46 protein-coding genes and 5 tRNA genes are annotated in these 56,430 nt (G+C 69.9%); 21 read left to right on the top strand and 30 right to left on the bottom strand.

Translation table 11 applies throughout. From position 1 onward, the window contains the following. Window positions 1-633: 633 nt before the first annotated feature. Complete coding sequence (locus INT49_RS02500) at window positions 634-1,611, top strand: phosphotransferase family protein (protein ID WP_193116125.1); 978 nt, start codon at window positions 634-636, stop codon at window positions 1,609-1,611. A gap of 58 nt (window positions 1,612-1,669) precedes the next feature. On the opposite strand, the gene INT49_RS02495 is transcribed toward INT49_RS02500, so the two are convergent. Beyond that, complete coding sequence (locus INT49_RS02495; protein ID WP_193116124.1) at window positions 1,670-2,443, bottom strand: ABC transporter ATP-binding protein; 774 nt, start codon at window positions 2,441-2,443, stop codon at window positions 1,670-1,672. Between the two features lie 77 nt (window positions 2,444-2,520). Continuing rightward, window positions 2,521-2,736 (bottom strand): heavy-metal-associated domain-containing protein, encoded by a 216-nt coding sequence (locus tag INT49_RS02490; protein ID WP_193116148.1) that lies wholly within the window; start codon window positions 2,734-2,736, stop codon window positions 2,521-2,523. A 189-nt stretch (window positions 2,737-2,925) separates the two neighbouring features. Between INT49_RS02490 and INT49_RS02485 the strand changes: the two genes are divergently transcribed. Then, window positions 2,926-3,798 (top strand): maleylpyruvate isomerase N-terminal domain-containing protein, encoded by an 873-nt coding sequence (locus INT49_RS02485; protein WP_193116123.1) that lies wholly within the window; start codon window positions 2,926-2,928, stop codon window positions 3,796-3,798. Window positions 3,799-3,865: 67 nt separating this feature from the next. Here the strand turns inward: INT49_RS02485 and INT49_RS02480 are convergent, their stop codons facing one another. The 5 genes from INT49_RS02480 to INT49_RS02460 all read right to left on the bottom strand — a co-directional run bounded on the left by INT49_RS02480 (window position 3,866) and on the right by INT49_RS02460 (window position 8,508). Beyond that, window positions 3,866-4,609, bottom strand: a complete 744-nt coding sequence (locus INT49_RS02480; protein ID WP_226849621.1) for a Pr6Pr family membrane protein — start codon at window positions 4,607-4,609, stop codon at window positions 3,866-3,868. Continuing rightward, window positions 4,606-5,391 carry an NAD-dependent epimerase/dehydratase family protein gene (locus INT49_RS02475; RefSeq protein ID WP_193116122.1) on the bottom strand — a complete coding sequence of 262 codons (786 nt, stop codon included), beginning with the start codon at window positions 5,389-5,391 and terminating at the stop codon, window positions 4,606-4,608. Before INT49_RS02475 ends, INT49_RS02480 begins: the two co-directional genes overlap by 4 nt. 90 nt (window positions 5,392-5,481) lie before the next feature. Continuing rightward, window positions 5,482-6,273 carry a GTP pyrophosphokinase gene (locus tag INT49_RS02470; RefSeq protein ID WP_193116121.1) on the bottom strand — a complete coding sequence of 264 codons (792 nt, stop codon included), beginning with the start codon at window positions 6,271-6,273 and terminating at the stop codon, window positions 5,482-5,484. A gap of 122 nt (window positions 6,274-6,395) precedes the next feature. Then, on the bottom strand, window positions 6,396-7,262 hold the full coding sequence (locus tag INT49_RS02465; RefSeq protein WP_319021476.1) for a methylenetetrahydrofolate reductase: 867 nt from the start codon (window positions 7,260-7,262) through the stop codon (window positions 6,396-6,398). Window position 7,263: 1 nt separating this feature from the next. Further along, the gene (locus tag INT49_RS02460) at window positions 7,264-8,508 is read right to left on the bottom strand and encodes a glycine cleavage T C-terminal barrel domain-containing protein (RefSeq protein ID WP_193116120.1); all 1,245 of its coding nucleotides are present in this window, start codon (window positions 8,506-8,508) and stop codon (window positions 7,264-7,266) included. A gap of 141 nt (window positions 8,509-8,649) precedes the next feature. On the opposite strand from INT49_RS02460, the gene INT49_RS02455 reads away from it, so the two are divergent. Then, window positions 8,650-9,396, top strand: a complete 747-nt coding sequence (locus INT49_RS02455; RefSeq protein ID WP_319021475.1) for an IclR family transcriptional regulator — start codon at window positions 8,650-8,652, stop codon at window positions 9,394-9,396. A gap of 11 nt (window positions 9,397-9,407) precedes the next feature. Here INT49_RS02455 and INT49_RS02450 read toward each other — a convergent pair whose 3' ends face one another. After that, window positions 9,408-11,954, bottom strand: coding sequence for a GcvT family protein (locus tag INT49_RS02450; RefSeq protein ID WP_193116118.1), 2,547 nt, complete (start codon window positions 11,952-11,954; stop codon window positions 9,408-9,410). A gap of 141 nt (window positions 11,955-12,095) precedes the next feature. Between INT49_RS02450 and INT49_RS02445 the strand changes: the two genes are divergently transcribed. After that, the gene (locus INT49_RS02445; RefSeq protein WP_193116117.1) at window positions 12,096-12,839 is read left to right on the top strand and encodes a GntR family transcriptional regulator; all 744 of its coding nucleotides are present in this window, start codon (window positions 12,096-12,098) and stop codon (window positions 12,837-12,839) included. Window positions 12,840-12,939: 100 nt separating this feature from the next. Here INT49_RS02445 and INT49_RS02440 read toward each other — a convergent pair. Together INT49_RS02440 and INT49_RS02435 are read right to left on the bottom strand one after the other, a co-directional pair. Then, a tRNA-His gene (locus INT49_RS02440) sits at window positions 12,940-13,015 on the bottom strand. Between the two features lie 178 nt (window positions 13,016-13,193). Then, on the bottom strand, window positions 13,194-14,177 hold the full coding sequence (locus tag INT49_RS02435; RefSeq protein ID WP_193116116.1) for a diaminopimelate dehydrogenase: 984 nt from the start codon (window positions 14,175-14,177) through the stop codon (window positions 13,194-13,196). A 169-nt stretch (window positions 14,178-14,346) separates the two neighbouring features. On the opposite strand from INT49_RS02435, the gene INT49_RS02430 reads away from it, so the two are divergent. Beyond that, complete coding sequence (locus tag INT49_RS02430; protein WP_193116115.1) at window positions 14,347-14,700, top strand: thiamine-binding protein; 354 nt, start codon at window positions 14,347-14,349, stop codon at window positions 14,698-14,700. Window positions 14,701-14,703: 3 nt separating this feature from the next. Beyond that, the gene (locus INT49_RS02425; protein ID WP_193116114.1) at window positions 14,704-15,195 is read left to right on the top strand and encodes a DUF6630 family protein; all 492 of its coding nucleotides are present in this window, start codon (window positions 14,704-14,706) and stop codon (window positions 15,193-15,195) included. A 78-nt stretch (window positions 15,196-15,273) separates the two neighbouring features. On the opposite strand, the gene orn is transcribed toward INT49_RS02425, so the two are convergent. Continuing rightward, window positions 15,274-17,232, bottom strand: coding sequence for an oligoribonuclease (gene orn, locus INT49_RS21515; RefSeq protein WP_193116113.1), 1,959 nt, complete (start codon window positions 17,230-17,232; stop codon window positions 15,274-15,276). Between the two features lie 94 nt (window positions 17,233-17,326). Then, window positions 17,327-17,959 carry a TetR/AcrR family transcriptional regulator gene (locus tag INT49_RS02415; protein ID WP_193116112.1) on the bottom strand — a complete coding sequence of 211 codons (633 nt, stop codon included), beginning with the start codon at window positions 17,957-17,959 and terminating at the stop codon, window positions 17,327-17,329. Between the two features lie 103 nt (window positions 17,960-18,062). On the opposite strand from INT49_RS02415, the gene INT49_RS02410 reads away from it, so the two are divergent. The 3 genes from INT49_RS02410 to INT49_RS02400 all read left to right on the top strand — a co-directional run bounded on the left by INT49_RS02410 (window position 18,063) and on the right by INT49_RS02400 (window position 21,360). Then, window positions 18,063-19,454: an MFS transporter gene (locus tag INT49_RS02410; RefSeq protein WP_193116111.1), complete on the top strand. Its 1,392-nt coding sequence runs from the start codon at window positions 18,063-18,065 to the stop codon at window positions 19,452-19,454. Beyond that, the gene (locus INT49_RS02405; RefSeq protein WP_193116110.1) at window positions 19,451-20,653 is read left to right on the top strand and encodes an FAD-dependent monooxygenase; all 1,203 of its coding nucleotides are present in this window, start codon (window positions 19,451-19,453) and stop codon (window positions 20,651-20,653) included. Before INT49_RS02410 ends, INT49_RS02405 begins: the two co-directional genes overlap by 4 nt. 179 nt (window positions 20,654-20,832) lie before the next feature. Then, on the top strand, window positions 20,833-21,360 hold the full coding sequence (locus INT49_RS02400; protein WP_193116109.1) for an acyl-CoA thioesterase: 528 nt from the start codon (window positions 20,833-20,835) through the stop codon (window positions 21,358-21,360). Window positions 21,361-21,399: 39 nt separating this feature from the next. Here INT49_RS02400 and INT49_RS02395 read toward each other — a convergent pair whose 3' ends face one another. From INT49_RS02395 to INT49_RS02380, 4 genes are all read right to left on the bottom strand, one after another. Continuing rightward, window positions 21,400-21,684 (bottom strand): hypothetical protein, encoded by a 285-nt coding sequence (locus INT49_RS02395; RefSeq protein ID WP_193116108.1) that lies wholly within the window; start codon window positions 21,682-21,684, stop codon window positions 21,400-21,402. Window positions 21,685-21,713: 29 nt separating this feature from the next. After that, window positions 21,714-21,789: transfer RNA gene (locus INT49_RS02390), tRNA-Arg, on the bottom strand. A gap of 45 nt (window positions 21,790-21,834) precedes the next feature. Further along, window positions 21,835-22,788 (bottom strand): DNA-formamidopyrimidine glycosylase family protein, encoded by a 954-nt coding sequence (locus tag INT49_RS02385; protein WP_193116107.1) that lies wholly within the window; start codon window positions 22,786-22,788, stop codon window positions 21,835-21,837. Beyond that, window positions 22,788-27,533 (bottom strand): ATP-dependent helicase, encoded by a 4,746-nt coding sequence (locus INT49_RS02380; protein ID WP_193116106.1) that lies wholly within the window; start codon window positions 27,531-27,533, stop codon window positions 22,788-22,790. Before INT49_RS02380 ends, INT49_RS02385 begins: the two co-directional genes overlap by 1 nt. A 198-nt stretch (window positions 27,534-27,731) precedes the next feature. On the opposite strand from INT49_RS02380, the gene INT49_RS02375 reads away from it, so the two are divergent. Together INT49_RS02375 and INT49_RS02370 are read left to right on the top strand one after the other, a co-directional pair. Then, window positions 27,732-28,361 (top strand): superoxide dismutase, encoded by a 630-nt coding sequence (locus INT49_RS02375; protein WP_193116105.1) that lies wholly within the window; start codon window positions 27,732-27,734, stop codon window positions 28,359-28,361. Between the two features lie 275 nt (window positions 28,362-28,636). Further along, window positions 28,637-29,128, top strand: a complete 492-nt coding sequence (locus INT49_RS02370; RefSeq protein WP_193116104.1) for a single-stranded DNA-binding protein — start codon at window positions 28,637-28,639, stop codon at window positions 29,126-29,128. A gap of 27 nt (window positions 29,129-29,155) precedes the next feature. On the opposite strand, the gene INT49_RS02365 is transcribed toward INT49_RS02370, so the two are convergent. Next, on the bottom strand, window positions 29,156-29,707 hold the full coding sequence (locus INT49_RS02365) for a PPA1309 family protein (RefSeq protein ID WP_193116103.1): 552 nt from the start codon (window positions 29,705-29,707) through the stop codon (window positions 29,156-29,158). A 154-nt stretch (window positions 29,708-29,861) separates the two neighbouring features. Between INT49_RS02365 and INT49_RS02360 the strand changes: the two genes are divergently transcribed. The 3 genes from INT49_RS02360 (at window position 29,862) to INT49_RS02350 (ending at window position 33,546) form a co-directional block, all read left to right on the top strand. Further along, complete coding sequence (locus INT49_RS02360; RefSeq protein WP_193116102.1) at window positions 29,862-32,972, top strand: UPF0182 family membrane protein; 3,111 nt, start codon at window positions 29,862-29,864, stop codon at window positions 32,970-32,972. A 189-nt stretch (window positions 32,973-33,161) separates the two neighbouring features. After that, window positions 33,162-33,235 (top strand) — tRNA-Met (locus INT49_RS02355). 237 nt (window positions 33,236-33,472) lie between these two features. Next, window positions 33,473-33,546: transfer RNA gene (locus tag INT49_RS02350), tRNA-Met, on the top strand. 108 nt (window positions 33,547-33,654) lie between these two features. Here the strand turns inward: INT49_RS02350 and INT49_RS02345 are convergent. Continuing rightward, the gene (locus INT49_RS02345) at window positions 33,655-34,257 is read right to left on the bottom strand and encodes a DUF1349 domain-containing protein (RefSeq protein WP_226849618.1); all 603 of its coding nucleotides are present in this window, start codon (window positions 34,255-34,257) and stop codon (window positions 33,655-33,657) included. A 212-nt stretch (window positions 34,258-34,469) separates the two neighbouring features. Between INT49_RS02345 and INT49_RS02340 the strand changes: the two genes are divergently transcribed. Then, window positions 34,470-35,120 carry an SGNH/GDSL hydrolase family protein gene (locus tag INT49_RS02340; RefSeq protein ID WP_193116100.1) on the top strand — a complete coding sequence of 217 codons (651 nt, stop codon included), beginning with the start codon at window positions 34,470-34,472 and terminating at the stop codon, window positions 35,118-35,120. 70 nt (window positions 35,121-35,190) lie between these two features. On the opposite strand, the gene INT49_RS02335 is transcribed toward INT49_RS02340, so the two are convergent. The 6 genes from INT49_RS02335 to INT49_RS02310 all read right to left on the bottom strand — a co-directional run bounded on the left by INT49_RS02335 (window position 35,191) and on the right by INT49_RS02310 (window position 41,425). Further along, entirely contained in the window at window positions 35,191-36,033 is an 843-nt protein-coding gene (locus INT49_RS02335) for a C2 family cysteine protease (protein WP_319021474.1), read from the bottom strand. 43 nt (window positions 36,034-36,076) lie between these two features. Continuing rightward, entirely contained in the window at window positions 36,077-37,297 is a 1,221-nt protein-coding gene (locus INT49_RS02330; RefSeq protein WP_193116144.1) for a pyrophosphate--fructose-6-phosphate 1-phosphotransferase, read from the bottom strand. Between the two features lie 138 nt (window positions 37,298-37,435). Continuing rightward, entirely contained in the window at window positions 37,436-38,230 is a 795-nt protein-coding gene (locus INT49_RS02325) for an inositol monophosphatase family protein (RefSeq protein WP_193116099.1), read from the bottom strand. Window positions 38,231-38,411: 181 nt separating this feature from the next. Further along, on the bottom strand, window positions 38,412-39,527 hold the full coding sequence (gene rsgA, locus INT49_RS02320) for a ribosome small subunit-dependent GTPase A (RefSeq protein WP_193116098.1): 1,116 nt from the start codon (window positions 39,525-39,527) through the stop codon (window positions 38,412-38,414). Continuing rightward, a complete protein-coding gene (aroA, locus tag INT49_RS02315) occupies window positions 39,524-40,852 on the bottom strand; it encodes a 3-phosphoshikimate 1-carboxyvinyltransferase (protein ID WP_193116097.1) in 1,329 nt (442 codons plus the stop codon). The genes rsgA and aroA overlap by 4 nt, the downstream gene beginning before the upstream one ends. A gap of 6 nt (window positions 40,853-40,858) precedes the next feature. Further along, window positions 40,859-41,425, bottom strand: coding sequence for a DoxX family membrane protein (locus INT49_RS02310; RefSeq protein ID WP_193116096.1), 567 nt, complete (start codon window positions 41,423-41,425; stop codon window positions 40,859-40,861). A gap of 302 nt (window positions 41,426-41,727) precedes the next feature. On the opposite strand from INT49_RS02310, the gene INT49_RS02305 reads away from it, so the two are divergent. After that, complete coding sequence (locus tag INT49_RS02305) at window positions 41,728-42,432, top strand: sigma-70 family RNA polymerase sigma factor (protein ID WP_193116095.1); 705 nt, start codon at window positions 41,728-41,730, stop codon at window positions 42,430-42,432. Continuing rightward, window positions 42,429-42,797 carry a mycothiol system anti-sigma-R factor gene (rsrA, locus tag INT49_RS02300; protein ID WP_193116094.1) on the top strand — a complete coding sequence of 123 codons (369 nt, stop codon included), beginning with the start codon at window positions 42,429-42,431 and terminating at the stop codon, window positions 42,795-42,797. Before INT49_RS02305 ends, rsrA begins: the two co-directional genes overlap by 4 nt. 82 nt (window positions 42,798-42,879) lie before the next feature. Here rsrA and INT49_RS21640 read toward each other — a convergent pair whose 3' ends face one another. From INT49_RS21640 to INT49_RS02280, 5 genes are all read right to left on the bottom strand, one after another. Next, window positions 42,880-42,954, bottom strand: coding sequence for a 50S ribosomal protein bL37 (locus INT49_RS21640; protein WP_370696128.1), 75 nt, complete (start codon window positions 42,952-42,954; stop codon window positions 42,880-42,882). Between the two features lie 108 nt (window positions 42,955-43,062). Next, on the bottom strand, window positions 43,063-43,707 hold the full coding sequence (locus INT49_RS02295) for a GDSL-type esterase/lipase family protein (protein ID WP_193116093.1): 645 nt from the start codon (window positions 43,705-43,707) through the stop codon (window positions 43,063-43,065). Window positions 43,708-43,790: 83 nt separating this feature from the next. Continuing rightward, a complete protein-coding gene (locus INT49_RS02290) occupies window positions 43,791-47,624 on the bottom strand; it encodes a multifunctional oxoglutarate decarboxylase/oxoglutarate dehydrogenase thiamine pyrophosphate-binding subunit/dihydrolipoyllysine-residue succinyltransferase subunit (protein ID WP_193116092.1) in 3,834 nt (1,277 codons plus the stop codon). Window positions 47,625-47,747: 123 nt separating this feature from the next. Further along, window positions 47,748-48,857, bottom strand: coding sequence for a sensor histidine kinase (locus INT49_RS02285; RefSeq protein ID WP_319021473.1), 1,110 nt, complete (start codon window positions 48,855-48,857; stop codon window positions 47,748-47,750). Then, the gene (locus INT49_RS02280; protein WP_226849616.1) at window positions 48,854-49,666 is read right to left on the bottom strand and encodes a response regulator transcription factor; all 813 of its coding nucleotides are present in this window, start codon (window positions 49,664-49,666) and stop codon (window positions 48,854-48,856) included. Before INT49_RS02280 ends, INT49_RS02285 begins: the two co-directional genes overlap by 4 nt. A gap of 334 nt (window positions 49,667-50,000) precedes the next feature. On the opposite strand from INT49_RS02280, the gene INT49_RS21510 reads away from it, so the two are divergent. From INT49_RS21510 to pabB, 4 genes are all read left to right on the top strand, one after another. Further along, a complete protein-coding gene (locus INT49_RS21510; RefSeq protein WP_319021472.1) occupies window positions 50,001-50,930 on the top strand; it encodes a M23 family metallopeptidase in 930 nt (309 codons plus the stop codon). Further along, window positions 50,927-51,985, top strand: a complete 1,059-nt coding sequence (tsaD, locus tag INT49_RS02270) for a tRNA (adenosine(37)-N6)-threonylcarbamoyltransferase complex transferase subunit TsaD (protein ID WP_193116091.1) — start codon at window positions 50,927-50,929, stop codon at window positions 51,983-51,985. The genes INT49_RS21510 and tsaD overlap by 4 nt, the downstream gene beginning before the upstream one ends. A gap of 110 nt (window positions 51,986-52,095) precedes the next feature. After that, window positions 52,096-52,168, top strand: a tRNA-Arg gene (locus tag INT49_RS02265). Between the two features lie 82 nt (window positions 52,169-52,250). Further along, on the top strand, window positions 52,251-54,185 hold the full coding sequence (gene pabB, locus INT49_RS02260) for an aminodeoxychorismate synthase component I (RefSeq protein WP_193116090.1): 1,935 nt from the start codon (window positions 52,251-52,253) through the stop codon (window positions 54,183-54,185). Here the strand turns inward: pabB and INT49_RS02255 are convergent. Next, complete coding sequence (locus tag INT49_RS02255) at window positions 54,160-56,388, bottom strand: bifunctional alpha,alpha-trehalose-phosphate synthase (UDP-forming)/trehalose-phosphatase (RefSeq protein WP_319021479.1); 2,229 nt, start codon at window positions 56,386-56,388, stop codon at window positions 54,160-54,162. The genes pabB and INT49_RS02255 overlap by 26 nt on opposite strands. Window positions 56,389-56,430: the final 42 nt, after the last annotated feature.

The raw sequence follows: 56,430 nt of genomic DNA, 5'->3' as shown, positions 1-56,430 counted from the left end.
GAGGTTCACTCGAAGGATCACACGGTGACCGCGTCCTCGTCAGAGACGATCACGGAGCCACCGCGCTACACCACTATGCGGGACTCAACTGGTGCCCAACGATCCACTCGAGATCGAGGGGGTCGGTTTCAGCCGGGACTCCATTGAGGTACCGACGGACGTGGTACTCGCGCAGTCGCACGGTCGTCTCGGATCGTTCCGAGGCACGAAGCCAGGCGGTCCAGAGAGGGAGTTGCGCAAGGGCGTCCATGCAGGACACCGTGCTCCACGATGGCCCCTGTTCGCTCGTCATTGAGCGCAGTTGGGGATAGTCCGTCTGTGGGGAGGAAGCGTGCCGCAGCTGGCGGGTAACTTGAGCTTCGCTGCCAGCGTGGTCAAGCAAGATTCATCCAACCATCGAGCGCCGACCTCGGGTTTCGCCAAAGTCGACCTCGATCACGGAGCCGAGCTGCCGCTCCGGGAGACTCTTAATCAGCGGGTCCGGGGTTCGAATCCCTGATGGCGCACCGACGCTCGAAGCCCCACCGGTTCTCCGGTGGGGCTTCGTCGTGTCCCGGGATGGTCGGAGGTTGCTGAGGAGCCCGATGCCGCACCGCTCGATCCGCTCCGACGCGACCGTGGAATCATGACCGCATGATGCTCGACCCCTCTGCGACGATCCATCCGCTCGATCAGCACCGCGACCCGTCCAGTGCCGCTCTGGTCCGGGATCTGGCTGCCGAGGTCGCAGCCCGCCACGGTGGTGACCTCTCGCAGATGCGGCGAGCCAACGGGATCTCGAACGCGACCTGGGTCGGTGGCGGTATCGCGGTGCGAATCGCGCATACACCGGTCGATATGGCTCGTGAGGTCGCCCTGGTGCGTGCTCTCCCGGACGCCGTCGGACACCCGGAGATCCTCGCGGAGGGCACGTCTGAGGGGCATGGCTGGATCGTGACCCGGGAAATGCACGGCCAGAACCTGTACGAGGCATGGCCGACGCTGTCAGCTGCAGAGCGGCGGGAGGCGATCCAGCAGCTGTGGACGCGGTGCCAGCTCGTGCACGAGGCGAGCCGGACCCTCGCCGCGCACGTCTCCTCGCACGGAGGCTTCGTGCCGGCGACGCTCGGCGATGCCACGGCATCGGCAGAACGCGCCGCTGTCGCGCTCGGGCTGTCCAGTGCCCGTCGGTCGCGGCTCCACGACCTCCTCGCGGACTACTTCCGGACTGCACCCTTGGTGGAGCACGTCGTCAACCATGGCGACCTCGCCCTGATGAACGCACTCTGGGACGGAGGGGTCGTCGCCCTGCTGGATCTCGAGTTCGCGGTGCGCGGCCCGGTCGCGATCGATCTGTGCCGCTTGGTCTGCGAGGCCTGCGTCTCCGAGGAGGGCGAGCGTGTCGACTCGGAGGCGGCCGACGCCGCGGTCGAGATCGCCGCTCGTCAGCTGGACCCGAGTCATGGTCGAGTGCTCCTCCACGGTGCGGCGATCCTCGACCAGCTGCGCGACCTCGACATCTTTCTCGCCTGCGACAGCGCTGAGGAGCGTGCCGCGCACTGGCGCCCGGCCCGGCTGCTCATCGGCCTCCTCGACCCGGACGGCGGCTATCTGGCGCCCTTCGTGAGGTGACAGGGCCGCCGGGACCGGCGGCATGATGCAGGACGCTGGTGTCGCGAGCGGCGCGGGCTCAGCGGAAGCGCTGCACGGCCTGCGGGGCGCTCTCGGCGAGCTCGCGGATCTCCCCGTGCTCGGTATGGGCGAGGACCTCCTCCAGGGAGCCCCGAGCCAGGATGCGGCCCTCGCCGAGGAAGGAGATCTGCGGGCACAGCCGCTGCAGCAGCTCGATGTCGTGGGAGGCGATGAGCACGCCGATCCCGAGGCGCTCGATGACGTCACGCAGGGTCGAGCTGATCTCTCCGCGCATGCCGGGATCCACGGCCGTCAGCGGCTCGTCGAGGATCAGGATCTCGGGGCGGGTGGCGAGCGCGGTGGCCAGGGCGACGCGCTGCTTCTCGCCGCCGGAGAGGGTCATCATGCGCCGGCCCAGGAAGTGCTCACCCAGGCCCACGGTCTCGAGCATCTCGGCGGGGGAGACCGCGTGGGTGCGACCGCCCTTCCGGGCCACCTTGGAGGCATAGTCGAGACGGCCGGAGACGGTTTCCCGGGGCTCGACGACCGTCATCGCGTACTGCGAGACGAAGCGCACCGCGGCCCGGAAGGTCCTGTGATCCTTGCCGCGCAGCTTGTGCACATTGCGACCATCCAGGGTGACCTGCCCGGAGCTCGGCTTCATGTCTCCGCGCAGCACGCCGATCAGAGTTGTCTTGCCGGCGCCGGATGCCCCGAGGAGCCCCTGCGGGGGCCGACCGGCGGCGATCGACAGATCGACCCCGGCCAGGACAGGTTCGCCGGGATATCCGGCGTGCAGGGAGGTGGCAGTCAGGGTGGTCGAAGCAGGCATTCGGCTCTTCTCTCGCGGTTCGGGGACTGGAGAGACGATATCGGTGCGGCCTGAGGCCTGACTGCGACCCGACGGATTCAGGCGCGAGTCGCCGAGTATCCGGCCTCGGTGACGGCCGCGAGCACCGCCGCATCCTCGAGCTGGTGCTCGGAGGAGACGACAAGGGAGCCGGTCTCATGGCTGACATCGACGTTCTGTACGCCGGGGATCTCGCTGACCTCCTCGCGGACGGACATCTCGCAGTGGCCGCAGGTCATGCCGGTGACCTGGAAGGTGCTCGTGGTGGCGCTCATGGGGTTCTCCGTGACGTCGTGGGGTGCCTCGAGGGAGGCCGGATACACGGCCATTTATACCCCATGGGGGTATGTGGGTCAACGGCGGTCCGGCTGCGGGCGGGGCAGGCCCGCGATCTCGGTCCCGCGATCGGTTCGGCGGCAGCAGGTGACCTGTCGGCTGTCCGTCCGCTGTGCTTGGATGGCTCCATGAGCATCGATGCCCTGACCGCGATCCGCGACGAGGCGGATCGGCTGGCCGCAGCCCTCGCCGCCGCCGACCCCGAGCAGAGGGTCCCCACCTGCCCGGACTGGAACGCCGCGGACCTGCTGTGGCACGCGACGGAGGTCCCCGAGTTCTGGTCCGCGGTCCTCGCGCAGGGGGTCACGACCGACGAGGGGGCTACGGAGATCGAGGAGTCCGCGACCCCGCGGCCCGACGATCTCGAGGAGCTCCGCCAGCGTCGTGCGGCGGCGGTGGACGGCCTCCTCGAGCAGCTCGGAGCGCACTCCGATCAGGAGCCCGCCTGGTTCTGGTTCTCGGCGCGGCAGGACGTCGGCGTCATCCGCAGGATGCAGCTCCATGAGGTGACGATCCACCGCGTCGATGCCGAGCTCACCGCGGGACGGCCCGTGACCGCGATCCGCGAAGACATCGCCCATGCGGGTCTCGAGCATGTGCTGGAGGTGATGTGGCCGGCCGCCTTCGACTGGATCCCGGACTGGGCCACCATCACGCCCGTCGCGCACGTGGAGATCACCGCCGAGGGCGGCGCCGTGCAGTCCCTGCTCATCAGCCGGTGGTCCGGCACCCGGCCCCGTGACGGCAAGGAGTTCGACGCTCCCGTCGGCCGCCTGCTCGACGCTCCCGCAGGCGCAGGCGCAGGTTCGCGCCCGGACGCCGACCTCGACTCCCTCCCGCGCGCCGCAGTCAGCGGATCGGCGACCGCCCTGGATCTCTGGGCATGGGGGCGGAGCCTCGCCCTCGAGCACTGTGCCGGCGGGTCGGAGAGGGTCGAGATCGTCGGCGACTCCGAGGCCATGGCCCAGCTGGAGTCACTGCTCGCCCAAGGGCTCGACTGACGCCCAGGGCCTCATCCCGTCGTCGTCCCAGGCGGTGAGCGGTTCGCCGGCGTCACGCCCGGCGACCTCACGCTCGGGAGCGAGCTGCTTCCCGGTGCGCCGACGAACCCGTCCGCAGCCGCCCGCCGAGCAGGTGCAGGAGTGTCGCGACCGCGAAGAAGGCGACCAGCACCACGACCGTGGTCAGCAGCACCTGTGACCACGAGGACAGCGTCGGATCGAGGAAGCCGTAGGGATACCAGCCGGTGATTCCGCCCCGCACCCAGGTGAGGGCGAGGAAGAGGACCGGGTAGAGCTGCCACCACAGGATCCTGCGGGCGGCGGGCGGCCGGGAGCGGGGCGTCAGCAGCCAGTCGACGACGGCGACCACCGGGGCCAGACGATGCAGCACGATCCCGGTCCAGCCGATGTCCCAGCGCAGCAGCTCGTCGAGCGGTGCCACGAGCAGCGCATAGATGATCCCGGTCATCGCGAGGTAGAACGCGACCGCGCCGCGCACGTCGTCGAACCACACCGGATGCCGGGCGGTCCACATCGTGCCGGCGATCACGAGGGCCACGAACATCAGGTTCGACTGATTCGTGAAGTACGAGATGTTCTGGGCGAACAGGCCGTCCTGCAGCGCCCCGGCGGCGTTCGCGACCAGGGCGGCGAGCACCAGCAGGGCGACCAGCATCCGCAGGGCGGACGCGGCGTGCACCAGTGCCTGCCGGCGCGACCCGGAGGAGGACCCGAGGGATTTCGTGGCCGACCGGCCGACGTGCCGCGCGGGCGATCGTGTGACGGGATCCTCGGTGGGGGAGACGGTCATGAACCCAGCGGCCACGTGTCGCGGACGTCGGCACCGCCTTCGACCACGTGCTCGGTGGCTCCGGCCAGGTCCGTCCAGGAATCCTTGGGCCGATATCCCAGCTCGAGCGTGGTGTTGGTCAGCGACCAACGGCGGTTGGGGTTGTCGGAGATCGCGTAGTAGATCCCGAAGCGCACCTCTGCCTCGATCGCGCAGCGCACCACCTGCTCGCAGTCCTCGCGGCTGAGCCACATGGCGCGCAGGATGTCCTCCTCGGCCTCCAGGGGATCATCGCTCACCCACCCGATGCGCAGGGCGATGACGTCGAGGTCGTACTCGTCGTGGTAGTAGCGGCCGATGGCCTCGCCGAAGATCTTGGAGACACCGTAGAGGGAGTCCGCCCGAGGGATCTGGTCGGGGTACACGGGCCACTGCTCGAACCGGTCGTACATGCCCATCGCGTGGTTGGAGGACGCCAGGATCACGCGCCGCACGCCCGCCTGATGGGCCGCCTCGAGGATATTCCGCTGCCCCACGATGTTGGCATCGAGCACCGCGTCCCAGGGGGACTCCGGAGAGGCGGCGCCGGCGAGGTGCACCACCGTGTCGACGCCGTCCATCAGGTCGAGGACCTCGTCGTACGCCCCGAGCTCAGCGGTGCGGAAGTCGGTGTCCGGCGGAGCGTCCTCGCTGCTGCGGCCATGCAGGACGAGGTCGTAGTCCTCCCGCAGTCCCTCCGCCAGTCGGGAGCCGACGCCGCCTGCGGCGCCGGTGATCAGCACGCGTCTCCTGGAGTTGCTCATGAGCCCATTATGAGCACCCGCCAGGTGCGGGGTGGGGGAACCGCTGGACGATCTGCCCGGCAGCCTTCCCGGCAGTCCGGGAGCGCTGCGTCAGGGAGACGAGTGAGACGGGGACGCGGGCGCGGACGGTGACGCGGAGACGGTCTCCCCGCGGTCGGGCATCGGTCGGATCTCGTCGCGCATGCGTTCCATCCGCTCGTCGAGATCCGCGGCGACGCGGGCCGCGTCGTCGAGCTCGGCGCGCAGTCGGCCCGGGAGGTTCTTGCGGTACTTGTAGCTCAGCTTGTGCTCGGTGCTGGCCCAGAAGTCCATGGCGATCGTGCGCAGCTGCAGCTCGACGGGCACGTACTCCGTGTGCTCGGAGAGGAAGACGGGGACCTGCACGATCAGGTGCAGCGAGCGGTACCCGTTGGGCTTGGGCTCGGCGATGTAGTCCTTGACCGTGAGCGTCTCGAGGTCCGGCTGGCGGCGCAGCATGTCCGCGATCCAGTACACGTCGGAGACGAAGCTGCAGGTGATCCGCACTCCGGCGATGTCGTGGACCCGTGCCCTGATCGCCGGAACCGTCATCTCGCCGCCGGTGCGCACGGCCTTCTCGATCAGGCTCTCGGTGCTCTTCAGGCGCGAGCGCACGTGCTCGATCGGGCTGTAGTCGTGGATCTGCTCGAACTCCTGGCGGAGGATGTTGACCTTCGTCTGCACCTCGTCGATGCCGAACTGGTAGTGCATCCGGAGCTGGATGAGCTCGTCGTGGACCTGCTTGATCTGCGCGGCGAAGAGCCCCTGGTCGGCATCGGGGCGGGTCAGCTCATCCTGACGCGTCGCGACCATCTCTCGGACGCGGTCCTGCCACTGGTCGTCCTGAGGGTCCGGTGTCGCCATCGAGGATCTCCTGCCGTGAGCGGTTCGCAGACCGCACGATCATGGCAGAGATCGCTGGGGCCGGGGTGCACGACGGATCAGGATGCTCCGGGAGATGGCCGATCGCGTCGGGCGGCACGACCTCAGCGGATGACGACCTCCAGCCCGTCGCCGCCGCGCCACCAGTCCGCGCTCGCCTCCACGGCGTTGAACGTGTAGACGTGGAGTCCTTCGAGCCCGTAGCGAGGGTCGGCGAACGCCGGGACGAGCTCCTCGAGCAGCGTGTCCGGGGACCAGCCGCCCGGTCCGAGCAGGTGCCGGATCCCTGACCCCTGCCGCGTGAGCAGGCGCAGTGAGGGTCCGACGCCGACGCGAGCCCCGATGCGCAGCAGCCGGGCGGCGTCCGTCGGGCCCGCGATACCGGGGCGCACGGGCGTCCGCACCCCGTGCTCGCGCAGCAGCCGCACCCAGTCCAGCAGGGCGCCGGCGTCGAAGCACAGCTGGGTGACGAGCACGGACGCGTACCGCGCCTTCTCCTGGAGGAGGCGCATCGACTCCGCCTCTGACGGGGCGAACGGGTGGCCCTCCGGATATGCGCCCACCCCGATCTCGAAGGACCGGCCACTCGTGCCCATCGCCTCCAGCAGGTGCAGCGACCCCTCGAAATCCCCCGCGGGATGCGGGGCGTCGCCGGCGATGACGAACAGCTCCTGCACTCCGGAGCTGGCGAGGTCGTCCAGGATCCGCTGGAGCTCGGCCTCATCGACGATCTGCCGGGCCGCCAGATGGGGGATGGCGACGAAGCCTCGCTCCGAGAGGGCGCCCGCGGCCGCGACGGTGGCGTCGAGTCCCTGCTTGCGCGACGCCGTGACGCTCACACGCGTGCCGGGCGGCAGGTGTGCGGCCACCTCCGCGACGATTCCGGGGACCGGGATCACCTCGAAGCGGGTGCCGCGCACCAGGGCCTCTGGCCACGGCTCCGCGCGGCGCTTGGGCTCGTCGCCGGACACGTCAGCCGCCCGCCACCGGGCTCCCGCCTCGGGGCCCGGCGGTCTCCAGGGCTGTGACGTCACCCTTGGGCTGCTCCTTCGTCGGATCGATGAACGGCTTGGCGACCACCACGGCGGGGACCAGGTCCGTTCCGGAGTCGTCCCGGGCGCCGACGTCGACCTGCAGCGTCGTGCCCACCTCGGAGTGCTCGACCGAGACCATCGCCAACCCGATGTTCTTCTCCAAGCGCGGGGACCGGCAGGCCGAGGTGACCTCGCCGATACGGGTGCCGTCGGCAAGGACCGGGAGCACGTCGATCATCGACCCGTCGTTGTAGGTGCCCAGGTCCGGGCCGTCGATCTCGAGCCCCACGAGCTTGCGCCGGGGACCCTCGGCCTTGATCCGGGTGAGGGCCGGCTTGCCGATGAAGTCCGCCTCCTGGTCGAGGTCCACCATCCAGTCGTAGCCCATGCCGATCTCGAACGGATTGGTGTCCACCGTGATGTCCGCTCCGTGGGCGAGCATGCCGCCCTCGATGCGACGGATATGGCACGGCCCGATGACCTGCAGCCCGTGGGCCTGCCCGGCCCCCCAGACCTTCTCCCACAGCCGCACGGCGTTCTTGGACGCCTCGTGGACGTAGATCTCGTAGCCGATCTCGCCGGTGTACCCGGTGCGGGAGACGGTCACGTCGATCCCGTCGATCTGGAAGTCATGCAGGTAGTAGTAGCGGATGTCGGCGACGGCGTCGCCGAGCAGGTCCCGCATGACGGCATAGGACTTCGGCCCCTGCACCTGCACGGGGCCCACATCGATCTCCTCGATGCTCACGTCCATCCCGGCATGGGTGGCGACGCCGCGGGCCCACAGCAGGATGTCGCTGTCGGCGAGGGAGAGCCAGAAGCGGTTCTCCTCGAGGCGCAGCAGGATCGGATCGTTGAGGATCCCTCCGTGCTGGTCCGTGAGGAAGACGTATTTGCACTGGCCGACCGCGCACTTCGAGAGGTCGCGGGTGATCAGCAGGTTGGTGAAGTCGAAGGCGTCGGGGCCGGAGATCTCGATCTGCCGTTCGACGCCGACGTCCCAGAGGGTGACGCCCTCCAGCAGCGCCCAGTACTCGGCGATCGGGTCGCCGTAGTGCCGGGGGTGGTACGTGTGGTTGTAGACGCTGTACATCGCGACCCCGTGACGCCTCGAGGCGTAGAAGAACGGGGATTTGCGGATGCGGGGATAGAGCAGAACTCGGGGGTGCTGGTTGACGCTCATGGTGGCCTCCAAAGGCGGTCCGTACCCTACTGTGGCATTGTGGTGCGCATTGCGCAATGGCCTGCGTATTGCGCAGGGAGCTGATGGTGTGGTCGAGCGGACGGGGCGTGGGACATGGTGGAGCCGGGGACTGTGCAATCGGTGGATCGAGCCGCTCGCGTGCTGGAGATCATCGCCCGTGACGGGGAGTCGAGCGTGGGGCGGATCGGTCGTGAGCTGGAGGTCCACGGCTCCACGGCATCCCGCCTGCTCGCCTCGCTCGCGGCGCATGATCTCGTGGAACGACTCGAGGTCTCCGGCACGGTGCGGCTCGGCGTCGGCGTCCTGCGTCTTGCTGCGGCGACCCGTTCGCGGCTCGATCTGACCGCCCAGGCGCGCCCGGTGTGCGATGCGCTCGCCGAGGAGCTGGGGGAGACCGTGAACGTGGCGGTGTATCGCGATGGCGCGGCGATCAACGTGCATCAGGCTCAGGGGACCAGCACTGTGGCGATGCACAACTGGATCGGGGACAGGACCGTCCTGCATGCCACCTCGAGCGGCAAGATGCTGCTCGCCCATCTGGAGCAGAGCGAGATCGAGGCTCTGCTGGCGGCGCCCCTGGAGCGCTTCACCGAGCACACGATCACGTCGGTCGCCGTGCTGCGGGACCAGCTGCAGCAGGCACGGGAGCGCGGCTGGGCGCAGGCGGTCGAGGAGTACGAGGAGGGGCTGAACGCGGTCGCCGCCCCGATCCGCGGCCCCGAGGGCGCCGTGGTCGCCGCGCTCTCCGCGGCCGGGCCGACGTACCGCCTCGCGCCCGAGTCGCTGCCCGCCGCCGCACAGGCCCTGCGGAGGGCCGCAGAAGAGATCTCGCGCCGCCTCGGGTACCGGGCCGACGTCACCGGCTGATCGGGTCGGGGTCAGGCCTTCATCCGGGCATCCTCGGGATCGAACGGGGGCGTACGGCCCACGCTCAGCACGCTCGCCGCGTGGCGGGCGCCCAGGTAGTCCACCTGCAGGCGCGTCCCGACCTGCGCGTGCTCGGGCGGGAGATAGGCCATCAGCAGGTAGCGGCCGAGCGAGGGGGCCGGGCCTGCGGAGGTGACGAAGGATCGCCGTCCGCGGGCATCCGTGATCGTCGCACCGTCCTGCGTGAGGATCGGTTCGCCGCCCGTCATGCACCGCGCGCGCCCGTCACCCGTTCCCTCCTGCGCGCCGTGGTCCGTCCCGTCGGCCGGCTCCAGGGCGAGGGTGCACAGCATCGTCGCCGGCCCCCGCTCTCTCGACTCCAGGTACGCCTGCTTACCCAGGAAGTCCGCCTTCTTCACCTTCGGCAGCGCCAGATCGGCCTCGACCGGGTCGTACTCGGCGGTGAGCTCCGCGCCCATCAACCGGTAGCCCTTCTCCAGCCGGCCCGTGGTCCCGTACACGCCGATACCGGCGGGGAGCACGCCGTGTCCCTGGCCTGCCTCCCACAACAGGTCCCACAGCTGCAGCCCGTGCTCGGTCGCGACATGGATCTCCCAGCCCAGCTCTCCCACATAGGAGATGCGCAGCAAGGAGGCCGGGATGCCGCCCAGCTCGACGTCCTGGGCCGTGCCAAAGCCGAACGCCGCGTCGGAGACGTCGGCGGCGGTGATCTCGGCGAGCAGATCCCGGGCGCGAGGGCCCCAGAGGCCGAGAGTGGTCACCGCAGAGCCGACATCGGCCAGCTGGACGGATCCGTCGGCCGGGAGGTGGTCGCGCAGCCAGACCAGGTCCCGACCGCCCTCCGCGCCGCCCGTGATCACCCGGAAGCTCTCCGAGCCCCGGCGCACGATCGTGAGGTCGGAGCGGAACCCACCGGCGGGCGTGAGCAGCGGGGTGTAGACCACGCGGCCGATGCGCACGTCGATCCGTGCCACCGCCAGACTCTCGAGGACGGCGAGGGCCCCCGGGCCGGTGACGTCGAGGATCGCGAATGCCCCGAGGTCCACCATTGCCACCCGTTCGCGCATCGCGAGGTGCTCCGCCTCGATGAGCGGGGACCACCAACGGGCATCCCATTCGTGCTCCCGCGGGGAGATCCGCTCAGCGAACTCCTCCAGCAGGGGAGCGTTGGAGGCGTACCACTGGGGTCGCTCCCAGCCGGCGGCCTCGAAGCACACCGCACCGAGCGCCTCGGTGCGCGGATGGAACGGGCTGGTGCGGGAGGGGCGGTCGCTCAGCCACTGCTCCCGCGGATGGCTGATCCCGTAGATCTTGGGGAAGCCCTCGGCCGCCCGGGCCCGCACATGGGCGTCGGTGCGGGCGGAGGGGTGGAAACGCGCGATATCGGACTCATGGGGATCGATCTCGCTGTCGCCGGTCGAGATCAGCTCGGCGAGCAGGCGGCCCACGCCCGCGGCCTCCTTGATCCAGACCGCCGCCGCGGACCACAGCCCGCGCACCTCCGGGGTCTCGCCGATGAGGGCGCCGCCGTCCGGGGTGAGGGAGAGGAGCCCGTTGATCGCGGCCTTCCGCGGCGGGTCGGGATCGGTGAGGAGGCCCGGGAACATCTCCCTCGCGTGCTCGAGCTGCGCGGTGAAGTCCTCGTCGGTGAAGGGGAAGCTCGTGGGGGAGGCCTGGCCGGGCGCGCCGTAGGCAGGGATCTCCTCGGGGCGGTGCAGCAGCGGCCGGTGGGCGTAGGAGCCGATCTCGAGATCGGGCCCGCGCTGGCGCTCGTACATCAGGCGATCCATGTCGCGCAGCAGCGGGAAGCTGATCCACTCCTTGGTCGCTTCGAGCTGGGGAATGGGACCGACGTCGAGCATCTGGTGCACAGCAGGGGTGAGCGGGATCGCCGCGCCGGCGAGGGCGGCGACGCGCGGGCTCCACACCCCGCACGCGATGACCACGATCTCGGTGTCGATCTCGCCGTGATCGGTGACGACCCGGGTCACGCGACCGCCGGAGACCTCGAGGTCGATCACCTCGGTCTCCGGGCAGAGCGTGAGCGCGCCCAGCCCTTCGGCGCGCTCCCGGAAGAGGGCCCCCGCCGCGAGCGGGTCCACGATCGCCCCGGTCGGCGTGTGGAAGCCGCCGAGCAGCAGACCCGCGTCGCAGTAGGGGACGAGCTCCTGGATCTCGGCCGGGGACAGCAGATGCGCCTCGACGCCCCAGGAGAGGGCCGAGCTCATCCGGCGCGTCAGCTCCTGCATCCGCTCCGGGCTGCGCGCCACCTCGATCCCTCCGCAGGTGGAGAGCACCCCCAGCGCCTCGTACTGGCGCAGCGAATCCACCGTCAGATCGGTGATCTCGCGGGAGTGATCCACCGGGAAGACGAAATTGGAGGCGTGCCCCGTCGAGCCGCCCGGATCCGGCAGCGGGCCCTTGTCGATCTGCACGATGGAGCGCCATCCGAGCTCCGCGAGGTGATTGACCGCGGCATTGCCGACCACCCCGGCTCCGATGACGACGATGTCTGCACGATCCGGCAGCGCTGCCATGACGGCCTCCCGACCACGATGTGAGTATCCTCACGATATATCAGAGAGCGGGGTGACGCCATGGTCGGCGGCGACGGAGGGATCGGGGCTGGGTCTGGACCGGCCGGAACGGGTTCAGAGGAGCCCAGGTACCGGGTGCGCGTGCCGGAACGGGAGACGGCATCCGCCTCGACGGATGCGCTGGCGGGTCTCACCACTTTGGTGCCTGCCGGGGCGGACGTCTCCTCGCTGTCCGCGGTCGCCTACTACCGGATCCGGGACCTGCTGGTCACGCTCGAGCTCGCCCCGGGATCCGGACTCGACGAGCGCATGCTCAGGGAACGGCTGCACCTGGGGCGCACTCCGGTGAGGGAAGCAGTGCGCCGTCTCGCGGATGAGGGATTGGTGACCGTGTACGCCCGGCGCGGCACAGCCGTCGCTCCCATCGACGTCCGGGACCTGACCCATGTCTCCGAGACGCGCGTCGAGTTGGAGGGTCTCGGGGCCCGGCTCGCGGCCGAACGGGCGGACGATGAGGACCGCCGGCTGGCTCGGCAGCTGCGTGCCGAACTCAAGGTGCACACCGCCGGATCCGGGAACTCGGGTCGGGGTGCCACCGCCCAGGCCGTGCGTGCGCTCATCCGGACCGACCAGCGCGTGCATCACTGCGTCCACCGTGCTTCGCACAATCGATACCTGCAGGAGACGCTCGGCACTTACCTGACCCTCAGCCTGCGGCTGTGGTTCCTGGGACTCGAGCGGGTCCGTCACCTCGACGAGGCGGTCACCGAGCACCAGGATCTGCTCACGGCCGTGCTGGATGGCGACGGCGCCGCTGCCGAGCAGGCCGCTCGTGCGCACGTCACCGAGTTCTGGCACGAGATGCGCGAGGTGCTCGTGGGATGAAGAGGTGCTCGTCGGGTGAGCAGGTGCTCGCCGCGCGAGCCGACGAGTGCGCGTGCCCGGGGAGGGGAAAAGAAAAACGCCCTGTCGCCAGGGCGTTTCTTGGGGTGATCGACGGGATTTGAACCCGCGACCGCCTGGACCACAACCAGGAGCTCTACCAACTGAGCTACGACCACCATGTGCGGAACGAATCCCGCAACGAGAGATAACCATACCGTCTCTCAGCAGCGTTCGCCTCCACGAACGGCACTCCGGGAGTGTGAGACACGTTGCATCGGACAGCGCACAGGGAGCCCGGTCATGGGGTGCCGTGCCGGCATCGATCCGGTGCGCGTGCCCTCAGGGAATGCGCCCTCAGAGATCGTCGGCGCGCAGCTGCTCGGGAGACTTCGGTGAGAGCAGGCCCGGTGCCACGTCGAAGGGGGTCTTCGCCCCATGCTCACCGGCGGCGGCCAGTCGTCCCGCCGCGCGGGCGTAGGCGACGAGCACGCTCGCGGTGAACTCGGGGTTCGAATCCTCCTGCAGGCGGTACTCGATGGTCTGGGTCGTTCCGGGGCTGGACTCTCCGGCGCGGATCACGAAGCCGCCGTGGGGCATTCCCTGGTGGTCGCGGGCGAGCTCCTCGGCGCTGAGGAAGGTCACCGACGTCTCGAAAGGCTCGAAGTAATGCGGCATCGTCACGATCTCCTCGCGCACGGCGTCGGCGTCGGCCCCGTCCTCGAGCGCCACGAAGCATTCACGGGTGTGCTTCTCGCGAGTGCTCAGCTCGGGCCGATCGCCGGCGCGGACTCGAGCGATCGCCTCCTGGGAGGGGATCGTGTACTGGACGGCGTCGGCGACCCCGTCCAGGCGGCGCAGCGCGTCGGAGTGCCCCTGCGACAGGCCGCGGCCCCAGAAGGTGTAGGTGGAGCCCGTGGCGAGGATGGCCTCCCCGTAGACGCGGTTGATGGAGAACAGGCCGGGGTCCCAGCCGGTGGAGATGAGCGCCGTGGTGCCGGCTGCGTTGGCGGCGGCGTCGACCCGCGCGAAGTGCTCGGGGATCCGGGCGTGCGTGTCGAAGCTGTCGACGACGGTGAAGTGCTCGGCGAGCAAGGGGGTCTGCTCGGGGAGGTCGGTCTTCGAGCCTCCGCAGAGCACGAGCACGTCGACCTCGTCCTGCATCGTCTCGAGCGCGTCCATCGAGCGCACGATGGTCTGCTCGTGCACGGCGCTCACCGTGGACGGCGCACGGCGCGTGAACACGCCCACCAGCTCCATGTCCTCCTGGAGCGAGACGGCGATCTCGACGCCCCGTCCCAGGTTCCCGTAGCCGACGATGCCGATCCGGAGCGCAGTCATGGTCCTCATTTCGTGTCGATGCAGAGTGTGGTCCCGACCAGGGACGCTGCCGCAGATCCTACTCACGGATCACACCCGGGGCCGAGCTCGTCGAGGGTCCCGTCGAGTCGCACGGCGTCCGTGCCGCCCACACGTTGCACGGCCCCTGGCGCAGGAGGAGACTGGCCGCATGATCGTCGCCTTCTCCGTCCAGCCCACCGGTGACCCCTCGGATCCAGCCCTCGTGCGCGGGCTCGTCGACGGCACGGACAGCGCCGGCGTTCACGACGCGGTCGCCGCCGCGGTGCGCGTCGTACGGGACTCCGGACTGCCGAACCGCACCTCCTCGATGTTCACCGAGATCGAAGGGGACTGGGACGAGGTGATGGACGTCGTGCGGCGTGCGACCGCCGCGGCGGGGCGGTACGGCTCGCGGGTCTCGCTCGTCCTCAAGGCTGATATCCGTCCCGGCCACGAGGGGCAGCTCGACGCGAAGATCGACCGGCTCGAGACTGCGGTCTCCCACCTCGACGACCAGGGATGAGCCGTGCCGGACTGGACGCGGCTGTGCACGCTCCTCGCGGACGACCCTGAGCTCCCAGGGTCGGTGCACCTCGCGGCCACCGACCCACAGGCCTACCTGGCGACGCAGGCGGATCCACTCCTCGGCGTCGAGGCCGGAGCCGGTGCTGCGGAGCCCGTCGATCCGTGGAACGCCCTGATCGACGGGCTGGACGTGGCCGACGCCCTGGCCTACCTCGACCCGGAGGACATCGGGGCGGAACTGGCCATGGCTCTGGGCGAGGTCGCTCGGGTGTGCCGCTCAGGGGCTGATCTCGAGCCGGTCGCCGACATCACCGCAGGGCTGGAACCGGCGATCCGTCGGGCGGAGGAGATCCTCGCCGCGTTCGACCTGTGCCTGCTGCAGCTGGAGGAGGACACCGACGCGTGCCCTCTCGTGGTCGCGGACATCGGCCACGTCGAGGAGATCGTCGCCCTCGCGGCCGGTGCCGGCCGCGAGGTGCGTCCCGTCGCGTGACGCGGTTCCGAGCCAGCAGGTGCTGAGACAGCGGGCGCTGACTCAGCGAGTACCGAGCGACGAGCTGTCGACGTCGGCTCAGCTCTCCTGGTCGAGCAGGCCGTCGCGCAGAGCGGCGGCCAGGGTGGGCGTGACCGGAAGCCGCGGGATCAGCGTCGCCTGGAAGGCGTGGTAGATGTCCGGCTTGCCCGGCCACGTCACGCCCTGGGGCTCGTTGTCCGCGTCGAGCTCGTGGAACCAGGAGCCGTTCTCTGGATCGAGCAGGTAGGTGGAGATGTACTCCCACCACTGCTCGTAGCGCTCAGCCCAGACCCGGTCCCCGGTCACCTCGTACATCACGGCGGCGGCGCCGACCGCTTCTGCGGCGACCCAGTGCATGCGCTCGGAGGCGACGGGGGCTCCGTCCCAGTCCACGGTGTAGACGAACCCGGGGGCTCCGTCGGCACCGAAGCTCGCCGCCGACTTCTCCATGAGCGCGGTCGCCGATTCGAGCATCCAGTCCGGTGCCGAGCCGTCGGCCGCGATCAGTGCGGCACGACCGTGCAGCACCAGGCGGGACCACTCGATCCAGTGGCCGACCGTGGCGCCGTACGGGCGGAACGGGTGGTTCGGCTCGTCGCGGTTGTACTCCAGCAGCGGGTTCCAGTCGGTGTCGAAGTGCTCCGGCAGGGCCCAGTCGTTGCCGCGCGCGAATTCGTCGATGGCACGGGTCATGATGCCCACCGCGCGATCGAGCCAACGGCGCTGCCCGGTGACGTCGGCCGCGGCGAGGAGCGCCTCGACCGTGTGCATGTTCGCGTTGATGCCGCGGTACTCCTCGCACTGCGTGAAGGTGCGGTCGAAGGTGTCCACGCTCATGCCCGCGGACTCGTCGAAGAATCTCGTATCGAGCACGGCGAGTGCCTCGTCGAGCAGCTCCTGTGCGCCGGGACGGCCGGCGGCCAGCGCTGAGGAGGCCGCGAGCACCACGAAGGCGTGCGCGTAGGCCTGCTTGGAATCGTCGACGGGCTTCCCGTCGGCGACGGACGCGTACCAGCCGCCGTGCTCCGCGTCGTGGAACACCCCTCGCAGCGAGGCGATGCCATGGTCGGCGAAACGGCCGAAGTCCGGGCGGCCCAGCAGGTGCCCGAGGGCGAAGCTGTGCGTCATCCGGCAGGTGATCCACAGCTCCGAGGGGCGGGACAGATCGGCGTCGCCCTCCTCGTCGAGCCAGGCGAAACCACCGTCCTCACGCACCGACTCCGAGCCGAACACGAGGAGCTCGTCGCCCTCGCTCTCCAGCCACGAGCGATGTGATGCCCGCTGGAGCCACGGGACGTGCGTCGCGACGGGGGTCGCGGTCGGTGTCGCCGCCGGTGCTGTCGCGGGGGTCGCAGGGGTCGCGGCGGTCGCCGACGGAGTCTCCTCCTCGGGCTCGTCGGTCAGCTCGAAGGTGCGGGCCGCGTCCCGGGCCTGCGCGGTGGTGGGGCCGGGGGCGTCGACGAGGAACACCTCGCGGTAGTACTTCAGCTCCTGGATCGATTCGCGGATGTCCGCGAGCGCCCGGTGACCGCCGTGCTTGGCGGGGATGTTGTAGTAGACGCGGGGGAACCAGCGCTTGGCGAGCTCCTTGAGGCTGGAGACGTCGATCGTGCGGTAGGACAGCCACTGGGCGAACTCGGGCACGTCGCGATCCAGGAACACCCGGTCGGTGCCCACGCTGTTGCCGGCGAGCGGCGCCCTGCCCGGTTCGGGGCAGTACTGCTGCACATAGGCCAGGCACTGTGCCTGCGCCTCCTCGAGCGTCATCCCGCCGTCGAGCTCGTCGAGCAGGCCGGAGACCGTGTGCATGTTGACCACGAAGGGGTCCATGCCGGTGAGCGATTCGGCCGGCGGCTTGATGACGACGTCGACGCCGTCTCCGAGGATGTTCAGGTCGGAGTCGGTCACGAGCACGGCGATCTCGACGAGCGCATCGCGCTTCTTGTCGAGGCCGGTCATCTCGCAATCGACCCAGATGATGCGGTCGTTGATGGCACGGGAGGAGCTGGAAGTCACCAGGCAACAGTATCGCGGGAGCGCAGCCGGTACGGCAGGGTCAGGCATGAACCCGACCGTGGCTCGGTCAGCGGGGTTCGCGGAGCTCCGCTCGTCAGCCGACGCGGTACGCCCGGAGGAATGCCCGCACCCCGGCGACGATGAGGGGCTGGACCCGGGAATCCGCAGCCGCGTTCGCGGTGCCGAGTCTGTTGATGGTGGCCGCGAAGGTCAGCCCGATGTAGTGATCTGCGGCCAGTCGGGCATCGGGGACCTCCAGCAGTCCGGCGTCCGCCAGGGTCGCGAAGCGTGCACCGATGGCCTCCTCCGGCTCGTCGGACAGCGGACTGTCCTTCGAGCTCGGCAGGCGCTCGGAGTCGGTGCGTGCCAGCCCTTGCAGGGTGGCGTAGTCCGCGGAGTCGAGCCAGTCGTTCGCGATCCGCATCGAGAAGTCGATGAGGGCAGGCTCGAGCTGATCCGCCGCGGCGACGTCGCCGAGTGTGTCATCCAGCGTGCTGCGGATCGTCGCGAGCAGGGACTGACCCAGGCCGTCGAAGACGGCGCGCAGCAGGGTCTGCTTGTCCCCGAAGTAGTCGTACACCGTCCGCTTGGACACTCCGGCCAGGGCGGCGATGGCATCGACGCTCGAGCGGTCGAAACCGTCGGTCACGAACAGCTCCCGTGCGGCCAGGAGGATGGCGGACCGCTTCTGCGGGGACCCCGTGCGCAACGTCTTCGAAGTGGACATTGCTCCACTCTACCGTTACTACACTGCACGGTGTAGTGTAGTGTAGTGATCGTGTCGGGGCACGCTTCGTGCTCGGCTCCTGAGCGACGAGGGAAGAGGCTCGATGTCCGACGTTCTTGTGTCCCAGGCCCGCATCGGCCGGACGGCGATCGGTGCGCTCGGCGTCCTGGCCCTGGCCCTCGGCACCTTGCAGACGGTGGTCGACCCGGCTCGGCCCATGCTGGAGCGAGAGCTGGGCATCGACTCCTCCGGGGCGGCCCTGATCGTCAGCACGCTGCTGATCACCGGCGCGGTGGTCGCGCCGATCGCGGGCAAGCTCGGGGACCGGTATGGAGGAAGACGTGTGCTGCTCGTGCTGATGGCGATGGTCGCGCTCGGGGGAGTGGTCTCGAGCTCGGCCCCGAACCTGCCCGTGCTGCTGGTCGGCCAGATGCTGCAGGGCGCGATGGTGGGGGCGCTGCCCTTGTCCTTCATCCTGGTGCGCAAGCATCTGCCGCCGGGGCAGACGCAGGTGGCCATCGGTGTCGTCAGCGCGCTGTTCACGGCCGGCGGCATCGCGGGGACCGCGGTCGCCGGGCCCCTGGCCGAAGGGCTGTCCTGGCATTGGATCTTCGGAGCGCCGACGGCCGTGATCATCGTGGCGACGGTGGTCGTCCTCCGCACGATGCCGGATGACACCCCGAGCGAACGGGGAACCGCGATCGATTGGCCCGGCGTCGTCCTCCTGAGCGCCACGCTGCTCGCACTCATGCTTGCGCTCATGGTGGTCACCGGGGGAGGGATGCCACCGCTCGTGGTCGGTGGCGTCGTGCTGGGCGTGGCGGCTCTCGCCGTGGTGTGGGTAGCCGTCGAGCGTAGGGCGGCGTCGCCCATGGTCGAGCTGCGGATGCTGACTGCGCCCGCCCTGTGGAGCGCCGCCCTGATCACAGCCGCCGTCGCGGCCATCTCCTCGGTGCTGCAGACGCTCGTTCCGAAGATGTTCGAGGTGTCCGGCACCGGGTACGGCTTCGCCCTCGGCACGAGCGAGATCGGGCTGCTCATGCTGCCGGCCAGCATCGCCGGCGTGGTGGCCGGCTCGGTCGGCGGGCTGGCCGTGCAGAGATACGGACCTCGGGCCGTGGTGGCAGCCGGCTCCGCAGTCACGGCGGGCGCATTGCTCACCTTGGCACTGGTGCACGACGAGGCCTGGCAGCTGGTCGTGCTACGGGCCGTGGTGGCGTTCGCGGGCAGTCTGATCACCACGGCGCTGCTCGCCAGCACGGCCACCGCTGTCGCCGCAGCCGACACCGGCATCGTCACCAGCCTGCTCGTGGTGATCCGCCTGGTCGGAGCCGTCGTCGGCGCTCAGCTTGCCGGTTCGGTCCTCACCGTGGGCATCGATCCGGTCTCCGATCAGCCGGCCGAGCCGGCCTTCATCGCAGGATTTGTCGTCGCCGGCCTCGTGGCCGCGGCGTCCTTGTTCGTCGTCCGACATCTGAAGGGAACCATCTCATGACATCACCGACTCACCCCTCGACGGAGACCGTCCTCATCTCCGGGGCCAGCATCGCCGGCCCGACGCTGGCGTACTGGCTGCACCGGTACGGCTTCGAGGTCACGATCGTGGAGAAGGCGCGCACGCCACGCGGAGGTGGGTACCCGATCGACGTCCGGGGCACCGCGATCGAGGTGGTCCGACGGATGGGGGTGCTGCCCCGGTTGCAGGCGGCGAATCTCCATATCGAGCGATTCACCTTCGTGGACGCCGACGGCGTGACGGTGGCCTCCCTCCCTCCGCACGAGGTGACCGGTAGCGTCGTGAGCCAGGATCTGGAGATGGGACGAGGGGACCTGACCGCGGCCCTGTACGCAGCGGTCCGGGACGACGTCGAGTTCCTCTTCGACGATTCGATCGACACGTTCGAAGAGCGTGACGACGGGGTTGATGTCGAGTCCCGCAGCGGCAGCCGGCGCAGATTCGATCTGGTGATCGGAGCCGATGGGATGCACTCACGGACCCGACGGCTCCAGTTCGGCGCTGAGGAGCAGTTCCACCGCTATCTCGGCTACGCCTTCGGTGTCTTCACGATGCCCAACACTCTCGGACTCTCCCACGAGCTCACGTTGTGGAACACCCCGGGCCGGGCGGCCGCTCTGTATGCCACCGGGAGCAGTGAGGACGTCCTGTACGCCTTCGTGAATTTCCATCGGTCGGAACCGCCGCGGGGCCTGCACGGGGACCGTGACGCCCAGCGGGCTCTGATCTCCGAGATCTACGCGCAGGCGGGCTGGGAGATTCCGGCCATCCTCCGGGCGATGCAGGATGCCGAGGATCTGTTCTTCGATACGGCCGGCCAGATCCGCATGCCGAGCTGGTCGAAGGGCAGAGTGGCGTTGGTCGGCGACGCTGCGTACGCGCCCTCGTTCCTGACCGGACAGGGTTCCAGTCTGGCGATCGTCGGCGCCTACATGCTGGCCGCGTCCCTGGGCGGGAACCAGGACCATGCTGCTGCCTTCAGAGCCTATGAACGCGACACGCGGGACTTCGTGACGCGGAACCAGGCGTTGGTCGACACCGGTGGCGCCCCGTTGTTCCCCATCACGGCCTCCGCGCTGGAACAGCGCAACACCGCACTGCGCGGCCAGGTCGCGATGCCTCCGTCCGCCGGAGAGCCGGCCCATTCGGCCCTGACGCTGCCAGTCGAGATCTCATGAGCGCGGCGGGGATGCCGCATCGGGGCGGAATCCCCGGCGAGATCGGCGATCCTGCGGCCGGGGAGCCCGCAGGTCCCGTCGGACACGACGACGGTGTTCGGGGCGACGCGACCATGGTTACCATGCAGTCATCGGGGTTCGATGCCGAGCCCGCTGAGTGACTCATGGAGGAGCCCGACGTGAACCTGTACTTCCGCCTGCTGGTGTTCATGATCCGCGTGCGCTTCCGCAGCCGCTTGAGCATGTGGGACACGTCCCGCACGAGCTTCCGCGTGAATCCGGCTGACCTCGACGTGCAGCGGCACATGAACAACGGCCGTTATCTCACCCTCATGGACCTGGGCCGGATGGACCTCATGCTCCGCTCCGGGTTCTGGAAGCGGCTGACCGCCCAGGGCTGGTATCCGGTGGTCGCAGGGCAGTCCATCACCTACCGCAAGTCGCTGGTGCTGTGGCAGAAGTTCGACATCGCCTCCCGGGTGCTCGGGCACGACGATCGCTGGATCTACATGGAGCAGGTCTTCCGCGTGGGGGACGTGGTCTACGCCGACGCCATCATCCGAGCACGGTTCCTGCGGAGGACAGGCGGATCCGTGAGCATCCCGGAGGTGCTCGACCTTGTCGGCTCCGTCCCGCCCGACATGGATGTGCCGGCGTGGGTCACTGAGTGGAACGAGGCCACCTCGCAACACAGCCGCGAGCTCTGAGCCGGCCGGGACAGCACACGCAACCGGCGCGAGGAGCGGTCAGCGGCGCCGGGTCGACGCACGCTCGGCGGGAGCGTTCTTCGGTGCGGACCGTCGGAGGATCTCCTCGATGCCGCTGAGCACGAGCAGCACGACGACCACTCCGAGCAGCACCCACTGCTCGAAGACGCCGGCGAGGACCCCGGTGAGCACGAGCGCTGCGAGGTAGATGACGTTCAGGACCGTGCGCGAGACGCCGAGCAGGCGTGTGCCGAACCGGCCTCGCAGCAGGCGCAGTCCCAGCAGGAGCACGATCGCGCCGATCGTGACGACCTTCAGCACCATGGGGCGGCTCCAGACACGACGACGGGCGGTGGTGCCCCCAGCAGGATTCGAACCTGCAACCTACGGATTAGAAGGCCGTTGCTCTATCCATTGAGCTATGGGGGCGTCAGTGCGGGCTCGGGCGGCCGAGCCGGAAGCACCGCGAGAAGTCTACCGACCCGTTCCGGGACGTCGTGCATCAGGATGCGCACGTTGTCGTGCACCTCGCGGCGCACCGCCTCCCGCCCCTGCCGGGGCGCCCGGACCAGGCTGGCAGCGGGGGCAGAACCACAGCACTCGCGGTTCCGTGCCCTCGAGCCGGGGGTCGCCGATCTCCCCGCGCTCGATCCGGGCACGGCAGCGGCGGCACTGCCGTCCCCCGCGCCCGTACACCCACAGGTCGCCGTCGCGGCCCAGCATCCCGCCGGTCGTCACCCGCACGGAACGGTCCAGGTTCAGGGTGAGCAGGCGGTGGGCGAGGTCGACCAGAGCACCCAGGTCCCCGGCGGCGTGCGTCGGCGCCGCCGGATGCACGCGGCGCAGGAAGCACAGCTCACTGCGGTAGATATTGCCGATCCCGGCGAGGTTGCGCTGATCGAGCAGGGCGAGGCCGATCGGTCGCTCCGGCTCGGCCGCGAGATGTGCGACGGCCTGTGCGCGCAGTGCCGGCTCGTCCTCCCAGGACGGGTCCAGCAGGTCCGGTCCCAGATGGCCCACGAGGGTGCTCTCGTTGGCGGTGCGCACCAGGCGCACCTGCTTCACGTCGTAGGCGACGGCGCGGGCCTCGCGCCCGTCCGGGTGCCGGGCGGCGAGGACGACGCGGATCGTGTCCGCCGGGCGCGGTCCGGCGCTGGTGTCGCTCGAGCGCAGCGCCTTGCCGTCCACGTGCCAGATGCCGTCCATCATCAGGTGGGTATGGAGCGTGAGCGGCACGCCTCCTGCCTCGGGCGGCTCCAGACGGATCAGCAGATGCTTGCCGCGAGGCCGCACCTCCCGCACGCTCCAGCCCACGAGATTCGCCGTCGCGGCACGGGGCACCCGCAGATCGCTCGTGGTGAGGATCGCCCCCGCGAGCGCACCGTGCAGCGCCCGACACTGCCGGGCGACCGTGTCGCCCTCGGGCATCAGCGGCCTCCTGCGCGCAGGCGGATGGACTTCGGGGAGCGATAGCAGCCGGCGGCGACCAGGGCCTTGCCGATCGCGGCGACCGGGGCGCTGGTGATCGGGTGCCCGTTGATCCGTTCGATCCGCAGCTGCGGCAGGCGGGAGTCCTCGACGATCGCCCGCACCAGCTGCTCGGCGACCAGCGTGGTCACGGTCTCGTCGGCCCACCACAGGAGGTGCTTGGCACCCTTGTCGACCACGGCGGCGACATGCCCGTCGGCCAGCAGCACCAGCGCTCCGGCGCGGCGCGCGGGCCGCACGGTCGTGCCCTCGGGCGGGATGATCGTGAAGGACGGCCAGGGGAGCGCTGCGCCGTAGGGGTTCGCCGGGTCGGTCGCGGCGAGCACCACGGTCGACGCCTCGGGGGAGGGACCGACGGATCCCGCGTCGGGATCCTGCTGCGCCTCGGCCTCCCGGTCGCGATCGCGCAGCAGGTCCACCGCCTCGACCGGGGCGAACTGGGAGGCACCGAGCCCGTCGACGAAGTAGCCGCGGCGACAGCTTCCGTTCTCCTCGAGCACCGCGAGAACGCGGTACACGGCGGCGAAGCTCCCGGGGATGTCCTCGACGTCCATCGCGCCCCGGGTGACCACGCCGTGCCGGTCCAGGAGCAAGGTCGCGAGGGCCGCGGCCCGGGCAGAGGGATCGACCGCCTCGACACGCACGGCGGACCATCGCCCGGCCCCGGTGGGTCCCGTCACCAGCTCGGAGACGGAGCTCGCGCCCTGGCGCATCATCGCGGCCGACAGCCGCGCGGCACCGCGCCGGGTCAGCGGGCGGGACCGACCTGACGACCTGGAGGCCCGTGCCGGTCCGCGTCCGTAGGTGCGCAGCGCCTCGAAGGAGTCGTTGGTGATCAGCCCCTGGAACGCGAGGTCCCACAGGGCGTCGTGCAGGTCGGGCGGAGGGGCCGCATCACCGTCCGCGGCGAGGGCGGTGAGGATCTCTCCGTGCCGCAGCGCACCGGGGGTCCCGCGCAGCTGAGCCAGGACCCGGGCGGCGAGAGACCCCTCGGCCAGGGCCGAGGCGGACTCCTCCAGCGCCTCGGCGTCGAGCCCGAGCGGCAGGGCATCCGCGAGATGCAGGCGGATCCATCCGTCGTCCGCGCCGAGCCGCCCGTGCCCTGTCCACACCACGTCACCGGCGGCGAAGGCCGCGTCCAGGAGGGCAGGGCTCGCATCGGGCATCCGTGCCGGCAGCACCTGCTCCTCCCAGGCGGACAGCGGGAGCGACACCCCGGCGAGCTGGTCGATCACGGAGAGGAGCCCGTCGCGACCCTGCCACGTGGCCCGATCCCGCGTGCCGTCGGGGCGGCGACCCGAGACGTGCTGCCACTGCCCGAGGAAGCGGGCGTAGACCGGGCCGGGGACCGGAGCGATCTCCCGCCGGGACGCGGCGAGGCTGGCCCGGCGGATCCGCCGCAGCACCTCGGCATCGACCCACTCCTCGCCCTCGCGGCCGGGACTGAACTCGCCCTGCTGCAGCACCCGCTCGGCGGTGAGCTGCTCGAGCGCGCCGCGGGCCACGCCGGGGGCGAGACCGAAGGCGTCCACCGGACCGTCCGCCAGGAAGGGCCCGCGGCCGCGTGCCCACCGGGAGAGCAGCTGGGCGACGGCCCGATCCACCGGTGCGAGGTGGGCCTGGGGCACTCCGGGCGGGACGGCGACTCCGAGCGCATCGCGCAGCAGCCCGGCATCCTCGATCGCGGCGAGGTGCTCGCGGCCGGCGATCCGCACGGCGAGGATTCTTCGGGCGCCGTGGAGCTGGGAGAGCTCGGCCTCGAGATCGACCCCCTCGGCCGCTCGGGCAGCCAGATCGTCCCGCGTCAGGGGCCCGAGACGGCGCAGGGCGTCTGAGATCTGCTCCGCCCCGCGCAGCGCACGGTCCTCGCTCAGCCCCTGCAGGCGGCTCTCGACCTCGGAGATGACGTCGGCATCCAGCAGCTCGCGCAGGCTCACCGATCCCAGCAGCTCGGCGAGCAGGGACTGGTCCAGCGCAAGAGCGGCGGTGCGGCGCTCGGCGAGCGGGGCGTCCGCGTCGTAGATGAACTGGGCGAGATAGCCGAACAGCAGCGAGCGCGCGAAGGGGGACGGGGTGGGGGTCTCGATCTCGCGGACCTCGAGGCGGCGCCGCCCGATCTGCGCCATGAGGTCGATGAGGGCGGGCAGGTCATAGACGTCCTGCAGGCACTCGCGGGCGGCCTCGAGCATGATCGGGAAGTCCGGATAGGGGCGGGCGACCTCGAGCAGATGCGAGGAGCGCTGACGCTGCTGCCACAGCGGCGCCCGCTGGTTCGGATCCCGTCGGGGGAGCAGCAGGGCGCGCGCCGCGCACTCGCGGAAGCGGGCGGCGAACAGCGCGGAGGAGCCGACGAGGCGCCGCACCTCCTCATCGATCTCCTCGGGCGTGAAGACGAACAGATCGGCCCCGGGCGGCTGCTCGCCGTGGGGGATCCGCAGCACGATGCCGTCGTCGGCGGCCATGACCTGGCCGTCCAATCCGTACCGCTCCTCGACCCGGGCCCCGACGGCGAGGGCCCACGGGCCGGTGATCCGCTGGCCGTAGGAGCAATGGAGGACCACCCGCCAATCGCCGAGCTCGTCGAGGAAGCGCTCGACGACCAGCTGCTGCGGCCCGGGCACCACCCCGGTGATCTGCTTCTGCTCGGCGAGATGGTCCAGCAGCACGGTCCGGGCGTTGGCGTCGAGACCCAGCGCGGCGAGGCGCTCGTCGGCCGGAGATCGCTCGAGGTCGGCGAGCTCGCTCTGGGCGGAGGCGATGGCGCGGCCCAGGCTCGCGGGGCGGCCATCCCCGTCGCCGTGCCAGAACGGAATGCGGCCGGTGAGGCCGAAGGCAGGCGAGACGGTGACCCGGGAGGCGGTGATCTCCTCGATCCGCCAGCTGCTGGTGCCCAGGGTGATGACGTCCCCGCGACGTGACTCGTAGACCATCTCCTCGTCGAGCTCGCCCACCCGGCGCGGCTGGGAGTCGTCATCCCCGGCCACCAGGTGCACCGGGTACAGGCCACGATCGGGGATGGTGCCGCCGCTGGTGACCGCGAGGCGCTGCGCCCCGGGCCGACCCGTGAGCAGGCCGGTGTCGTGGTCGTGCACCAGGCGCGGCCGCAGCTCCGAGAAGGCGGTCGACGGATAGCGCCCGGCGAGCAGGTCGATGGTCTGGTCGAAGGCGGAGCGCGGGAGAGCGCGGTAGGGATGCGCGCTGCGCACCAGGTCGAACCAGTCGTCGATCTGGAGCTCGTCCAGGGCGGCGGCGGAGACCGTGTGCTGGGCGAGGACGTCCAGCGCGTTGCGGGGCACCGAGAGCGGCTCGATACGACCGGCGACGGCCTCCTGCACGGCGACCGCGGAGCGCAGCACGTCCGCGGCATGCAACGGATGCAGGGAGCCCTCGGAGACGGCGCCGACGTCGTGCCCGGCGCGCCCCACCCGCTGGAGCAGGCTCGAGACGGACATCGGTGCGGCGACCTGCAGCACGAGGTCGACGGCACCCATGTCGATCCCCAGCTCGAGGGATGAGGTGGCCACGACGCAGCGCAGCGTGCCTGACTTCAGCTGATCCTCGATCTGGGCGCGGATCTCCTTGGACATCGATCCGTGGTGGGCACGGGCGATGTCCTCGATCTCCTGGATCTCTTCGGGTGCCTCCGACTGCGCGGCACCCCCGAGCTCCGCGCCGCGGCCGGTCGCCGCGGACGGGCGACGCGCATGCAGACGGTTGAGCTTCCCGGTGAGCCGCTCCGCCTGGCTGCGGGAGTTGGTGAAGACGATCGTCGAGCGGTGCGCGAGGATCTGGGCGAGCACGACTCGCTCGACATGCGGCCAGATCGTGCCGGAGACGTCCTCGTCGTCGACGGCATCCAACGGCGGCTCGATCGCCTGCAGGTCCGAGACCGGCATCGTCACCGTGAGATCCCAGCGCTTGGTCGACGCGGGGCGCACGACGGACACCTCGCGGGGCCGGCCGGAGCCCGTGAGGAACGCGGCGACCTCGTCGATCGGTTCGACGGTCGCGGAGAGCCCGATGCGTTGCGCCGGCGCCTCGAGCATCGCATCGAGCCGCGCGAGGGACAGTGCCAGGTGCACGCCGCGTTTGGTGCCGGCGACGGCATGCACCTCGTCCAGGATCACCGTGCGCACGCCCCGCAGCGACTCCCTGGCCTGGGAGCTCAGCATGAGGAACAGCGATTCGGGGGTGGTGATGAGGATGTCCGGCGGATGCGTCACGAGCCGGCGCCTCTCGGCGGGCGGGGTGTCCCCGGTGCGCACACCCACGCTGACCGACGAACGGGGCAGCCCGAGACGCTCCGCCATCCGCGCCGTCCCCACCAGCGGGGACGTCAGGTTCCGTTCGACGTCGACCCCGAGGGCCTTGAGCGGCGAGATGTACAGGACGCAGGTGGTCCCGCGGGCTGCTCGCCCGCGGCCGCCGCGCTGCGGGATCGAGCTGTCCATGCCGGAGCTGCCTGCGGGAGCCGGATCCGCCGTGGCGAGGCGATCGATCGCTGTGAGGAAGGCGGCCAGGGTCTTGCCGGAGCCGGTCGGCGCCACGACCAACGTGTCGTCCCCGCGCTCGATCGCCTCCCAGGCCGCCGATTGGGCAGGGGTGGGCGCCTCGAAGGCCTCCGCGAACCAGGTGGCCGTGGCAGGGGAGAACGAGGACGGGAGGGCGTGGCGAGTTCCGGCCATCACCCCATTGTGGACCGCCGCCCCGACAGGCGACCGCGCCGGCACCGATGCTGGGCCGGAATACGTCAGGCGCGGGCCTCGAGCGACTCCGGAGCAGAGCCCACCCTGCCAACTCCCGGGGCATCGTGGCAGGATGGGAGGCACGGCAGGGCCCGCGCAGGCGGGTCCCGCACACCCCACGACGAAGGGATGACCCCCATGGCGGACTACACGCTTCCCGATCTCGACTATGACTACGGCGCGCTGGATCCTTCGATCTCCGGCAAGATCATGGAGCTGCACCACTCCAAGCACCATGCGACCTATGTCAAGGGCGCGAACACGGCGCTGGAGAAGCTGGCGGCGGCTCGTGAGTCCGGTGATTTCGCGACGGTGAACCAGTTCTCGAAGGATCTGGCGTTCAACCTCGGTGGTCACACGAACCACTCGATCTTCTGGAAGAACCTCTCGCCCGAGGGTGGCGACAAGCCCACCGGTGAGCTCGCGCAGGCGATCGATGAATTCTTCGGGTCCTTCGACTCCTTCCGTGCGCACTTCACGGCCGCGGCGCTGGGCATCCAGGGCTCCGGATGGGCCGTGCTCGCGTACGAGCCCCTCGGTGGCAACCTGGTGATCGAGCAGTTCTACGATCAGCAGAACGGTGTGCCGGTCGCGACGATCCCGCTGTTCCAGCTGGATATGTGGGAGCACGCCTTCTACCTGGACTACCAGAACGTGAAGGCTGATTATGTGAAGGCGATCTGGAACATCGTGAACTGGGCCGACGTCCAGAAGCGGTTCGAGACGGCTCGCGCGACGGGCTCCGGCCTGGTCATCCCCACCGCCTGATCCTCAGCATCTGATCTGCAGCGCTCGTTCTGCAGTCGCTGAGCTGCAGCATCGCTGCGCGAACGGCCGGTCCCCTCGTGGGGCCGGCCGTTCCATGTGTCCAGGTGTCCAGCACCTTCGGTCCCCGCAGAGGAGAGGCGACCCTTCCTCCCCAGTGCCCCGTCGTCCACAACGACGACGCCGCTCTGGAAGGCGCCTGCGTGAACGGCAACCCTGGATCCATCGGCACGGAGCCGACGCCGGGAGGTCCCCGGCACTCCAGGAAGGACATCACCATGCGCGATATCCAGACGACCCTCATGGGGAACGCGACGGCGGATCCCAGCTCCCGTCAGCACGAGGACGGCACCACCACGACCATCGTGCGCATCGCCGTCACCGGGCGCTACTACGACTCCGCCAAGAGCGATTTCACCGATCGCAAGACGGAATTCGTGAGCGTCTACACCCGCCGTGCGCTGGCCCGCAATGTGCTGGCCTCCGTGAAGAAGGGGCAGCCGCTGGTGGTCACCGGTCGGCTCGGCAGCTCGGAATGGCAGGCGGATGACGGCACCCAGCGACACACCCTGACACTGCAGGCCGAGGCGATCGGCCATGACCTCACCTTCGGGACCACGGCCTTCACCCGCCCGATGCGGGCGGACGAGGTTCCCGACCTCAACCGCGACACGGGAGAGCTTCTCGGGACGGGAACCGGCGATCCCGACGTCGCCGAGGAGCTCACGGGGAGCTCGGCGGAGGACTCCGTGCTGGCCGGCGCGTCCTGAGCGGGCAGCAACCGCCCTGAACGTAGCTCAGTCGAGGGGCTGCAGCGTCTGCACCAGAGCGGTGGCGACGTCCGGGAGCAGCGCGGCGCCGAGGACATAACCGTTCTTGTCGCCGCGATGCACCGCGGACCACGTCGTCCCGTCGGGCAGGGCGGCGACGACCACGCGCAGAGCCCGGTCCGTGGGAATCGTGGCCCGGGAATCATTCTCGTGCAGTGCCCACGTGGAGGGGGAGAGCTCGCAGGCGATCGCACCGCCGGCCGCCAGATCCGGCCACTCCACGACCTGCAGCGCAGCCAAGGGGTCCTGGGATGCAGAGATGTCGTTCTGGTCGGAGGCGCCATCGTCGAGATCAATCGGCGTCAGATGCAGATCGTCCGGGGCGCCGGTGCCGTCCGCGCCGACCCCGAGCAGGCCGGCGAGCGCGGGGGAGGCGGCCATCAGCTCTGCACTGCGGGCCAGTGCATAGAGGCGCGGCGCGGGGAGGGATGCGCCCTCGATGTGACGGGAGATGTCGAGCACCGCAGCGGCGAGGGCCGCCGTCGGAGCGTCGAGAGGGTCCGTATCGGGAGTCGTCATCGGATCGAGAGGTCCCTTACAGGTTCGCCTGACAGAATGGACGCGTCACCGCTCTGTACGCGGCGGCACCACACTGTACCCGGAGACCGGTCGCCCTTCCTGCGTTGGCGCAGCGGACCCGTGCTCTCCGACACCGAGGCACCCGAGGTTATCCGTGAGTTTCTCCGCCCCATTCGGCGATGCACCCCGGCCGCGCCCGCGTCCGGCCCCTGATTCGAGCACGTCCACGACCCGGAGGATCTCCCCGCTCGGGATCACCGCGATCGTCATCGCAGCGCTGGTGGTGCTGCTGGTTGTCGCCTCCGAGGTGTGGACCAAGTACCTCTGGATGGATCAGCTCGATTTCACCGATGTGCTCACCGTCCGCTGGCTCACGCAGGGCATCCTGTTCGTCATCGGGTTCATCCTCTTCGCGGTGCCGTTGTTCTTCAGTCTGCGCATCGGCTACGCCAAGCGTCCGATCTATCCGCCGGTCACCCGCGAGCAGGAGGCGCTCGAGCAGTTCCGCGCCGCGGTGGATCCCCTGCGGAAGGGGCTGACCATCGCAGCGCCCCTCATCATCGGCGCCTTCGGCGGTCTGGCTGCCTCCCGCAGCTGGCAGGCCGTGCAGCTGTTCCTGCATCCCCAGAAGTTCGGGGAGACCGATCCGATCTTCGGGAATGATGTCGGCTTCTACGTCTTCACACTCCCGGTGATCGACCTGATCATCTCCTTCGGGCAGTTCGTCATGCTGGTGGCGATCGTCGGAGCCCTCATCGGTCACTTCATCTACGGCGGCGTCGCCTGGGGCCAGGAGAACGGCCTCGAGGTCACACGATCTGCACGCAGGCATCTCGGCGTGCTCGCGGCGATCTACGTGCTGCTGCTCGGCGCAGGCCACTGGTTCCAGCGCTATGACATGCTCGTGAACCAGAACGATCGCTTCCACGGGGCGTCGTACACCGACGTCCACGCGATCCTTCCCGCGCAGACGATCCTCGCGATCGCCTCCGTGGCCGTGGCCGCGCTGTTCGTGCTGTGGATCTTCCGCTCGGACTGGAGGATCCCCGCGATCGGTGCGGGCCTGATGATCCTGTCCACGCTCGCCGTCGGCAGCCTGTACCCCTGGGCCATCCAGCAGTTCAAGGTCCAGCCCAACGAGCGCACGCTCGAGCAGCCCTACATCCAGCGGAACATCGACGCGACCCGCGCCGCCTTCAACATCGACGACGTCGAGGAGGTCCCGTACACGGCCACCACCGACGCCGAGCCCGGAGCCCTGCGCGAGGACGCCTCGACCACCACGCAGATCCGTCTGATGGATCCCAACATCATCTCGCCCACCTTCGAGCAGCGTGAGGCGAACCGTCGGTACTGGGGCTTCGACGAGGTCCTCAGCGTGGACCGCTATGAGATGGAGGGCGAGCTCCAGGACACCGTCGTCGGTGTGCGCGAGCTGCGGCCGGACAAGTTCGAGCTCAACACTCGATCCTGGGTCGACCAGCACATCATCTACACCCATGGATATGGCGCGGCGGCCGCGTACGGCAATCAGCGCAATGCTGACGGCGAACCGAGCTTCCTGCAGTCCGGAGTCCCGGGCAAGGGTGCGTTCGGCGAGTACGAGGAGCGGGTGTACTTCGGCAAGCACTCACCGGACTATTCCATCGTCGGCGCCCCCGAAGGGTCGGAGCCCGAGGAGTTCGACTACCAGTCGGGCACGGATGGCGAAGAGGGCGGCCAGCAGGTCAACAACACCTACCAGGGCGATGGTGGGCCCTCCGTCGGCGGGTTCTTCAACCAGCTGCTCTACTCGATCAAGTTCCGTGATCCCAACGTCCTGATCTCCGGCTACCTCAACGAGGAGTCGCAGATCCTGTACGACCGCGATCCGCAGCAGCGTGTCCGGGAGGTCGCCCCCTTCCTCTCGCTCGACTCGCAGATGTACCCCGCGGTCGTCGACGATGAGCTGGTGTGGGTGGTCGACGGCTACACCACCACCGATGCCTATCCCTATTCGCGCACCCTCAATCTCGACACGGCGATCGCCGATTCGCAGACCGACCCGGGCGAGACCTCGCAGAACCGCGAGAACAGCGCGAACTACATGCGCAACGGGGTCAAGGCCACCGTCAACGCCTTCGACGGCTCGGTGACCCTGTACGCCTGGGACACGGAGGACCCGATCCTCAAGGCGTGGTCCGAGGTGTTCCCCGAGGCGATCCACCCGGCCAGCGAGATCAGCGGTGAGCTGATGAGCCATCTGCGCTACCCGTCGGACTACTTCAAGGCGCAGCGTGAGCTGCTGGGCACGTATCACGTGACCCAGGCCGATGACTTCTTCGGTGCCCAGGACTTCTGGGAGACGCCCCCGGATCCCACCAAGCCGGCGCCCACCAACCCTGACGGCTCCACGGGGGCGCAGGCGACGCAGCCGCCGATGTACCTCACCATGCAGATTCCCGGCATGGAGCAACCAGGGTTCACGCTCTCCTCGAGCTACATCCCGGCTCAGGGCCAGAACGTGCTCACGGGCTTCCTCGCCGTCGACTCGGAGACGGGCAAGGACGAGGGGAACCCGGCGGACACCTACGGCAACATGACCCTGCTCGTGCTGCCCGCGACGAACCCCGTCAACGGGCCCGGCCAGGTGCAGGCCACGTTCAACTCGGAGCCGAACGTCTCGCAGGCCCTGAACCTGCTGAAGTCCGGCAACTCCGAGGTGATCAACGGGAACCTGCTCACCTTGCCGGTCGGCGGCGGCTTGCTGTACGTGCAGCCGGTCTACCTGCAGTCCTCCGCCTCCGGCGGCGGTACGCAGTACCCGCTGCTGCAGATGGTGCTGGTCTCCTTCGGCGAGAAGATCGGGTTCGCCCCGACGCTCGACGAAGCCCTGGACCTCGTCTTCGGCGGCGACTCCGGCGCGACCGCCGGCGACGCCTCGGTCTCCGATCCCGACGGGGTCGCCGGGACGGCCGACACCGAGACCGGTGAGGGCGCGGTCGACGCTCCTGCTGAGGGCGAGGAGCCGGCCGACGGCGAGGAGCCTGCTGACGGGGAGAAGCCGGCAGCGGACGCCGGCACCACGCAGGAGCAGCTCGACAAGGCGCTCACGGACATGGACACCGCGGTGGCCGACTCCGAGAAGGCGATGGCCGAGGGCGACTGGGCTGCCTACGGTGAGGCTCAGGATCGTCTCGCCGATGCTCTGAACCGGGCCGTGGCGGCCAATGGGGAACTCGGAGGGACCGGCACGCCGGCCCCATCGGACGGCGGCGAAGGCTGACCGGCTGAGGGTACCGAGCCTCTCTCAGGACGCCCGGCATCTCTGGTCCACGACCGGGGGCGCCGGGCGTCCTGCCGTCTGTCCATGCGTGTCCACCCAGGTGAACGGGCCGTGAACGTGTCATGGCACACGTCGGGAGGGGTCTGGTTGGACGCTGGCAGGGGATCCCCGTAAAGTAGGGATCACCGACGCGGGGTGGAGCAGTTCGGTAGCTCGCCGGGCTCATAACCCGGAGGTCGTAGGTTCAAATCCTGCCCCCGCTACGAAGAGAAGGCCCTCGGCCAGTGGAGACACTGACCGGGGGCCTTTCGCTATTCCCCCCCGAAGCACGTCCAGTGCCGGTTCATGTGGTCCGGTATCCGTGGAATCCTCATCGGCAGTATCGATCTGTGCTCCTGGTGGCGGCAGATGTGCTGGCCACTGCCGCCGTGATGACTCTGACATTCTGTTTCCCCTGGTTGGACGTCATGGGGCGATCACCGTAAAGTACTGGTTATCGACGCGGGGTGGAGCAGTTCGGTAGCTCGCCGGGCTCATAACCCGGAGGTCGTAGGTTCAAATCCTGCCCCCGCTACGAGATAGGGCCCCTGGCCAGTGGAAACACTGATCAGGGGCCCTCGTGCGTTGTGCTGGCGGCGAACCAGGGATGCTTCAGATGCCCGATTCCTGGCGCCAGAAGTTCTCAGGAGCCGTCGCGCTGGCCCTCCAGGCGCGTCGACGCGAAGGAGATCTGGTCGAAGACGACATCGCAGCCGTCGCCGGTCGGCGACTGCACCTCGAAGCCGATCTGCAGAGGACGGGGGGACTCGAGGGCGAAGAGGCGCACCATGTCCCACCGCTGGCCGTCGAACGAGCTGTGGAACAGGTAGATGCCATCCACCCGGCTGATCCTCATCCACACGTGCTCGGCCTTGACGACCTGCGCGTTCGCGTCATCGGAGACGGTGCGGTTGACCACTGACACCACCGTCGGGCTGCCGTCCGGAGCGGACTCGAAGCACAGCTTCGCCCAGTGCTCCTCGTCGTGCCAGAGCATCAGCACCCCGGCATCGAAGGTCGAAAGGAAGTCGACCGTGATCCGTGCGCTGAACTGGAAGTCACCCTCGGGCGCGGTGCCGAACAACGTCCCCGCAGTGAGCGTGGGCTCCGCGCCGGGGAAGGGCGGAGCGAAGATGTCGGTTCTGGCCTGGGAGGTGGCCCGCAGCCCGTCCTCGCCGACGACCTCGAACGGCACGTGCAACGGGTCGAGCGGGAAAGGGACCGCGGGCAGCATGAGGGCAGACATCACAGAACTCCTACGAGTCATCCGCGGACGGAACGGTCGCGAGCCGCGGTCGGTATCGATCCCGCGATCGGTCGATCGTCAGTCTAGGGTGCGGTGCGTGGAGGCACTATCGCTGTGCCGCCCGACTCCCAGGTGTGCGAGACCGGTAGGGCGAGGAGGGGCCGCCCTGGCGCTGCGACGCTGGCCGGGGCATGGTCTGACAGAATCTCCGCATGACGACGACGCCATCCCTTCCCGAGCCCCGAACGCTGCTGTTCATCGGGGACTCGATCACCGACTGCTCCCGCACCGAGGACCCTGACGGCCTCGGATACGGCTATGTGCGGCTGCTCGCCGAGCATTTCGCTGCCCACGAACCCACCGCCCGCGTGGTCAACCGGGGGATCGGTGGAGACAAGGTCGAGGACCTCGTGGAGCGATTCGGCTCTGACTGTCTCGAGCACGACCCCCAGGTCGTGACCATCTATGTCGGGGTCAACGATTCCTGGCACCGCTACACCCGGGGTGAGCACGTCACCGACGAGGACTTCGAGGCCGGATACCGGTACCTGCTCGATCAGCTCTCCGCAACCCGTCCGGCCGCGCCGGTGCTCCTGGTGATCCCTTTCGTCGCCGACGTCAGTGGCGAGACGGCGCAGATCCATGACGACCTCGACGCCAAGGTCGCGATCATCCGCGATCTCGCCCGCGAGTTCCAGCACGCCGTGGTGGACCTCGAGAAGGTGCTCGAGTCGGCATGGACCGTGGGGCACACCCCGGCGGGTCTCGCGAACGACGGCGTGCACCCCACCATCGCCGGGCACCGCCTGATCGCCGACGAGTGGCTGCGCACCTTCGCCGAGGTCGATCCGAGCCGTCACTGAGTCGTTGAGTAGCTGAGTCGCCGCTGAGTCGTTGGGGCGTCGTCGTGGGGACGTCGCTGAGCGGCCGGGCTCAGCGAAGGGGCGGCGTGACGTCGATCGAGAGGAAGCCGCGGCGGAAGCTGCGGGTGTCGACGACGAGCACTCGTCCGGGACGTACGGGGTTGCGCAGGTGCACGTGCCCGCTGCGAGGGTCCGCCCCGACGACGGCGAAGACGTGGTTGCGCGGCAGCGGGCCGTGCTCAGTCATCACGCGGCCGCTGAGCGGATGGGTGGACGCGGCGATCGCGCGATGCTCCTGCCGCCAGATCTCGATCCGGCGTGCTGACGGGAGGCGCAGGCGGGTCCGCACCGGCATCCCCAGCAGCAGCTCGAGCCCGAAGCGGGCGACGCCGCGCTGCAGGAAGCGGTAGCCGCCGGCCACGTGCGCGGCCACGGCCTTCTCGAGCACGCCGACCCAACCAGGGTTCGCGCCCTCCCGTCGGCCGTAGACGAAGCGGCCTCCGTCATCGATCGGCATTCGTCGATCAACCCGGATCGGGGCCGTGACGGCGGGGAGGCGAACCTCCACCGTGCCGTCCTGCGCTGCTGACAGCAGTGCCTCGAGCCGCTCCGGTGCGGTCTCGTGGATCGCGAGCATCGAGGCGATGACCCAGCAGTCGCCCAGCTGGCCCTGCTGGGGGCGGAGCGGGCGCGGCGATCGCAGTGGACCGTTGTCGAGCTTCCAGCCCGTGCCGGCAGGCCCGGGGGTGATCTGTGCGAGGCGGGATCGCCCGTCGGGCCCGTCGGTCGCGTCAGCTGGGGCGCCTCCCAACGCGTCGCGCGCCCGCCCAGGACGGGCGAGCGCGCGAAGAGTTCGGCGCCAGGTCCGCACCCGAGGTCGCCGGGCGATGTGCTGCGGATCGGCGGCGCTCACGGGAGTGGACTCCAGGCTCAGAGGTGCTGTCGGTTCAGTCGGCTCAGTGGGCCTGGACCGGGACGATCGTCTGCCCGGTGCGCTCCATGACGTCCTGGAACCAGGGCTGGGAGACGTCGAAGGCCTTGTGCCCGGCGACCCGCTCGAACTCCACGGCGCGCAGCACGTCACCGCGCTCCTCGTCGTGGCCCACCAGACCGGAGCCGCCCTCGAGGGCGACCTGCACGGCGTAGTCGGTCATGGACTTGATCAGGCGCAGATCATCGGCGTTGGCCTTCGCGGAGCGCGAGAAGTAGCCCGACTTCTGGACCATGACCTTCTCTGCGCCCAGCTTCTCGGAGAACTGCTTCGCGAACCACTGACCGGGGTTGATCTGGTCGATCTTGACGTGGCCGAAGGGGTCCTTCTCGGGCTCCTCGCCGCGAGCCTGCATCTCCGCGATGATCTCCGGGATACCGGCGCCCTCGGACAGGAAGATGTTCACGCAGCCGGCGTCGTCCATGACCGCCTTCAGGCGCTCGGCCTCGGCCTCGATGTCCAGGGCGAGCTCCGGCAGGAATACGGCGTGCACGTCCCAGCGCTCGGCGCGGTGGCCGATCCCGGGCAGCCACTCCTGCTGGGAGTGCCAGGTCTGGTAGTACGCGGCGGCCTCGGCGGTCAGGTAACCGCAGGCACGGCCCATGATCTCGTGGATGATCAGCATCTTCGGGTTCGAGCCGTGCTCGGCGATGATGTTCTGCGCGAAGATGCTGGTCTGCTCGGCGGCGGTCCGCGCGCCGAGGGACTGACGGATCGGCACGATGTCGTTGTCGATGGTCTTGGGCAGGCCCACGACCTGCAGCTCGTGACCGTTCTCGTGGAGATATTTCGCGAGATCCGCGGCAGTGGTGTTGGTGTCGTCGCCGCCGATGGTGTGCAGGACGTCCACGCCGTCGGTCATGAGCTTGTTCGCCGCGACCTCGAGGGCGTTCTCACCCTCCTGGATCAGTCCGCGCTCGACGAGGTTCGCGGTGTTGGTGAGCTTCACACGCGAGTTCCCGATCGGGGAGCCGCCGTAGTTGTGCAGCACGTGGGCGCCGGCGCGCACCTCGTCGTCGATGACGATCTTCTCGCCGGAGAGCAGGCCCCAGTAGCCATGCTTGTAGGCGATGATCTCGACATCGGGCACCAGCTCGGTGTACCGCTCGATGAGGCCGCCGACGGCGGAGGACAGGCAGGGGGCATAGCCACCTGCGGTCAGCAGGGCGACGCGCTTGACGGTCATGTGGATGGGGATCCCTTCACGGTTCGAGGTCACAACATCCGAAGTCTACCGATGCGCGCGGACCGCGGTCTGGGAGGTCCGCCCCAGCCGCTCCGGGCCGCGGAACCAGCAGGCGGTCAGCCGAGGGACCGGGCCGGGTCAGCGCTCGCGCGGGGCGAGGGCGGTGAGGAGCTCCTCGTGCAGCAGGCCGTTGGTGGCGACCGCGCTGCCCCCGAAGGGGCCGTCCTCGCCCTCGAGCGAGGAGAAGCGACCACCGGCCTCCGTGAGGATCGGGGCCAGGGCCACCATGTCGTGCAGGGCGAGCTCGGGCTCGCAGGCCGCATCGACCGCGCCCTCGGCGACCAGCATGTACGACCAGAAGTCGCCGTAGGCCCGGGTGCGCCAGAAGCGCTGCATGAGGTTGAGCATCTGGGGGAGACGATCGTGATCTGCCCAGCCGTGCAGGGAGGAGTACGACAGCGAGGCCTCCTCCACCCGGCTGACCTGGGAGACCTGGAGACGGGACGCTTTGTTGATCCGCGAACCGGTCCAGGCGCCTGCATCCGTCCCGCCCCACCAGCGGCGGGAGAGCGAGGGCGCGGAGACCAGGCCGACGACGGGGCGGCCGTCCTCGATGAGGCCGATGAGCGTCGCCCACACGGGCACCCCGCGCACGAAGTTGCTGGTGCCGTCGATCGGGTCGATCACCCATTGCCGCGAGGCGGATCCGGTGCTGCCGAACTCCTCGCCGATCACCTGGTCGCGGGACCGGGAACGGGACAGCTGCGAGCGCACGAGCTGCTCGGCGGCCTTGTCGGCATCGGTGACCTCGGTGAGATCCGGCTTGGTGGTGACCTCGAGGTCCTGCGCCTTGAAGCGGGACATGGTCAGCTGATCCACGGCATCGGCGAGCACATGGGCGAGGCGCAGATCATCGGCATAGCGGCTGGACATGAGCCCACCTTAGAGCGACGGATCGCTCCGACCGCGCAGCGACGCGGAGTGGTCTGCGCTCCGGCGGTCGAGTGCGCCCCGTCGCGGATCCCGGGGGAGGCCGCGGCGGGAGAGCACACATGAGGTGGTGCCGTTCTGAGCGTCTACCTGAGCGTCTACCTGAGCCCCTGCCGGAAGTCCGTCAGAGGGCCCAGGGATCGTTCTTCCGCAGGGTGACGGCAAGGCGCCGGTACGAGACCAGACGGGCGGCCCCGGCGCTCCCGGCCTTCCCCTCGGCGACCAGGGCGTCGAGGGCGCAATCGGAGGCGTCCTCGAGATGGGTGCAACCACGGGGGCATGATTCTGCGAGCGCGGCGAGGTCGGCGAAGGCGTCGAGCAGCTCGTCGGGGTCGACATGTCCCAGGCCGAAGGACCGGACGCCGGGGGTGTCGATCACCCAGCCCCGGGCGCCTTCCGACCGTGCAGCGCCTTCAGAACCTTCAGTGCCTTCGGCGCTGTCAGAACTTTCGGAGCTTTCGGCGCCGGGGAGCTGCATCGCGAGTGCGGACGACGAGGTGTGCCGGCCGCGCCCGGTGACGTCGTTGACCACGCCGATGGCGCGGTCCGTTCCCGGGACCAGAGCATTGATGAGGGTGGACTTGCCGACGCCCGAGTGGCCGATGAGAACGCTGACCCGCCCGTCGAGACGCTCGCGCACCTCCTCGAGCCCGATGATCTCGCCGGAGTCCTCGCGCTGGGTGACCACGTGCTCGAGCCCGAGCGGTGCGTAGGCGTGCAGGAACTGCTCGGGGGAGCGCAGATCGGCCTTGGTCAGCACCAGCAGAGCATCGATCCCGGCCACATAGGCGGCGACCAGGCAGCGGTCGATCATGCCGCCGCGAGGCTCCGGATCAGCCACCGCGGAGACCATGACCATGAGGTCCACGTTGGCGACCAGGGGGCGCTCCGTGGAGTCGTCGTCGTCCGCGCTGCGCCGCAGGAAGGAGGTGCGCTCCAGGATCCGCACGATCCGGGCGAGGGAGCCGTCGCGGCCGGAGGTGTCCCCGACGAGCGCGACCAGGTCGCCGGGCACGACGGGGGAGCGGCCGAGCTCCCGGGCGCGCATCGCGGTGACGGTGCGCTCCTCGGGGGTCCCTGCCGCGACGACGGTGCGCCAGCGGCCGCGGTCCACCGACACCACGCGCGCCGTGATCGCGTCCTCGTGCTTGGGACGATCCTTCGTGCGAGGCCGGGAGCCGCGGCGGTTGGGCCGCACCCGGACGTCGGACTCGTCGTACTCGCGGGCCGAGCGGCTCACGCGTCGCCGTCCGCCGCCGGCTCGGTGTGCAGCATCGACAGCCACATCCCCACGAAGTCCGGGAGGGTCTTCTGGGTGGTGCTGATGTTGATCACGCGCAGCTCGGGCACGCGCAGCCCGATGATCGCGGCGGCCGTGGCCATCCGGTGGTCCTCGTAGGTCTCGAAGACGGTGCCGGTGAGCTCGCCCGGATGGATCTCCAGACCGTCCTCCAGCTCGAGGGTGCGGGCACCGAGCTTGGTGAGCTCCGTGGCCAGCGCCTTCAACCGGTCCGTCTCGTGGCCGCGCAGATGGCCCACACCGCGCAGGGTGGAGGGGGAATCGGCCAGCGCGGCGAGAGCCGCGATGGTGGGTGTCAGCTCGCCGACCGCGGACAGGTCGGCGTCGATCCCGTGGAGGGAGCCGGTGCCGCGCACGCAGATCGACCGGTCCTCGCGCCAGACCTCCGCACCCATCCGGGTGAGCAGGTCGCGGTAGGCATCGCCGGGCTGCGTGGTGGTCTCGGGCCAGTCGTCCACCGCGATCGTGCCGCCGGTGACCAGTGCTGCGGCCAGGAAGGGCCCGGCATTGGAGAGATCGGGCTCGACGACGATGCGGACGGGCCGGATCGCGCCGGTGCCCACATGCCACCGATGACGTCCCTGGTCGTCCGTGCTGTGCGATCCGTCGATGCCGACCTGACGAAGGGTCTCCAGCGTCATCTCGATGTGAGGCAGCGAGGGGAGCGTCGCGCCCACGTGCACCAGTTCGAGATCCGCCTCGGCGCGGGCCGCGACCAGCAGGGCGTTCGAGATGAACTGGCTCGAGGCCGACGCATCGACCTCGACGGTCCCGCCGCTGAGGCGGCCCGTGCCGTGCACAGTCAGGGGGAGGTGGCCGGGCTCGCCGTGCTCTGTGACCTCGACCCCCTGCTGGCGCAGGACGTCGATGACCGGCCCCATGGGGCGGGCCAGGGCACCTTCGTCACCGGTGAAGCGAACATCCCCGTGGTGCAGGGCGGCGAGCATCGGGACGAAGCGCATCACGGTGCCGGCCAGACCGGTGTGGATCTCGACCGGCGGCTCCGGATGCTCCGACGGAGGCGGGAGCGGGGTCACCAGCAGGGAGTCGTCCCGCACCTCGAGGGTCGCTCCGAGACGCTCCAGGGCATCCCTCATCAGGCGGGTGTCGCGGGAGACGAGGGCTCCTCGCAGCTCGGACGGCTCGTCCGCGGCGGCTGCCAGCAGCATCCACCGTGCGGTCAGGGATTTCGACCCCGGCACCCGGACCAGGGCGTCGACGGGCCGATCAGCGACCGGAGCGGTCCACAGCACCTCGGAGACCACCGGGCGTCAGCCTCGCTGGGCGGCGAGCTGCTTCTGGGCGGTTCCCACCGCGCTCCTCGCCTTCTTCTCCAGCTGCTCGGACTTCTTCTCCAGCTCGCGCTGCTTCGCGGCGGCCTTCTTCTGGCTGCGCTCGACGAACTGGTTGACCTGGTAGCCGAGCGACGGGCGCCCATCATGGTCGACCACGGCCAGCAGCACGCCGCCGAGCAGGCCGGCGTCGGTGAGGATCGACTGGATCTCCTGGGTGCGCTCCTCGCCGCGGAGCTCCCAGACCTTCTTGCGGCCGGCCCAACCGACCGACGTGGTCATCAGGAGGGCCGCAGCGGCGGCTCGCGGGTAGCGGTTGGTGGCGTAGAGGACACCGGCGCCCGCGGCGACGGCTCCGGCGGCTCGCACGACGGTGCGGGCGTCCAGGAAGCTCGGGGCCGACGTCTTGGCGAGCGTCGAGTCGAACGCGTCGAACGCCTGGGGGTAGACGTCGATCTCGCGCTCGGGGCGCATGACGGTGCGCACTCCTTCGAGGATGAAGGGAGCGGCGAGCAGGGGACGAGCGATGCGTCGGACCAGGGCCATGGTGTCCTCACGTTCTGTACGGGGGCAAGCAGTTCCGGTGGTGCCGGGACAGGGCGGGGCGCACTGTCCGGTAGGTCACCGGCATCCAGACTACCGCCCGGGGAACATTCGTGATGCCCGAAGCGTTGCACCCTGGTGAACCGGAGAGCTCGGTTCCCCAGAGCATGCTCCCCGAAGGTGCCGGAACGCACCGGACGGAGCTCAGGGACGAGACGACAGCGGACCGGAGTGATGGAGCGCGTATGGCGACAGCGGTGCTGAGGCAGGGTGCTCCCCGTCGACCTGGCGTAGGTTGGAGGGCGATGACCCAGACAGATTCCGCCCCGAGCCCTGATACGGGCCTTCCGGACGGCGCGCCGGATGGTGACGCCGTCGGTGATGTCGCCGATTTCGATTTCGAGTCCGAGGCCCTGTCCCACCTCGATTCGCTCTACGGCGGCGCGCTCCGGATGACCCGCAATCCCCACGATGCGGAGGACCTGGTCCAGGAGACCTTCATGAAGGCCTTCCGCGCCCGGGACCGCTTCACGCCCGGCACGAACATGCGTGCCTGGCTGTACCGGATCATGACCAACGGATACATCTCGACGTACCGGCAGAAGCAGCGCCGGCCCAAGGAGGCCTGGAGCGACACGGTCGAGGACTGGCAGCTCGCCGAGGTCGGCTCGCACACCAGCAGCGGACTGCGCTCCGCGGAGACCGAGGCGCTCGACCACCTGCCGGACTCCGCGGTCAAGGACGCGCTGGGCGAGCTGCGGGAGGACTACCGCATGGCTGTCTACTACGCGGACGTCGAAGGCTTCGCCTACAAGGAGATCGCGGAGATCATGGGCACCCCCATCGGCACCGTGATGTCCCGGCTGCATCGCGGTCGGCGCCAGCTGCGCGAGATGCTCTCCGACTATGCCTATCGCAGCGGATACCTGCGCGAGGATCCCTCGGCCCCCGCCACGAGCGGGACCGACCAGGACGACACCCGATCGATGGACCGGGAGGAGGAACGATGAACCAGGACGAGAAGACGGCACGCGACGCCGATCCCAGCGCGGACGGACCCACGCCGGAGAGCCGGCGCGACCCGCGCTATCGGCTCGACGAAGCTCTGGACGGTGAGCTCCCGCGCGAGACCGTCGAGCGGATGGCGCGGCACACGGAGGACTGCCCCGAGTGCGCCGACGAATGGGAGCGCGTGCGGCGCATCAAGGAGCTCGTGCGCCGCAGCTGCACCGAGGACCGCGCGCCGACCTCCCTCCGGGAGCGGATCGCCGTGCAGTGCCGCACCGTCTCTGTCACGCGGACCACCGAGGTCGACGGGACGACCAGCGTGCGCATCACCTCCACCAGCGTCGAGCGGGAGATCCCGGGCAGCTGAGCTCGGTACGGCCGGGCATGACAGAGGGCCCCTCCCGAGACGGGAGGGGCCCTCTGTCATGCCGCGAACAGCGGCATCACGGTCAGCAGTTGGGGCGCTTGCCGTGATTCGCGCCGTTCTTACGGCGAGACTTGCGCTTACGTCCTCGCTTGCTCATCACGTTCTCCTTCCTTCGCCCGGGTAACCCGACGATTGTGCCACATCGTGTGACCTCGTCCCCTCGTGGAACGGGCCGGTCGACCCCGCTGAGGCGGAGGTCACGTCGTCAGGAGGATGTCCCCAGCCAGGAGCCGAAGCCTCCGTGCAGGACCAGCCAGGCCATGAGTCCGTAGCCGGTCTGTCCCGGATGGTCTCCCGGCGCCCGGGCGACATCGGATTCCCACTGCTCGTGCCCGACGAGCCCGCTGACGAGGTCCACGTAGGGGATGCGACGGCGCGAGCAGACGTCCTCGAAGGCGCCCGACAGCTCCCGGACGCCCTGCGTGATCCCCGGATCGCTGCTGGGCGGCGGGCCGACCACGAACGCCGGGATCCGCAGCCGCTCGAGACCGTCGAGCACCTTGGCCAGGTTGAGGCGGGAACGGGCCAGGGAGAGCCCGGCGCCGACGTCGGCGCGCCCCATGGCCAGCACGATGCGGTGGTCGATGCTGCCGTCGGACTGCGCGGACTGGTCCATCCGACGCTGCACCTCGTCGTCCCAGCGGTCCGCGAGGGATGCGGAGGACTCGCCGGGCAGGGCAGAGGTGAACACGTCGATGCGATTGCGTGCCCCCTGCTCGCTGGCGACGGCACGGCCGAGCCAGCCCAGAGCGCGGGCGTCACCGATTCCGGCGAGGAGCTCGTCTCCGAGCGCGATGATCCGGATCCGGGGATCCGGATCCGTGGCGTTCGATGTGGGCACAGTCTGCACCGGGACCTCCTGGGCCTGGGACGGGAACGTCAACTGTAACGACGGTGGGGGTCGCGGGCGAACCCGCGACCCCCACCCGGCGCTCAGGACTCGAAAGCTCGGGCGATCAGGTCTTCCTGCTCGGCCTTGTGCGTGGCGTTGGAGCCGGTCGCCGGGGAGGCCGAGGCGGCACGCGCCACGACCTTCAACGTGCGCCCCACCTCGACCGCGAAGTTCACGGCCATGAAGGTCCAGGCGCCCTGGTTCTGCGGCTCCTCCTGGACCCAGGTGAGCTCGGCGTCGGGGTAGGCCGCGAGCACCTCGAGGATCTCCTCGGTGGGCAGCGGGTAGAGCTGCTCGATGCGCACGATCGCGGTATCGGTCACCTCCTGCTTCTCCCGCCAGGCGGCGAGATCCCAGTAGACCTTGCCCGAGGTGAGCAGGACGCGCTTGACCGCCGAGGGGTCGACGGTGGTGTCGGCCAGCACGGGCTCGAAGCCACCGGTGGTGAAGTCCTCGACGGAGCTGACGGCGGCCTTGTTGCGCAGCATCGACTTCGGGGTGAAGACGATCAGCGGTCGCTTCGGCTCGAGCTTGGCCTGCCGGCGCAGCAGGTGGAAGTAGCTCGCCGGGGTCGACGGGGCCGAGACCCGCATGTTGTTCTCGGCGCACATCTGCAGGAAGCGCTCGATGCGTGCGGAGGAGTGGTCCGGTCCCTGGCCCTCGTAACCGTGGGGGAGCAGGAGCACGACGCTCGAGTTCTGGCCCCACTTCTGCTCCGAGGCCGAGATGAACTCGTCGATGATGGTCTGTGCGCCGTTGACGAAGTCGCCGAACTGCGCCTCCCAGAGCACGAGCGACTCGGGGTTCTCCACCGAGTAGCCGTACTCGAAGCCGAGCGCGGCGAACTCCGAGAGCGAGGAGTCGTAGACGTTGAAGCGTCCCTGGTCGTCGGACAGGTACGACAGGGGCGTCCAGGTGTCGCCGTTCTCATGGTCGATGAGCACGCTGTGGCGCTGCACGAAGGTGCCGCGACGCGAGTCCTGACCGGCCAGGCGCACCCGTCGGCCCTCCATGAGCAGCGAGCCGAAGGCGAGCAGCTCGCCGTAGGACCAGTCGATCTTCCCGTCGGTCGACATCTGCTGGCGGCGCGTGAGCACGGTCATGAGCTTGGGGTGGACCGAGAAGGAGTCCGGCACCTCGCCGAACGACCTGCCGATGTGCGAGAGCACGTCGGTGCTGACCGCGGTCTCGACGGCGCCGTGCTCGGAGCTCGGCGTGCGCTGGGAGGCCGGCAGCTCCAGGCCCTGCACGCTCGAGTCCGGATCGACCTCGGAGGCACCGGCGCGGGTCGCCGCGAAGGCCTCGTCGAGGTGCTCCTGGAAGTTGCGCACCAGGCCCTCGGTCTCGTCCTCGGTGAGATCGCCCCGCTCGATGAGGGCCTCCATGTACAGCTTGCGCGTGGAGGGCTTGTCGTTGATCAGCGAGTACATCTGCGGCTGCGTCATCGAGGGGTCGTCGCCCTCGTTGTGCCCGCGGCGGCGGTAGCAGACCATGTCGATCACGACATCGCGGTGGAACTTCTGGCGGTAGCTGAAGGCGATCTCCGCGACGCGCACGCAGGCCTCGGGGTCATCGCCGTTGACGTGGAAGATCGGCAGCTGGGTCGACTTCGCGACATCGGTCGAGTAGAACGACGAGCGCGAGGAGTCCGGCAGCGTCGTGAAGCCGATCTGGTTGTTGATGACCACGTGCACCGTGCCGCCGGTGCGGTACCCGCGCAGCTCGGACAGGTTCAGGGTCTCGGTGACCACTCCCTGGCCGGCGAAGGCCGCATCGCCGTGCACGAGGATCGGCAGCACGGGGAACTCCTCGGGGCGCTCGAGGCGGTCCTGCTTCGCCCGGGCGATGCCCTCGAGGACGGGGTTGACCGCCTCCAGGTGCGAGGGGTTCGCGGCGAGGTACACCTTGGTGGTCTCCCCGTCGTGGGACGTGTAGGTGCCCTCCGTGCCCAGGTGGTACTTCACGTCGCCCGAGCCGGGGTTCTGGCCGAAGTTGCCCTCGAACTCCTGGAAGATCTGGCCGTAGCTCTTCCCGGCGAGGTTGGACAGGACGTTCAGGCGGCCGCGGTGCGACATCCCGATGCAGACCTCGTCGACCCCGGCATGCGCTGCGCCGTGCAGGACGGCGTCGAGCATCGGGATGACCGACTCGCCGCCCTCGAGGGAGAAGCGCTTCTGACCCACGAACTTGGTCTGCAGGAAGGTCTCGAACGCCTCGGCGGCGTTGAGCCGATCCATGATGTGCGTGTGCTCGACCTTGTCGAAGGGACGCCGCGGGGTCTCCATCCGGTCCTGGATCCAGGCACGTTCGTCCGGATCGGAGATGTGCATGTACTCCACACCGATGGTGCGGCTGTACGCGTCGCGCAGCACCCCGAGGATGTCGCGCAGCGGCATCTCGTCCTTGCCGCCCAGACCCCGCGTGGGGAAGGTGCGATCGAGATCCCACAGCGTGAGCCCATAGGTCTCCACGTCGAGGTCGGGGTGGTTGCGCACCCGGTACTGCAGCGGATCGGTGTCCGCCATGAGGTGGCCGCGCACCCGGAAGGAGTGGATGAGGTCCATGACCCGTGCGAGACGCTCGGACTTGGAGTCCTTGAAGGGGTTGTCCGGCACCCAGCGGATCGGCTGGTACGGGATCCGCAGCGCCGCGAACACGCGGTCGTAGAAGCCCTCCTTGCCCAGGAGCTTGTCGCCCATGCGCTTGAGGAACTCGCCGGAGGCGGCGCCCTGGATGATGCGGTGGTCATAGGTCGAGGTCAGCGTCATGACCTTCGAGACCGCGAGGTCCGCGAGGGTGGCGGGGCTGGCGCCCTGGAACTGCGCGGGATAGTCCATCGCGCCGACGCCCACGATCGTGCCCTGGCCCTGCATGAGCCGGGGGATCGAGTGGACGGTGCCGATGCCGCCGGGGTTGGTCAGCGACACCGTGGTGTGCGCGAAGTCGTCCATCGTGAGCTTGCCGCCACGGGCCTTCTTCACGACCTCCTCGTAGGCCTTCCAGAAGCCCAGGAAGTCGAAGCGCTGGGCGCCCTTGATGCTGGGCACGACCAGGCCGCGGCTGCCGTCGGCGCGCGGCATGTCGATGGCGAGGCCGAAGTTGATGTCCTCGCGCTTGAGGAGCAGCGGCTTGCCCTTCTCGTCGACCGCGAAGCCGTTGTTCATGTCGGTGATCTCGGTGATCGCCTCGATCATCGCCCAGCCGATGAGGTGGGTGAACGACACCTTGCCGGCGCGATTGCGCTTGAGGTGGTTGTTGATGACGATGCGGTTGTCGAACAGGAGCTTCACGGGCACATCGCGCACGGAGGTCGCCGTGGGCACCTCGAGCGACTCGTTCATGTTGCGCACGACGGCGGCGGCGGGGCCGCGCAGCTTGACGGTCTCCGGCTCGCGCAGCTCGACGACGGGGATCTGCGCGGTGGAGGTGGGGATCTTCGCCGGGCGGTCCGAGGTGGTCGACACGGAGGGCGTCGGCTGGGGTGCGGCCTTCGCGGGTTCGTCGTTCACAGGAGCAGCTTCCTTCGCGCGCTGAGGGGATGCCGCGGCGGGCGCGGCCTGGGATGAGGGTGCTTCGGGAGCCGGTGCCGGCTCGGGAGCGGCCGGCGGAGGGTCGGCCTGCGTGGCGGGAGCCGCCTGCGGTGACGCGTCCTCCGGGGTCTTCTCCTGCTGCTCCATCGCAGCGGGAGGACTGCCCGGGGAGGGCTCGTCGGCAGCGGGTGCCGCGGGCGTCAGGTCACCACGGGAGGAGAAGTACTCCGCCCAACTGGGGTCGACGCTCGAGGGATCCTGCTGCCACTGCTCGCGGAGCGAGTCCACGAGCCACTGATTCGGGCCGAATTCCGAGTTCTCGGAGCCCTGTGTCTGCTGTGACACTCTGAGATCGCCAGCCTTCTCACGGTCGAGTGATACGGATAGCCACAGCCTAACGGAGCAGGACTCCTCGCATGCGCCGCTCGGGGGTCCCGGGGGTGATTGACGGCCCTGTGGTGTGGGACGTCACGTCGTGGGGCGGGCCTGGGGCAGGACCACCCGGATCAACGAGGAGCGGCCGTCGCCGTCGACCTCGGTGCGCGGATCGTCCAGCACCTCGATCGTGCCGCCGTGCAGTCCCACGGCCCAGCGCGCGATCGCCAATCCCAGCCCGGTTCCTCCTGAGCTGTCCGCGTATCCGCCGCGCTGGAAGCGCTCGAACACCCGGGAGCGATCCTCGAGGGCGATGCCGGGACCCTCGTCGTGCACATCGATCCGTACGCCGTCGCCGTCCTCGAGACAGGCGGCGCTGATGTGGATCCGGCCGCCGGTGGGGGAGTGACGGGCGGCGTTCTCGAGCAGGTTGTGGATCACCTGATGGATGCGGGCCGCATCGGCGGTGACCATCAGGTCGGCCGGCTCCACGTCGACGATCCAGCGCACGTCGCGGCCGCCGGAGGCGAGCGTCGCCGCGTCGACCACCTCATGGAGGAAGGGGGTGAGCTCGATGTCCTCGAGGTCCAGCTCGACGACCCCGGCGTCCAGTCGGGAGAGGTCCAGGAGATGGTTCACCAGCAGCGAGAGCCGTTCGGTCTCGGTGAGGGCCACCTCGAGCGCCGCAGGGTCCGGCTCGGTGACGCCGTCGACGAGGTTCTCCAGCTGGGCGCGCAGGCCCGCGACCGGGGTGCGCAGCTCATGGGACACGTTCGCGACGAGGTCGCGGCGCATGCGATCGGTCTGCTCCAGCTCCGAGGCCATGGTGGAGAAGGCCTCGGCGAGCTGGCCGATCTCGTCGCGGCTGCTGGATCGGATCCGCTGGGTGTAGTCGCCCCGTGCCATGGCGCGCGCCGCCGCGGTGATCTCGCGCAGCGGAGAGGTCATACCGCGGGCCAGCAGCTGGGTGAAGACGAGCGCGGCGATCACGACGAGCGGGATGGCCAGCAGGGGCTCGATGCCGGCGCGGATGCTGACCTGGGTCAGCAGGGCCGCGACCAGCACGACGGCACCGACCAGGATCCCGAGCTTGACCTTGAAGGAGCGGAAGCGGTCCAGGGGGCGCACGTCGAGCCGCTCGGGGACCCTGCGGCGTGCGACCGGCGGCGAGGACCCGTCGGCCGGTGGATGCTCCGTCGTCACGGGGAGGTCGGGGGGTCGGCCGGAGTGCGCAGGGAGGAGATGTCCGCGGGATCCTCAGCGAGGGTGCCGTCCTCATCGAGGTCGTCCTCCGGGATCTCCAGGGCGTATCCCACGCCATGGACCGTGCGCACCAGATCGGCGCCGAGCTTCCGCCGGAGCGCCTTGACATGGGAGTCGACCGTGCGGGTGCCTGTCGCGTCGATCCAGTCCCAGACGTCCGCGAGCAGCTGCTCCCGGGTGAGGACGGTGCCGGGGGCGTTGGCGAGGCACAGCAGCAGGTCGAACTCGGTCGGCGTGAGGTGGGCCGGAACGCCCGCTCGCATCACACGGCGGCCGGCTCGGTCGATCACCAGGTCACCGAACTGCAGAGCGACGTTCTGCTCGGTCTCCGAGGTGGGCGGGGGAGTCGTGCGGCGCACCCGCCGCAGCAGGGCCTTGAGGCGGGCGGCGAGCTCGCGCATGGAGAACGGCTTGGTCATGTAGTCGTCCGCGCCGACGCCGAGACCGACCAGCATGTCGGTCTCGTCGTCGCGGGCGGTCAGCATGAGCACCGGGACCGGCTCGTCGGCCTGGATGCGACGGCACACCTCGAGGCCGTCGAAGCCCGGGAGCATGACGTCGAGGACGACGACGTCAGGGCGCACCTCGGCCACCGTCCGCACCCCGGAGGGCCCGTCGAGCGCGGTGGAGACCTCCCAGCCCTCGGCGGTGAGCCGGTCGGCGATGGCACGGGTGATCGTCGGCTCGTCCTCGATCACCACGACGCGCGGCGGGGCCGATGGGGATGCTGCCTGGTCCGGGTTCGACATGCCGCCACTCTAGTGCGCGGCGTCTGCGACGACCCTGATATCACGACGCACGGCGCGTGCTCCGCGCCGCCGGCGACATGACCGTCGACGCCTTCTGGTCGCTTCCACAGGTGGCGCGGCGCACGTCGAGGACCCGCTCCCGTCAAGACCGGGCAACCTTTGGGGCTTTAGGGCAAAAACTTGGCAATGTCACGGGTGACCTGCTGGTCCATTCGGGCGACGGGGCCGTAGGTTGTTCGAGGTTGTTCGGCGACGCGTCCTTCCCCTGTCCGGCGTCGCGCTCGGACAGACGTACGAACCGGAATACGCAGTCGAACTGGAAGCAGGTCTTCACGTGGCGAATCACCGCGCCGATGGACGCGCCTCGGTGCGCAAGCTCCGAGCAATCGGAGGCACTCACCGTGACGCCGCCCTTCCCGCCAGCGCGGTGAAGGTGGGCGTGCTCGGCGTCCTCGCCACCGCCACGATCGCCGCACCTCTGGCGGCAGCCGCTGCCGGCATCGACGAGACCGCCGCCGTCGGAGACGCCACCGCAGCGCCGGCGCCGCAGTCGGTCGCCGAGCCCGCAGAGGTCCCTGCAGCGCCCGTCTCCCTGCCGACCGCGGACCTCTCCGCGAACGCCGGGACGGCTGCGCTCGAGACCCGCACCGACGACTCCGACTCCACGCGCAGCACGGACCGCACCTCCCCCGCGAAGGGCGAGAAGTCTGCAGACGACGCGAAGGCTGACACCGCGAAGGCCGACGCGGCGAAGGCGGAGGCCGCCGGCAGCACCGGCATCGAGGTCGCAGCCCCGGCCCCCGAGCCCGAGCCTATTGTCGCGGAGGGCGCGTCCGCGGACGCCTCGGCAGAAGGCGCGGCCGCGCCGGCCTCCAGCGGCGGCTACATCGACCCCGTGAACGCCCCGATCACCTCCGGCTTCGGCGGCCGCATGCACCCCGTCCTCGGCTACTTCAAGGGTCACAACGGTGTCGACTTCGGTGCGTCCTGCGGTACCCCTGTGAAGGCTGCCAAGGCCGGCACGGTCGTGGCCGTCGAGTACAACTCCGCCTCCGGCAATCGGGTCAAGGTCGACCACGGCAACGGCGTCATCACCGGCTACTACCACCTGCAGGGCTTCAACACCTCGGTGGGTGCCACCGTGCAGCAGGGCGACACCGTCGGCTACGTCGGGTCGACCGGCCGCTCCACCGGCTGCCACCTGCACTTCGCGACGATGGACGAGGCGGGCAACTACTCCAACCCGATGTCGATCCTGCGGTGATCCGTTCCGGGGCACCCCTCGTGCTCGGGGTCGAGTCCTCGTGCGACGAGACCGGTTTCGGGCTCGTCTCCGAGGGAGTCCTGCTCGGTCAGGGACTGGCCTCCAGCGCCTCTCAGCACGCGGATTTCGGGGGAGTCGTCCCCGAGATCGCCGCCCGAGCTCATCTCGATGCCGCGGTCCCCACGCTGCACCTCGCCCTCGAGGACGCCGGGGTCGAGCTCGGCGACATCACCCACGTCGCGGTCACCTCCGGCCCGGGGCTCGCCACCGCGGTCCACGTCGGCCTCGCCGCCGCGAAGGCTGTGGCCTGGTCGCTGGACAAGCCGCTGTACGGCGTCCACCACCTCGCCGGCCACGCCGCCGCGGACACCCTCGAGCACGGCCCGCTCCCCGAACGCAGCATCGTGCTGATCGTCTCCGGCGGCCACACCTCGATCCTGGCGGTCGGGGACCTCGTGCGCGATCCGATCGAGCATCTCGGGGACACCCTGGACGATGCCGCCGGGGAGGCCTTCGACAAGGTCGCCCGCCTGCTGGGTCTCGGGTACCCAGGGGGGCCGGCGATCTCCCGCGCCGCGGTCGGCGGGGATCCGACCGCCTTCCGGTTCCCGCGCGCGATGCTGCGATCCGGCGATGCGCCGTTCGTCTTCTCGTTCTCCGGGCTGAAGACCGCCGTCGCCCGCACCGTGGAACGCATCGAGCGCGCCGGCGAGTCGGTCCCCGTCGCTGACATCGCGGCCTCCTTCGAGCAGGCTGTGGTGGACGTGCTGGTCACCAAGGCACTCCGGGCCGTGCGCGAGAGGAACCTGAGCACCCTGGTCATCGTCGGCGGCGTCGCGGCCAACGCCCGGCTGCGCGCCGTGGCACAGGAGCGCTGCGATGCCGCCGGCATCGAGCTGCGGATCCCGCCGCCCGCGCTGTGCACGGACAACGGCGCCATGATCGGTGCCGTCGGAGACCTCCTGGTGCGCTTCGGCGCGGACCCCAGCGGCCTGCGCATCGCCGCGGACCCCTCGGCGGTCCTGCACGGGGCTCAGCTGCCGTTGCCGGGATGAGGACTTCCTGAGATGAGGACCGCCTGAGGTGAGGTCCGCCTCACACCTCGGCTCACCAGCCGCCGCGGTGTCCCGCCGGGCCCCGAGGACTTGCTAGACTCGCACGGTCGGCCCGCGTAGCTCAGTGGATAGAGCGTCTGCCTCCGGAGCAGAAGGTCGTAGGTTCGAATCCTGTCGCGGGCACGTCAGACGTCCCCGGTCCGAGGCCCTTGTGGCCCCTGACCGGGGACGTCGTCGTTCCGGCTCATGCATCGGGGAGGATCGCATGCCCACGCACCGCCCGTTCGTCCGGTTCGACGACATCCCTGGCGGCACCTCACGGCAGTTCTCCTCCTTCCGCGAGGAGATCACAGCTCGCACCCCGGACGAGGTCCGTCCTGCCCTGCGCGCCGTGCAGGACCGGGTCGACGCCGGCCGCTGGGCGGCCGGGCTGATCACTTATGAGGCCGCCTCCGGGCTCGATCCCGCCCTGGCCACGCAGACGCCGAGCGAGGGCCTGCCCCTGCTGTGGTTCGGCATCGCGGATGCTCCGGATGTTCCCGATCCTCTCGGCACCTCTGGTGCGCCGTCGTCCGAGCGGGGAGGCTACGAGGTCGGCCCGTGGGCCGACGAGTGGACCCCTGCGGAGCATGCCGCGGCGATGGCGACGGTGCAGGCCGCGATCGCCGCGGGGGAGACCTATCAGACGAACCTCACCACCCGACGCCGTGGGCACATCACCGGGGACCTGCTCTCCTGCTATCTGGATCTGATCGCCGCGCAAGAGGCCCCGTACGGCGCCTACCTCGACCTGGGGCGCACGACGGTCCTCAGCGCGAGCCCTGAGCTGTTCATATCGCGCAGCGCAGATCTGCTCACGACGGCGCCGATGAAGGGGACCGCGGCCCGGCAGCCCGGCCCTGCCGCGGATGCCGCATCCCGCGCCCACCTGCTCAGCAGCGCCAAGGAACGCGCCGAGAACATCATGATCGTGGACCTCCTGCGCAACGACCTCGCTCGCCTCGCACGCCCCGGAGGGGTCGCCGTTCCCTCTCTGCTCGACGTCGAGCGGTATCCGACCGTCTGGCAGATGACCAGCACCATCACGGCGGAGGCGGCCCCGGGCGTCGGCCTCGAGGAGACGATGGCCGCGATGTTCCCGTGCGGCTCCATCACCGGCGCCCCGAAGGCTTCGACCATGGCCCTGATTCGCGACCTCGAGACCGGCCCGCGCGGCGTGTACTGCGGTGCCATCGGATGGCTCGCCCCGGCTCGCAGCACTTCGACTGGTCCGGTGCCGGCGTCGTCCTCGTTCAGCGTCGCGATCCGCACTCTGGTCGTCGACCGGTCCGACGGCTCCGCCGTGTACGGCGTGGGCAGCGGGATCACCTGGCCGTCCGAGGCGGCGGCGGAGCACGCCGAGCTCGAAGTCAAGATGCGAGTCCTGGACAGACTGGACAGGCAGGACGGGCTGGACCGTCGGGACAGACCGGGCCACGACGCGACTCGTGCACCGGACCCCTCCCGGGACTCCACGCAGTTCGCCCTGCTCGAGACCCTCGCGGTCGTCGACGGACTGCCCCGCAACCTCGAGGAGCATCTGGACCGTCTGGAGGACTCCGCGAGGTCCTTCGCCCTCCCGTGCGATCGCGAGCAGGTGCGTGATGCCGTGAGAGCACGGGCGTCGCAGCTCGCGGCAGGCGGACGCGATGCGGTGCTGCGCCTCGCCCTCGGGATGGATGGCCAGTTCGATCTCACCGATCGCCCGATCCCGGTGGCCGGCGCCGGCCCCGTGGTCCTCGCGCTGGACGACCGGACCCAGGACCCCGGTGCGCCGGCGGTACGTCAAAAGACGACCGACAGGGCCCACCTCGTGGCAGCGCTCGCCCGTGCTCGTGCTCGTGCTGGCGACCTCGGCCGCGACGGAGACGCCCGAGGACCTGCAGCTGTCGACGACGTCGTGCTGCGAGGACGCGACGGCCGCGTCACCGAGACGACGATCGCGACCCTGCTCGTCCAGATCGACGGCAGCTGGTGCACGCCACCGGTCGAGGACGGCTGCCTGGCCGGCGTCGGGCGGCGCCTCGCGCTCGAGGCCGGGCAGGTCCGCGAGCGCGAGATCACCGTCGCCGAGCTGCGGGCCGCCTCCCGCATCGCACTGCTCAGCTCGGTGCGTGGATGGCGGCCCGCCGTGCTCAGCTCTCCCGGCGCAGCTCGCTGAGGCGCTTCAGCGCCGCGGCGACCTCGTCGGTCCCCGCGACGCGGTAGCCGGCGGCGGTGTCGCCCTCGCCGACCTTGATGCCCACGTCCCGGTCGCCCAGTCGGGCGAAGACGGACTCGTCGGTCACGTCGTCACCCAGGTAGAGCCACGCGTCGGCCGCGCTCGCCCGGGCGAGCGCATCGATCGCGGCGCCCTTGGAGGTGTGGACCACCGAGAACTCGACGACCTCCTTGCCCGGGGTGACCGTGACATCGGGCAGCGTGACCGCGTACTCGAGCGCAGAGTCGGTCGCGTTGAGCGACCCGCGGCCCTTCGCGTTGCGGGTGTGCAGCACGGCGGCCGAGGGCTTGGTCTCGACCTCGACGCCGGGGTGCGCCCGCGCGATCCTCCGCAGGTTCTCCGTGATGGACCGGAGCAGATCCTCCTTCTCCGGGGTCATCGACAGCGCCGCGGAGTCGAGCACCTCGGACTGCATCCACGGCGGCAGCGCGCCGACCTCGGCGCCGTGGGAACCCACCAGCACCACGGAGCTGGGCATCGTGGTGTGGGAGTCGAGATCCTCCAGCGCCCGTCCGGAGACCAGGGCGACGGCGACCCCCGGCAGCTCGGAGAGCTCGCGCAGGGTCGACAGCGCTCGCGGATCGGGCTGGACGGCATCGCGATCGTCCACGATCGGAGCCAGCACACCGTCGAAATCCGAGGCGATGAGGATCCGAGGCACGTCGGAGAAGTCCTCCAGCGCCTGGTCGAAGGCCTCCGGGTCGGTGGAGTCGTCGCCCGCCAGCCGCACCGTGGGCCGGGTCCCGTACGCGGGATCCCCCGACTGCTCCAGGTGCTGCAGGAAGTCGTGGGCCCAGGCCTGGACGTCGTTCTCCATCACCTGATGGCGCAGGGACCGCATCGCGTCCTCCTGCTCCTCCTCCGGCATCGCGAGCGCACGCAGGATCGCGGACTTCAGCTCGTCGATGTCGTGGGGATTGACCATGACGGCCGCCCTCAGCTCATCCGCCGCCCCGGCGAACTCGCTGAGCACGAGCACCCCGCGCAGATCGGGCCGGGAGGCCACGTACTCCTTGGCCACCAGGTTCATGCCATCGCGCAACGCGGTCACGAGCACCACGTCGGCCGCCATGAACAGGGCGGTCATATCGCGACGATCGAAGGAACGGTGCTGGTAGGAGACCGCCGGACGGCCGATCGGCGCATGGTCGCCGTTGATGCGACCCACGGTGAGCTCGACCTCGTCCCGCAGCTGGCGGTAGGCCTCGACGCGCTCGCGCGACGGGGTCGCGACCTGGATCATCACGGTGTCGTGCGGGTCGATCGAGCCGTCGTTGAGCAGCTCCCCCCAGGCCTTGAGGCGATGGCGGATGCCCTTGGTGTAGTCCAGCCGGTCCACCCCGAGCACGACCTTGTGCGGATCGCCGAGGTCCCGACGCAGCTGGACCGCGCGCTCACGGACCTCCGCGTCCTCGGTGAGCGCGGAGACCGCCTCGGAGTCGATGGAGATCGGGAAGGTCTGCACGAGCACCTCGCGCACCGGCGCTGCGCCGAGGCCGGGCACCGAGATGACCTGACCATCGACCTGGTAGCCCAGCAGCTTGCGCACCGCGCCCAGGAAGTTCTGGGCATCGCTCTCGCGCTGGAAGCCGACGAGGTCGGAGCCGAGCAGTCCCCGCAGCATCTGATTGCGTTTGGGCAGCTGGGAGAACAGCTCGACCGAGGGGAAGGGAATGTGGTTGAAGAAGCCGATCCGCACATCGGTGCGGTCGTCGCGGATCATGCGCGGCACCAGCTGCAGCTGGTAGTCGTGGACCCAGATCGTGCCGCCCTTGCTCGCGACGGCCCCGGCGGCGCGGGCGAAGCGCCGGTTCGCCGTCACGTACGAGTCCCACCACGTGCGGTGGAACTCGGGATCGACGATGACGTCGTGGTAGAGGGGCCACAGCGTGGCATTGGAGAAGCCCTCGTAGTACCGCTCGACGTCCTGCTGGTCGAGACGGACGGGGTACAGGCTCATCCCGTCGGCCTCGAAGGGCTCGGGCGCCTCGCCGGGCGAACCGCCCCAGCCCACCCATGCGCCGGAGTCGACGGTGCGCATCACCGATTCCATGGCGGTGACGAGCCCGCCCGGGCTCGTGACCCATTCGGTCGCGCCGTCGGGGAGGGTGCGGGAGTCGACCGGCAGACGGTTCGCGACCACAACGAGGTCGTGGCCCTCGGCGGCGGCCGCCGACGCCCGTTC

The sequence above is a fragment of the Brachybacterium tyrofermentans genome (assembly GCF_014897585.1).
Classification (GTDB): Bacteria; Actinomycetota; Actinomycetes; order Actinomycetales; family Dermabacteraceae; genus Brachybacterium; species Brachybacterium tyrofermentans.
This window is presented reverse-complemented; position numbering and strand designations above follow the sequence as displayed.

Coding starts and splice junctions, on each gene's coding strand:
- INT49_RS02500 (WP_193116125.1), top strand. CDS start 634: ATGATGCTCGACCCCTCTGCGACGATCCATCCGCTCGATCAGCACCGC.
- INT49_RS02495 (WP_193116124.1), bottom strand. CDS start 2,443: ATGCCTGCTTCGACCACCCTGACTGCCACCTCCCTGCACGCCGGATAT.
- INT49_RS02490 (WP_193116148.1), bottom strand. CDS start 2,736: ATGAGCGCCACCACGAGCACCTTCCAGGTCACCGGCATGACCTGCGGC.
- INT49_RS02485 (WP_193116123.1), top strand. CDS start 2,926: ATGAGCATCGATGCCCTGACCGCGATCCGCGACGAGGCGGATCGGCTG.
- INT49_RS02480 (WP_226849621.1), bottom strand. CDS start 4,609: ATGACCGTCTCCCCCACCGAGGATCCCGTCACACGATCGCCCGCGCGG.
- INT49_RS02475 (WP_193116122.1), bottom strand. CDS start 5,391: ATGAGCAACTCCAGGAGACGCGTGCTGATCACCGGCGCCGCAGGCGGC.
- INT49_RS02470 (WP_193116121.1), bottom strand. CDS start 6,273: ATGGCGACACCGGACCCTCAGGACGACCAGTGGCAGGACCGCGTCCGA.
- INT49_RS02460 (WP_193116120.1), bottom strand. CDS start 8,508: ATGAGCGTCAACCAGCACCCCCGAGTTCTGCTCTATCCCCGCATCCGC.
- INT49_RS02450 (WP_193116118.1), bottom strand. CDS start 11,954: ATGGCAGCGCTGCCGGATCGTGCAGACATCGTCGTCATCGGAGCCGGG.
- INT49_RS02435 (WP_193116116.1), bottom strand. CDS start 14,177: ATGACTGCGCTCCGGATCGGCATCGTCGGCTACGGGAACCTGGGACGG.
- INT49_RS02430 (WP_193116115.1), top strand. CDS start 14,347: ATGATCGTCGCCTTCTCCGTCCAGCCCACCGGTGACCCCTCGGATCCA.
- INT49_RS02415 (WP_193116112.1), bottom strand. CDS start 17,959: ATGTCCACTTCGAAGACGTTGCGCACGGGGTCCCCGCAGAAGCGGTCC.
- INT49_RS02410 (WP_193116111.1), top strand. CDS start 18,063: ATGTCCGACGTTCTTGTGTCCCAGGCCCGCATCGGCCGGACGGCGATC.
- INT49_RS02405 (WP_193116110.1), top strand. CDS start 19,451: ATGACATCACCGACTCACCCCTCGACGGAGACCGTCCTCATCTCCGGG.
- INT49_RS02395 (WP_193116108.1), bottom strand. CDS start 21,684: ATGGTGCTGAAGGTCGTCACGATCGGCGCGATCGTGCTCCTGCTGGGA.
- INT49_RS02385 (WP_193116107.1), bottom strand. CDS start 22,788: ATGCCCGAGGGCGACACGGTCGCCCGGCAGTGTCGGGCGCTGCACGGT.
- INT49_RS02380 (WP_193116106.1), bottom strand. CDS start 27,533: ATGGCCGGAACTCGCCACGCCCTCCCGTCCTCGTTCTCCCCTGCCACG.
- INT49_RS02375 (WP_193116105.1), top strand. CDS start 27,732: ATGGCGGACTACACGCTTCCCGATCTCGACTATGACTACGGCGCGCTG.
- INT49_RS02370 (WP_193116104.1), top strand. CDS start 28,637: ATGCGCGATATCCAGACGACCCTCATGGGGAACGCGACGGCGGATCCC.
- INT49_RS02365 (WP_193116103.1), bottom strand. CDS start 29,707: ATGACGACTCCCGATACGGACCCTCTCGACGCTCCGACGGCGGCCCTC.
- INT49_RS02345 (WP_226849618.1), bottom strand. CDS start 34,257: ATGTCTGCCCTCATGCTGCCCGCGGTCCCTTTCCCGCTCGACCCGTTG.
- INT49_RS02340 (WP_193116100.1), top strand. CDS start 34,470: ATGACGACGACGCCATCCCTTCCCGAGCCCCGAACGCTGCTGTTCATC.
- INT49_RS02330 (WP_193116144.1), bottom strand. CDS start 37,297: ATGACCGTCAAGCGCGTCGCCCTGCTGACCGCAGGTGGCTATGCCCCC.
- INT49_RS02325 (WP_193116099.1), bottom strand. CDS start 38,230: ATGTCCAGCCGCTATGCCGATGATCTGCGCCTCGCCCATGTGCTCGCC.
- INT49_RS02310 (WP_193116096.1), bottom strand. CDS start 41,425: ATGGCCCTGGTCCGACGCATCGCTCGTCCCCTGCTCGCCGCTCCCTTC.
- INT49_RS02305 (WP_193116095.1), top strand. CDS start 41,728: ATGACCCAGACAGATTCCGCCCCGAGCCCTGATACGGGCCTTCCGGAC.
- rsrA (WP_193116094.1), top strand. CDS start 42,429: ATGAACCAGGACGAGAAGACGGCACGCGACGCCGATCCCAGCGCGGAC.
- INT49_RS02280 (WP_226849616.1), bottom strand. CDS start 49,666: ATGTCGAACCCGGACCAGGCAGCATCCCCATCGGCCCCGCCGCGCGTC.
- pabB (WP_193116090.1), top strand. CDS start 52,251: ATGCCCACGCACCGCCCGTTCGTCCGGTTCGACGACATCCCTGGCGGC.